54 protein-coding genes and 3 tRNA genes are annotated in these 56,269 nt (G+C 56.9%); 25 read left to right on the plus strand and 32 right to left on the minus strand.

Annotation, left to right across the window (positions count from 1 at the left end):
• Positions 1–78: 78 nt before the first annotated feature.
• The 9 genes from B3X29_RS12620 to mltB all read right to left on the minus strand — a co-directional run bounded on the left by B3X29_RS12620 (position 79) and on the right by mltB (position 7,386).
• Positions 79–155 (minus strand) — tRNA-Arg (locus B3X29_RS12620).
• Between the two features lie 64 nt (positions 156–219).
• A tRNA-Arg gene (locus B3X29_RS12625) sits at positions 220–296 on the minus strand.
• 4 nt (positions 297–300) lie between these two features.
• A tRNA-Ser gene (locus B3X29_RS12630) sits at positions 301–393 on the minus strand.
• Between the two features lie 342 nt (positions 394–735).
• Positions 736–921 carry a carbon storage regulator CsrA gene (gene csrA / locus B3X29_RS12635; protein ID WP_000906486.1) on the minus strand — a complete coding sequence of 62 codons (186 nt, stop codon included), beginning with the start codon at positions 919–921 and terminating at the stop codon, positions 736–738.
• 241 nt (positions 922–1,162) lie between these two features.
• Complete coding sequence (gene alaS / locus B3X29_RS12640; RefSeq protein ID WP_159339780.1) at positions 1,163–3,790, minus strand: alanine--tRNA ligase; 2,628 nt, start codon at positions 3,788–3,790, stop codon at positions 1,163–1,165.
• Positions 3,791–3,921: 131 nt separating this feature from the next.
• Positions 3,922–4,422, minus strand: coding sequence for a recombination regulator RecX (gene recX, locus B3X29_RS12645; protein WP_103180880.1), 501 nt, complete (start codon positions 4,420–4,422; stop codon positions 3,922–3,924).
• A gap of 67 nt (positions 4,423–4,489) precedes the next feature.
• Positions 4,490–5,548, minus strand: coding sequence for a recombinase RecA (gene recA, locus B3X29_RS12650; protein WP_103180881.1), 1,059 nt, complete (start codon positions 5,546–5,548; stop codon positions 4,490–4,492).
• A gap of 87 nt (positions 5,549–5,635) precedes the next feature.
• Complete coding sequence (gene pncC, locus B3X29_RS12655) at positions 5,636–6,133, minus strand: nicotinamide-nucleotide amidase (RefSeq protein WP_103180882.1); 498 nt, start codon at positions 6,131–6,133, stop codon at positions 5,636–5,638.
• A 161-nt stretch (positions 6,134–6,294) separates the two neighbouring features.
• Positions 6,295–7,386, minus strand: a complete 1,092-nt coding sequence (mltB, locus tag B3X29_RS12660; protein ID WP_156655151.1) for a lytic murein transglycosylase B — start codon at positions 7,384–7,386, stop codon at positions 6,295–6,297.
• A gap of 267 nt (positions 7,387–7,653) precedes the next feature.
• On the opposite strand from mltB, the gene srlA reads away from it, so the two are divergent.
• The 7 genes from srlA to gutQ all read left to right on the plus strand — a co-directional run bounded on the left by srlA (position 7,654) and on the right by gutQ (position 12,595).
• Positions 7,654–8,217: a PTS glucitol/sorbitol transporter subunit IIC gene (gene srlA, locus B3X29_RS12665; RefSeq protein ID WP_159339781.1), complete on the plus strand. Its 564-nt coding sequence runs from the start codon at positions 7,654–7,656 to the stop codon at positions 8,215–8,217.
• Positions 8,214–9,173 (plus strand): PTS glucitol/sorbitol transporter subunit IIB, encoded by a 960-nt coding sequence (gene srlE / locus B3X29_RS12670; RefSeq protein ID WP_103822670.1) that lies wholly within the window; start codon positions 8,214–8,216, stop codon positions 9,171–9,173. The genes srlA and srlE overlap by 4 nt, the downstream gene beginning before the upstream one ends.
• Positions 9,174–9,185: 12 nt before the next feature.
• Positions 9,186–9,548: a PTS glucitol/sorbitol transporter subunit IIA gene (srlB, locus tag B3X29_RS12675; protein WP_159339782.1), complete on the plus strand. Its 363-nt coding sequence runs from the start codon at positions 9,186–9,188 to the stop codon at positions 9,546–9,548.
• Positions 9,549–9,562: 14 nt separating this feature from the next.
• On the plus strand, positions 9,563–10,342 hold the full coding sequence (gene srlD, locus B3X29_RS12680; protein ID WP_103180887.1) for a sorbitol-6-phosphate dehydrogenase: 780 nt from the start codon (positions 9,563–9,565) through the stop codon (positions 10,340–10,342).
• A gap of 98 nt (positions 10,343–10,440) precedes the next feature.
• Positions 10,441–10,800 (plus strand): transcriptional regulator GutM, encoded by a 360-nt coding sequence (gene gutM / locus B3X29_RS12685; protein WP_103180888.1) that lies wholly within the window; start codon positions 10,441–10,443, stop codon positions 10,798–10,800.
• Between the two features lie 63 nt (positions 10,801–10,863).
• Positions 10,864–11,637 carry a glucitol operon DNA-binding transcriptional repressor SrlR gene (gene srlR, locus B3X29_RS12690; RefSeq protein WP_103180889.1) on the plus strand — a complete coding sequence of 258 codons (774 nt, stop codon included), beginning with the start codon at positions 10,864–10,866 and terminating at the stop codon, positions 11,635–11,637.
• Complete coding sequence (gene gutQ, locus B3X29_RS12695) at positions 11,630–12,595, plus strand: arabinose-5-phosphate isomerase GutQ (RefSeq protein ID WP_159339783.1); 966 nt, start codon at positions 11,630–11,632, stop codon at positions 12,593–12,595. The genes srlR and gutQ overlap by 8 nt, the downstream gene beginning before the upstream one ends.
• On the opposite strand, the gene norR is transcribed toward gutQ, so the two are convergent.
• A complete protein-coding gene (gene norR / locus B3X29_RS12700; protein WP_103180891.1) occupies positions 12,592–14,106 on the minus strand; it encodes a nitric oxide reductase transcriptional regulator NorR in 1,515 nt (504 codons plus the stop codon). The two genes, gutQ and norR, sit on opposite strands and share 4 nt — an antisense overlap.
• Positions 14,107–14,295: 189 nt before the next feature.
• Here norR and norV point away from each other — a divergent pair, with 189 nt between their 5' ends.
• Together norV and norW are read left to right on the plus strand one after the other, a co-directional pair.
• Positions 14,296–15,744, plus strand: coding sequence for an anaerobic nitric oxide reductase flavorubredoxin (gene norV / locus B3X29_RS12705; RefSeq protein WP_159339784.1), 1,449 nt, complete (start codon positions 14,296–14,298; stop codon positions 15,742–15,744).
• Entirely contained in the window at positions 15,741–16,874 is a 1,134-nt protein-coding gene (gene norW / locus B3X29_RS12710) for an NADH:flavorubredoxin reductase NorW (protein WP_159339785.1), read from the plus strand. The genes norV and norW overlap by 4 nt, the downstream gene beginning before the upstream one ends.
• 351 nt (positions 16,875–17,225) lie before the next feature.
• On the opposite strand, the gene B3X29_RS12715 is transcribed toward norW, so the two are convergent.
• A complete protein-coding gene (locus B3X29_RS12715) occupies positions 17,226–18,239 on the minus strand; it encodes a LacI family DNA-binding transcriptional regulator (protein WP_103180895.1) in 1,014 nt (337 codons plus the stop codon).
• Between the two features lie 244 nt (positions 18,240–18,483).
• Here B3X29_RS12715 and ascF point away from each other — a divergent pair, with 244 nt between their 5' ends.
• From ascF to B3X29_RS12755, 8 genes are all read left to right on the plus strand, one after another.
• Positions 18,484–19,935 (plus strand): PTS cellobiose/arbutin/salicin transporter subunit IIBC, encoded by a 1,452-nt coding sequence (gene ascF / locus B3X29_RS12720; RefSeq protein WP_290554552.1) that lies wholly within the window; start codon positions 18,484–18,486, stop codon positions 19,933–19,935.
• Positions 19,936–19,953: 18 nt separating this feature from the next.
• Positions 19,954–21,378, plus strand: a complete 1,425-nt coding sequence (locus tag B3X29_RS12725) for a 6-phospho-beta-glucosidase (protein ID WP_103180897.1) — start codon at positions 19,954–19,956, stop codon at positions 21,376–21,378.
• Between the two features lie 193 nt (positions 21,379–21,571).
• On the plus strand, positions 21,572–22,570 hold the full coding sequence (locus B3X29_RS12730) for an ABC transporter substrate-binding protein (RefSeq protein WP_103180898.1): 999 nt from the start codon (positions 21,572–21,574) through the stop codon (positions 22,568–22,570).
• Positions 22,570–23,607 carry a FecCD family ABC transporter permease gene (locus tag B3X29_RS12735; RefSeq protein WP_156655155.1) on the plus strand — a complete coding sequence of 346 codons (1,038 nt, stop codon included), beginning with the start codon at positions 22,570–22,572 and terminating at the stop codon, positions 23,605–23,607. Before B3X29_RS12730 ends, B3X29_RS12735 begins: the two co-directional genes overlap by 1 nt.
• Complete coding sequence (locus B3X29_RS12740; protein WP_103180900.1) at positions 23,607–24,368, plus strand: ABC transporter ATP-binding protein; 762 nt, start codon at positions 23,607–23,609, stop codon at positions 24,366–24,368. Before B3X29_RS12735 ends, B3X29_RS12740 begins: the two co-directional genes overlap by 1 nt.
• Before the next feature lie 13 nt (positions 24,369–24,381).
• Positions 24,382–25,614, plus strand: a complete 1,233-nt coding sequence (locus B3X29_RS12745; protein ID WP_159339787.1) for an MDR family MFS transporter — start codon at positions 24,382–24,384, stop codon at positions 25,612–25,614.
• A gap of 451 nt (positions 25,615–26,065) precedes the next feature.
• Positions 26,066–27,124, plus strand: a complete 1,059-nt coding sequence (locus B3X29_RS12750) for a bifunctional transcriptional activator/DNA repair enzyme AdaA (RefSeq protein WP_236560466.1) — start codon at positions 26,066–26,068, stop codon at positions 27,122–27,124.
• Between the two features lie 8 nt (positions 27,125–27,132).
• Positions 27,133–27,891 (plus strand): isocitrate lyase/PEP mutase family protein, encoded by a 759-nt coding sequence (locus B3X29_RS12755; RefSeq protein WP_159339788.1) that lies wholly within the window; start codon positions 27,133–27,135, stop codon positions 27,889–27,891.
• A 217-nt stretch (positions 27,892–28,108) separates the two neighbouring features.
• On the opposite strand, the gene B3X29_RS12760 is transcribed toward B3X29_RS12755, so the two are convergent.
• Positions 28,109–28,453 carry a nitrous oxide-stimulated promoter family protein gene (locus tag B3X29_RS12760; protein ID WP_103822686.1) on the minus strand — a complete coding sequence of 115 codons (345 nt, stop codon included), beginning with the start codon at positions 28,451–28,453 and terminating at the stop codon, positions 28,109–28,111.
• Positions 28,454–28,642: 189 nt separating this feature from the next.
• On the opposite strand from B3X29_RS12760, the gene B3X29_RS12765 reads away from it, so the two are divergent.
• Both B3X29_RS12765 and mutS read left to right on the plus strand, forming a co-directional pair.
• A complete protein-coding gene (locus tag B3X29_RS12765; protein ID WP_159339789.1) occupies positions 28,643–28,873 on the plus strand; it encodes a SymE family type I addiction module toxin in 231 nt (76 codons plus the stop codon).
• Between the two features lie 113 nt (positions 28,874–28,986).
• Positions 28,987–31,548, plus strand: coding sequence for a DNA mismatch repair protein MutS (gene mutS / locus B3X29_RS12770; RefSeq protein WP_159339790.1), 2,562 nt, complete (start codon positions 28,987–28,989; stop codon positions 31,546–31,548).
• A gap of 153 nt (positions 31,549–31,701) precedes the next feature.
• Here the strand turns inward: mutS and B3X29_RS12775 are convergent, their stop codons facing one another.
• From B3X29_RS12775 to B3X29_RS12785, 3 genes are read right to left on the minus strand one after another with little or no spacing between them, the layout of a single operon-like run.
• Positions 31,702–31,941 (minus strand): non-oxidative hydroxyarylic acid decarboxylases subunit D, encoded by a 240-nt coding sequence (locus B3X29_RS12775; RefSeq protein WP_114316919.1) that lies wholly within the window; start codon positions 31,939–31,941, stop codon positions 31,702–31,704.
• 10 nt (positions 31,942–31,951) lie between these two features.
• The gene (locus tag B3X29_RS12780; RefSeq protein ID WP_236560471.1) at positions 31,952–33,352 is read right to left on the minus strand and encodes a non-oxidative hydroxyarylic acid decarboxylases subunit C; all 1,401 of its coding nucleotides are present in this window, start codon (positions 33,350–33,352) and stop codon (positions 31,952–31,954) included.
• Between the two features lie 16 nt (positions 33,353–33,368).
• A complete protein-coding gene (locus tag B3X29_RS12785) occupies positions 33,369–33,971 on the minus strand; it encodes a non-oxidative hydroxyarylic acid decarboxylases subunit B (protein WP_103180908.1) in 603 nt (200 codons plus the stop codon).
• Positions 33,972–34,143: 172 nt separating this feature from the next.
• Between B3X29_RS12785 and B3X29_RS12790 the strand changes: the two genes are divergently transcribed.
• Positions 34,144–34,560, plus strand: a complete 417-nt coding sequence (locus tag B3X29_RS12790; protein ID WP_159339791.1) for a MarR family winged helix-turn-helix transcriptional regulator — start codon at positions 34,144–34,146, stop codon at positions 34,558–34,560.
• Positions 34,557–34,934, plus strand: coding sequence for a DUF4440 domain-containing protein (locus B3X29_RS12795; RefSeq protein ID WP_103180910.1), 378 nt, complete (start codon positions 34,557–34,559; stop codon positions 34,932–34,934). Before B3X29_RS12790 ends, B3X29_RS12795 begins: the two co-directional genes overlap by 4 nt.
• 51 nt (positions 34,935–34,985) lie before the next feature.
• On the opposite strand, the gene rpoS is transcribed toward B3X29_RS12795, so the two are convergent.
• Positions 34,986–35,978, minus strand: coding sequence for an RNA polymerase sigma factor RpoS (gene rpoS / locus B3X29_RS12800; protein WP_103180911.1), 993 nt, complete (start codon positions 35,976–35,978; stop codon positions 34,986–34,988).
• Positions 35,979–36,038: 60 nt separating this feature from the next.
• Entirely contained in the window at positions 36,039–37,103 is a 1,065-nt protein-coding gene (gene nlpD, locus B3X29_RS12805; RefSeq protein ID WP_231736666.1) for a murein hydrolase activator NlpD, read from the minus strand.
• Here nlpD and B3X29_RS12810 point away from each other — a divergent pair.
• Positions 37,009–37,212 carry a hypothetical protein gene (locus B3X29_RS12810; RefSeq protein ID WP_231736555.1) on the plus strand — a complete coding sequence of 68 codons (204 nt, stop codon included), beginning with the start codon at positions 37,009–37,011 and terminating at the stop codon, positions 37,210–37,212. The genes nlpD and B3X29_RS12810 overlap by 95 nt on opposite strands.
• A 66-nt stretch (positions 37,213–37,278) precedes the next feature.
• Here B3X29_RS12810 and B3X29_RS12815 read toward each other — a convergent pair whose 3' ends face one another.
• The 11 genes from B3X29_RS12815 to cysG all read right to left on the minus strand — a co-directional run bounded on the left by B3X29_RS12815 (position 37,279) and on the right by cysG (position 46,221).
• Positions 37,279–37,905, minus strand: coding sequence for a protein-L-isoaspartate(D-aspartate) O-methyltransferase (locus B3X29_RS12815; RefSeq protein WP_103180913.1), 627 nt, complete (start codon positions 37,903–37,905; stop codon positions 37,279–37,281).
• Positions 37,899–38,660: a 5'/3'-nucleotidase SurE gene (gene surE / locus B3X29_RS12820; RefSeq protein ID WP_290554566.1), complete on the minus strand. Its 762-nt coding sequence runs from the start codon at positions 38,658–38,660 to the stop codon at positions 37,899–37,901. Before surE ends, B3X29_RS12815 begins: the two co-directional genes overlap by 7 nt.
• Positions 38,641–39,690 (minus strand): tRNA pseudouridine(13) synthase TruD, encoded by a 1,050-nt coding sequence (gene truD / locus B3X29_RS12825; protein ID WP_103180915.1) that lies wholly within the window; start codon positions 39,688–39,690, stop codon positions 38,641–38,643. Before truD ends, surE begins: the two co-directional genes overlap by 20 nt.
• Positions 39,687–40,166, minus strand: coding sequence for a 2-C-methyl-D-erythritol 2,4-cyclodiphosphate synthase (gene ispF, locus B3X29_RS12830; RefSeq protein WP_048959481.1), 480 nt, complete (start codon positions 40,164–40,166; stop codon positions 39,687–39,689). Before ispF ends, truD begins: the two co-directional genes overlap by 4 nt.
• Entirely contained in the window at positions 40,166–40,876 is a 711-nt protein-coding gene (gene ispD, locus B3X29_RS12835) for a 2-C-methyl-D-erythritol 4-phosphate cytidylyltransferase (protein ID WP_103180916.1), read from the minus strand. Before ispD ends, ispF begins: the two co-directional genes overlap by 1 nt.
• 19 nt (positions 40,877–40,895) lie before the next feature.
• Positions 40,896–41,207, minus strand: a complete 312-nt coding sequence (gene ftsB, locus B3X29_RS12840) for a cell division protein FtsB (RefSeq protein WP_032613637.1) — start codon at positions 41,205–41,207, stop codon at positions 40,896–40,898.
• A gap of 167 nt (positions 41,208–41,374) precedes the next feature.
• Positions 41,375–41,698: a DUF3561 family protein gene (locus B3X29_RS12845; protein ID WP_103180917.1), complete on the minus strand. Its 324-nt coding sequence runs from the start codon at positions 41,696–41,698 to the stop codon at positions 41,375–41,377.
• A 58-nt stretch (positions 41,699–41,756) separates the two neighbouring features.
• Positions 41,757–42,362 (minus strand): adenylyl-sulfate kinase, encoded by a 606-nt coding sequence (gene cysC / locus B3X29_RS12850; RefSeq protein ID WP_103180918.1) that lies wholly within the window; start codon positions 42,360–42,362, stop codon positions 41,757–41,759.
• Positions 42,362–43,789 (minus strand): sulfate adenylyltransferase subunit CysN, encoded by a 1,428-nt coding sequence (gene cysN, locus B3X29_RS12855; RefSeq protein WP_214422346.1) that lies wholly within the window; start codon positions 43,787–43,789, stop codon positions 42,362–42,364. The genes cysC and cysN overlap by 1 nt, the downstream gene beginning before the upstream one ends.
• Positions 43,790–43,798: 9 nt before the next feature.
• Complete coding sequence (gene cysD / locus B3X29_RS12860; RefSeq protein ID WP_159339793.1) at positions 43,799–44,707, minus strand: sulfate adenylyltransferase subunit CysD; 909 nt, start codon at positions 44,705–44,707, stop codon at positions 43,799–43,801.
• A gap of 155 nt (positions 44,708–44,862) precedes the next feature.
• Complete coding sequence (cysG, locus tag B3X29_RS12865) at positions 44,863–46,221, minus strand: siroheme synthase CysG (RefSeq protein ID WP_159339794.1); 1,359 nt, start codon at positions 46,219–46,221, stop codon at positions 44,863–44,865.
• A 240-nt stretch (positions 46,222–46,461) separates the two neighbouring features.
• Between cysG and B3X29_RS12870 the strand changes: the two genes are divergently transcribed.
• Positions 46,462–47,505 (plus strand): aminopeptidase, encoded by a 1,044-nt coding sequence (locus tag B3X29_RS12870; RefSeq protein WP_159339795.1) that lies wholly within the window; start codon positions 46,462–46,464, stop codon positions 47,503–47,505.
• 73 nt (positions 47,506–47,578) lie between these two features.
• Here B3X29_RS12870 and cysH read toward each other — a convergent pair whose 3' ends face one another.
• From cysH to cysJ, 3 genes are all read right to left on the minus strand, one after another.
• Complete coding sequence (gene cysH / locus B3X29_RS12875; RefSeq protein WP_103822701.1) at positions 47,579–48,313, minus strand: phosphoadenosine phosphosulfate reductase; 735 nt, start codon at positions 48,311–48,313, stop codon at positions 47,579–47,581.
• A gap of 99 nt (positions 48,314–48,412) precedes the next feature.
• Positions 48,413–50,125, minus strand: a complete 1,713-nt coding sequence (gene cysI, locus B3X29_RS12880; protein WP_103180923.1) for an assimilatory sulfite reductase (NADPH) hemoprotein subunit — start codon at positions 50,123–50,125, stop codon at positions 48,413–48,415.
• Complete coding sequence (gene cysJ / locus B3X29_RS12885; protein WP_159339796.1) at positions 50,125–51,930, minus strand: NADPH-dependent assimilatory sulfite reductase flavoprotein subunit; 1,806 nt, start codon at positions 51,928–51,930, stop codon at positions 50,125–50,127. Before cysJ ends, cysI begins: the two co-directional genes overlap by 1 nt.
• 307 nt (positions 51,931–52,237) lie before the next feature.
• Between cysJ and queD the strand changes: the two genes are divergently transcribed.
• Positions 52,238–52,600, plus strand: coding sequence for a 6-carboxytetrahydropterin synthase QueD (gene queD, locus B3X29_RS12890; protein WP_103822703.1), 363 nt, complete (start codon positions 52,238–52,240; stop codon positions 52,598–52,600).
• On the opposite strand, the gene B3X29_RS12895 is transcribed toward queD, so the two are convergent.
• Positions 52,601–54,925: a helix-turn-helix domain-containing protein gene (locus B3X29_RS12895; protein WP_159339797.1), complete on the minus strand. Its 2,325-nt coding sequence runs from the start codon at positions 54,923–54,925 to the stop codon at positions 52,601–52,603. It abuts the gene before it with no gap.
• A 171-nt stretch (positions 54,926–55,096) separates the two neighbouring features.
• Between B3X29_RS12895 and B3X29_RS12900 the strand changes: the two genes are divergently transcribed.
• The gene (locus B3X29_RS12900) at positions 55,097–56,266 is read left to right on the plus strand and encodes a M20 aminoacylase family protein (protein WP_103180927.1); all 1,170 of its coding nucleotides are present in this window, start codon (positions 55,097–55,099) and stop codon (positions 56,264–56,266) included.
• The last annotated feature ends 3 nt before the right edge of the window (positions 56,267–56,269 follow it).

A 56,269-nucleotide genomic window follows, 5' to 3' on the forward strand; every position in this document is an offset into this window, starting at 1 on the left:
AGCAACGTTATCCTCCCTGGTGCTGGCGATTAACTCGCAGACCTTGAAACAACAGCTTCGCTGTTATCTCGGAGAATATGGTGCATCCGGGAGGATTCGAACCTCCGACCGCTCGGTTCGTAGCCGAGTACTCTATCCAGCTGAGCTACGGATGCATCGGGATTTACTACTGTACTGCTCGATATTCATATCACTTCTAAAGCAATATGAAGTAATAGATGGTGCATCCGGGAGGATTCGAACCTCCGACCGCTCGGTTCGTAGCCGAGTACTCTATCCAGCTGAGCTACGGATGCAAAATGGCGGTGAGGCGGGGATTCGAACCCCGGATGCAGCTTTTGACCGCATACTCCCTTAGCAGGGGAGCGCCTTCAGCCTCTCGGCCACCTCACCACACAACGCCTCTTTCGAGTGCTCCGAGTAACTCGCTAAGAGCTTCTCGTCGCTGCGTGGCGCATATATTACTTTCTGGGACTTATAAGTCAAACAATTTTCCACAAGCTTTTATCGTTTGCACAATTCACAGGCAATTCGGACGTAAAACCTGCAAAGAGAGTGTTTTATAAACGTATTTTGCCCCTCTTTCTACACTCTTCTGCATGGAGAACGGTAGATTTTGGCGAAGTAAAAGAGATGAGAGTGGTCAAAAACAGAGCGAACGAAACAGAACGGTAACTTTAAGGAAGGAGAATGTCAGGAGGGGTGCGTCTCGCCAGAGAGCGAGACGCGATAATATCAGTAACTTGACTGCTGGGATTTTTCAGCCTGGATACGCTGGTAGATCTCTTCACGATGAACAGAGACTTCTTTAGGGGCGTTCACACCAATACGTACCTGGTTACCCTTTACCCCTAAAACTGTCACGGTGACCTCATCCCCAATCATGAGGGTCTCACCAACTCGACGAGTCAGAATCAGCATTCTTTGCTCCTTGAAAGATTAAAAGAGTCGGGTCTCTTGTATCCCGGCATTATCCATCATATAACGCCAAAAAGTAAGCGATGACAAACACGTAATGTGTAGGTAGTCACGGCATCACAATCTGTTAAACGTAAGTTTAGCCGATATACACAAACTCAACCTGACTTTATCATTATGGATAGCGTAGAGCGCAGTACGCCATAACGGTGTCGTTATGGCGTCTGATTACGCTTTGTAATTATTACAGTTTCGAATTTACCCAGCTTTCTACACTGGCCAGTGCTGCCGGGAGGGCCGCAGCGTCCGTACCACCGGCTTGCGCCATGTCAGGACGACCACCGCCTTTACCGCCCACTTGCTGAGCGACCATACCAATCAGCTCCCCTGCTTTCACACGGTCGATCACGTCCTTAGATACGCCCGCAATCAGAGAAACCTTACCTTCCGCTACCGTTGCCAGAACGATAACCGTTGAACCGAGCTGGTTCTTGAGATCGTCGACCATGGTACGAAGCATTTTCGGCTCAACGCCCGTCAGCTCGCTGACCAGCAGTTTAACGCCTTTAATTTCAACCGCTTTGCTGGAGAGGTTTGCGCTCTCCGCAACCGCAGCCTGCTCTTTCAGCTGCTGGAGTTCTTTTTCCAGTTGGCGGGTACGTTCCATCACGCTGCGCACTTTCTCGCCCAGGTTCTGGCTGTCGCCCTTCAGCAGCTGCGCGATGTCGTGCAGCTGATCGCTCTCAGCATGCAGGCTGGCAATCGCGCCTTCACCGGTGACCGCTTCGATACGACGAACGCCTGCCGCGGTACCGGATTCGGACACGATGCGGAACAGACCGATGTCGCCCGTACGGCTGGCGTGCGTACCACCACACAGCTCGGTGGAGAAGTCACCCATGCTCAGCACACGTACACGGTCGTCATACTTCTCGCCGAACAGGGCCATTGCGCCTTTGTTCTTCGCCGCCTCGAGGTCCATGATGTTGGTTTCGATCGGCAGGTTACGACGGATCTGAGCGTTAACCAGATCTTCCACCGCGCGGATTTCTGCCGGTTTCATCGCTTCAAAATGGGAGAAGTCGAAACGCAGCACTTTGTCATTTACCAGGGAGCCTTTCTGGGCAACGTGCGTACCCAGAACCTGGCGCAGCGCGGCGTGCATCAGGTGCGTCGCGGAGTGGTTCAGACGAATACGTGCGCGGCGCGCTTCGTCAACGATAGCCTGAACGCCCTCGCCCACTTTCAGTTCGCCGGATGCCAGCGTCCCCTGGTGGCCGATTGCCTGACCATATTTCTGCGTGTCGCTGACGGCAAAGCTGAAACCATTGCCTTTCAGTTCGCCTTTATCACCCACCTGGCCGCCTGATTCCGCGTAGAACGGCGTCTTGTCCAGAACCACAACGGCAGTCTGGCCCGCGCTGATGCTCTCCACGGCTTTGCCGTCAACAAACAGGGCTGTTACTGTGCCGTTGGTTTCCAGATGCTCGTAACCTTCAAATTCGCTGCTGCCATCAACGCGGATCATGGCGTTGTAATCGGCGCCGAACCCGCTGGATTCACGCGCACGACGGCGCTGCTCTTCCATTGCCGCTTCGAAGCCCGCTTCGTCAACTTTAATGTTGCGCTCGCGGCAAACATCAGCCGTCAGGTCAACCGGGAAACCATAGGTGTCGTACAGACGGAAGGCGGTTTCACCATCCAGAGTGTCGCCTTTCAGCTTCGACAGCTCGTCGTCCAGCAGGGTCAGGCCACGTTCCAGCGTACGGGCAAACTGCTCTTCTTCGGTTTTCAGAACCTGCTCAACCTGCGCCTGCTGACGTTTCAGCTCTTCGCCCGCTGCGCCCATAACGCCAATCAGCGGCCCCACCAGCTTATAGAAGAAGGTATCTTTCGCGCCCAGCATGTTGCCGTGGCGGATCGCGCGGCGAATGATACGGCGCAGCACGTAGCCGCGGTTTTCATTCGATGGGATCACGCCGTCAGCAATCAGGAATGCACAGGAGCGGATGTGGTCGGCAATCACGCGCAGGGATTTGTTGCTCAGGTCGGTCGCGCCAGTCACGTCGGCAACGGACTTAATCAGAGTGCTGAACAGATCGATGTCGTAGTTGGAGTTAACGTGCTGCAGTACTGCGGCAATACGCTCCAGACCCATACCGGTATCTACGGATGGCTTCGGCAGTGGCTCCATGGTGCCGTCGATCTGACGGTTGAACTGCATGAAGACGATGTTCCAGATCTCGATGTAACGGTCGCCATCTTCTTCTGGGCTACCCGGAGGGCCGCCCCAGATGTGGTCGCCGTGATCGTAGAAGATTTCGGTGCAAGGACCGCACGGACCGGTATCGCCCATCTGCCAGAAGTTGTCAGACGCGTACGGGGCGCCTTTGTTATCGCCGATGCGAATAATACGTTCGCGCGGGATACCCACCTCTTTTTCCCAGATTTCATAGGCTTCATCGTCGGTTTCGTAGACGGTAACCCACAGGCGCTCTTTCGGCAGGTTGAACCAGTTTTCACCGGTCAGCAGTTCCCATGCGTACTGGATAGCGTCATGTTTGAAATAGTCGCCGAAGCTGAAGTTACCCAGCATCTCGAAGAAGGTGTGGTGACGTGCGGTATAACCGACGTTTTCCAGATCGTTATGTTTACCACCCGCACGTACACAACGCTGTGAGGTGGTCGCGCGGGAATAATTACGCTTGTCGAGACCAAGGAAGACATCCTTGAACTGGTTCATCCCGGCGTTGGTAAAGAGTAAAGTTGGATCGTTGTTCGGTACCAGGGAGCTGCTGGCAACAACCTGATGTCCCTTACTATGGAAAAAATCGAGAAACGCCTGTCGGATCTCAGCGGTGCTCTTGCTCATAATTATCCTGAAATCAAGCTAACGAAATGTCACAGCGGGTCACTACGCAACCGTTGTTGGACGGACCAGCTACTGTAAAAAGTGGGAATAAGATAAGTTTTCTTTGGAGGGAAGTAAAATCCCGCATGCGTTCAATCGGTAAAATTACGCCAGATATCCTGTATATCCTCCATCAGGAAACCGCGGTAGAGCAAAAAGCGCTGGATTTTGACTTTTTCTGAAAATTCACGCGGCAGCGGTTCGCCGTATTTTCGCACCGCCTGTTCCCGCGCCAGTTCGCACCAGTCAATCTCGCATTCACGCATCGCGCGTTCTGTGATTTCCCGTGGGATACCTTTCTGATTAAGCTCCTGGCGGATACGCGCCGGGCCATAACCTTTACGGCTGCGGCTGGCGATAAAGCGAGAGACGAAGCGGCTATCGTCCAGATAGTTATGCTCGTAACACCAGGCAATAACGCGGTCATAATCTTCCGCGGTCGCGTCGATTTGTTCCGGGCCGTTTTTGCTCATGACCGGCGCCATGAGTTTGCGGCGCAGCTCCTGTTCGCTATGGTCGCGCACGCTCAGTATGCGTACCGCGCGATCAAGCAGACGGTTCCAGGCGGGGCGTCGGGGGGATGATTCACTCATAAAGCACCTGCTGAAAAACAAATGCAAAAAAGGGCCGCAATCGCAGCCCTTTTATTACATCAAGTGATTAGAAATCTTCGTTGGTTTCTTCTACGTCTGCGTCATCCGCAGTGAAGTCTGGCTTAGCATCCTGATTGTTGAGAAGCAGATCGCGCACCTTCTTCTCAATCTCTTTCGCTGCTGCCGGGTTCTCTTTCAGCCAGGAGATAGCATTCGCTTTACCCTGACCAATCTTGTCGCCGTTGTAGCTGTACCAGGCGCCCGCTTTCTCAATCAGCTTCTCTTTCACGCCGAGGTCAACCAGTTCGCCGTAGAAGTTGATGCCTTCGCCGTAGAGGATCTGGAATTCAGCCTGTTTGAACGGTGCAGCGATTTTGTTCTTAACCACTTTCACACGCGTTTCGCTACCCACCACGTTCTCACCGTCTTTAACGGCACCGATACGGCGGATATCCAGACGCACGGAGGCGTAGAATTTCAGCGCGTTACCACCGGTGGTGGTTTCCGGGTTACCGAACATCACACCGATCTTCATACGGATCTGATTGATGAAGATCAGCAGCGTGTTGGACTGCTTCAGGTTACCGGCCAGCTTACGCATCGCCTGGCTCATCATACGTGCCGCGAGGCCCATGTGAGAGTCACCGATTTCGCCTTCGATTTCTGCTTTTGGCGTCAGCGCCGCTACGGAGTCGACGATGATTACGTCAACTGCGCCAGAGCGCGCCAGTGCGTCACAGATTTCCAGTGCCTGCTCACCGGTATCCGGCTGCGAGCAGAGCAGGTTGTCGATATCAACACCCAGTTTACGTGCGTAAACCGGATCCAGCGCGTGCTCAGCATCGATAAAGGCACAGGTTTTGCCCTCGCGCTGTGCAGCAGCCACAACCTGTAAGGTCAGGGTGGTTTTACCGGAGGATTCTGGCCCGTAGATCTCTACGATACGACCCATAGGCAGGCCGCCAGCACCCAGTGCAATATCCAGAGAAAGCGAACCGGTGGAGATAGTTTCTACATCCATGGAACGATCTTCACCCAGGCGCATGATGGAACCTTTACCGAATTGCTTTTCGATCTGGCCCAGTGCTGCCGCCAACGCTTTCTGTTTGTTTTCGTCGATAGCCATTTTTTCCTCTCATGCCGGGTGAAACAACTGCGCTTCACCTTGGATTTCTGTTCTGTTGCAGCAATTATACTGTATGCTCATACAGTATCAAGTGTTTTGTAGAAAATGTTGCCAGAGCGTTTTTAACGCATAAACGGTGGCCTGACGACGCACGCTTTCACGGTCGCCGCTAAAGCATTCCCGGCGGGTAATCCCCTCCCCTTGGGCCGTCGCAAAGCCAAACCACACTGTTCCAACAGGCTTTTCCTCGCTGCCACCGTCCGGCCCGGCGATGCCGCTAATAGAGATAGCATAGTCCGCCCGGGCAGCACGCAGGGCGCCAATCGCCATTTCAATGACCACCGGTTCACTCACCGCGCCGTGCTCGATGAGCGTGGGCTCACGAACCCCAATCATCTGCGCTTTCGCTTCATTACTGTAGGTGACAAAACCGCGTTCAAACCAGGCGGAACTGCCCGCGATATCGGTGATAGCTTTCGCCACCCAGCCACCGGTACAGGACTCAGCCGTGGTGACCGTGGCACCGCGCTGTTTCAGCGCCTGCCCTACCCTCTCACTGAGCTGCATTAATTCATGGTCACTCATCTCGTTTTGTCTCCATAAAAACGTGCAGCACAAGATAGCACTTTAGTCGGTAGATATGAGGATGAGGTGGCGCTTTTACGAGGGGGATTCAGAAAAAATAAACGTAGCCATCCGGCCAGGAGTGAAACGTGAGTGGCGTAAGCCACCCACGTTTTCAGGCGTTAACTGAACGGCGAGGCCGCCCTCGCCTGGGCCACCGCCAGCCCCAGCTGCCAGACCGCCATCGCATAGTGCGTACTGTGGTTGTAGCGGGTGATGGTGTAGAAGTTCGGCAGGCCGTACCAGTACTGATAACCGGTGCCAATATCCAGACGTAGCAGGCTCACCTGCTGATTGCCGTTCAGCGGCTGCTGCGGCGTGAGGCCGGCAGAGGTCAGCTGTGCCGCGCTGTAGCGGGTTTTAAAGCCGTTCTCCAGCCCCGGTGCCTGGCCGTTAGCCATAACCGCGACCGGCTGGCCTGGCGTCCAGCCATGCTCTTTAAAGTAGTTGGCAACGCTGCCAATGGCATCTTCAGGATCCCACAGGTTGATGTGCCCGTCCCCATTGAAATCGACCGCATACTGCTTATAGGAGGAGGGCATAAACTGGCCGTAGCCCATCGCCCCGGCAAAGGAGCCTTTCAGATCCAGCGGGTCATCCTGCTCGTCACGGGCCATCAGCAGGAAGGTTTCCAGCTCAGAGGAGAAGTATTCCGCCCGGCGCGGGTAGTTAAAGGAGAGGGTCGCCAGCGCATCAAGAATGCGGGTTTTTCCCATCACCCGGCCCCAGCGGGTCTCCACGCCGATAATCCCGACGATGATCTCCGGCGGCACGCCGTAAACCTGCTGGGCACGGGTCAGTGCATCCTGATACTGATTCCAGAACGCCACACCATTCTGCACGTTATCCGGGGTAATAAACTGCTTGCGATATCGCAGCCATGCGCCGTTCGGTCCGGCCGGAGGCTGGGTGGTCGGCGCCTGACGATCCATCAGTCGCAATACATAATCCAGACGTTTCGCCTGGGAGAGGATCTCCTGTAGCTGGGCTTTGTTAAAGCCGTGCTTGCTCACCATTTTGTCGATGAACTGTTCCGCCGCAGGGTTATTGGCAAAGTCGCCCCCCATCTGCATCACATTATGCTGAGGCTCCAGCAGGAAGCCGCCGGAAGGGGCGCCTGCCGTTTGCTGGACCTCTTCGGTCTTCGGTTTACTACTGCATGCGGAGAGCAGAATAAGCGCAGGGAGTAGCGCTGCGTAACGACGCTTGAACATGACACATCCATTCACGAATTCGATAAGTGGCAAGTATGGTAAAGCATCCGGGACACCTCAAGGAAGGGGCGCACACGCACCCGGCAAAATCTTTACGCTGCCTAAAGGTAAATTCAGTCTCTTCTTCACCACGCCGCCGTCACCTTTCCTATTGTCTTTCAAAATAATCACTTTTTCTTTCATTGTGAGATCTGTTTAACACTTTAAAACCTTTCAAAGTGATTATTATTACTCCGCCAGAGCGAACATACCCTACAGGAGAAAACAATGATAGAAACCATCACCCACGGCGCCGAGTGGTTTATCGGGCTGTTTCAGAAAGGTGGCGAAGTCTTTACCAGCATGGTCACCGGCATTCTGCCGCTGCTGATCAGCCTGCTGGTGATCATGAATGCGCTGATCAACTTTATCGGCCAGCAGCGGATTGAAAAGCTGGCCCAGCGCTGCGCGGGTAACCCCGTCTCCCGCTATCTGCTGCTGCCCTGCATTGGCACCTTTGTGTTTTGTAACCCCATGACCCTGAGCCTCGGGCGCTTTATGCCCGAACGCTACAAGCCGAGCTACTACGCGGCAGCATCCTACAGCTGCCACTCCATGAACGGCCTGTTCCCGCATATCAACCCGGGCGAGCTGTTTGTCTATCTGGGGATCGCCAGCGGCCTGACCACCCTCGGCCTGCCGCTCGGCCCGCTGGCGGTGAGCTACCTGCTGGTCGGCCTGGTGACTAACTTCTTCCGCGGCTGGGTGACCGATCTCACTACCGCCATTTTCGAAAAGAAGATGGGCATTCAGCTTGAACAGAACGTCCAGCTTAAGGGAGCCACAGCATGAGCCGGATCCGCATTGAAAAAGGCACGGGTGGCTGGGGCGGCCCGCTGGAGTTCGACGCCACCGAAGGCAAAAAAATCGTCTATATCACCGCGGGCACCCGCCCGGCTATCGTCGACAAGCTGCGCGAACTCACCGGCTGGGAAGCGGTGGACGGCTTTAAAGAGGGCGAGCCGCCGGAAGCGGAGATCGGCGTGGCGGTGATCGACTGCGGCGGCACCCTGCGCTGCGGCATCTACCCGAAACGGCGCATTCCTACCGTGAATATTCATTCGACGGGAAAATCCGGCCCGCTGGCGCAGCATATCGTGGAGGACATTTATGTCTCAGGCGTAAAAGAAGAGAACATCACGCTGGTAGACGGGGCTGCGCCGGTGAAAAAGCACGCGCCGCGGGAGTACGACACCAGCAAGAAGATCACCGAGCAGAGCGACGGTCTGCTGGCAAAAGTCGGGATGGGAATGGGCTCTGCGGTTGCGGTCCTGTTCCAGTCCGGGCGCGACACCATCGATACGGTGCTGAAAACCATCCTGCCGTTCATGGCCTTCGTCTCGGCGCTGATCGGCATCATTATGGCCTCCGGGCTGGGGGACTGGATCGCCCACGGACTGGCTCCGCTGGCCAGCCATCCGCTCGGGCTGGTGACCCTGGCGCTGATCTGCTCCTTCCCGCTGCTGTCGCCGTTCCTCGGCCCCGGCGCGGTCATCGCCCAGGTTATTGGCGTGTTGATTGGCGTGCAGATTGGGCTGGGCAATATTCCCCCGCACCTCGCCCTGCCCGCGCTTTTCGCCATTAATGCCCAGGCCGCCTGTGACTTTATCCCGGTGGGGCTGTCGCTGGCTGAAGCGCGCCAGGAGACCGTGCGCGTCGGCGTCCCTTCGGTGCTGGTAAGCCGCTTCCTGACTGGTGCGCCAACGGTGCTGATCGCCTGGTTCGTCTCCGGCTTTATTTATCAATAAGAGGAATTCCTGATGACCGTGATTTACCAGACCACCATTACCCGCATCGGCCAGAGCGCCCCGGATGCGCTGAGCGACCAGATGCTGATCACCTTTCGTGAAGGGGCCCCGGCGGATATTGAGGAGTTCTGTTTTATCCACTGCCACGGGGAGCTCAATGGCGAACTGAAGGCCGGAAGCGAGCTGGAGCTGGGCGAAACGCGCTATGCCGTCACCGCCGTGGGCGACGTGGCCGAACAAAACCTGCGCGAGCTGGGCCACATCACCCTGCGTTTCGATGGTCGGCTCCAGGCGGAATACCCCGGCACGGTTCACGTGGCGGGCCCGGTTCCACAGGCTGTTACCCCAGGCTGCACATTAAAATTTGTTGCGTAATTAAGGAGAGAAATATGAGTCAGGTTGCCGTTGTCATTGGTGGAGGACAAACCTTAGGGGAGTTCCTCTGCCGTGGGCTTGCCGCAGAGGGTTACCGCGTGGCGGTAGTCGATATCCAGAGTGAAAAGGCCGCCCGCGTGGCGGACGCCATCAACACCGAATTCGGTAACGGGATGGCCTGGGGATTTGGCGCCGACGCCACCAGCGAACAGAGCGTGCTGGCTCTCGCCCGCGGCGTGGACGAGATTTTTGGCCGCACCGATCTGCTGGTTTATAGCGCCGGGATCGCCAAAGCGGCATTTATCAGTGATGTGGAGCTGGGGGATTTCGACCGTTCATTGCAGGTGAACCTGGTGGGTTATTTCCTCTGTGCCCGGGAGTTCTCGCGCCTGATGATCCGCGACGGCATTGCCGGGCGCATCATTCAGATCAACTCCAAATCGGGCAAGGTGGGCAGCAAGCACAACTCCGGCTACAGCGCGGCCAAGTTCGGCGGCGTGGGGCTGACGCAGTCCCTGGCGCTGGATCTGGCGGAATATGGCATTACCGTGCATTCGCTGATGCTCGGCAACCTGCTGAAATCGCCGATGTTCCAGTCCCTGCTGCCGCAGTACGCCACCAAACTTGGCATTAATGAGGATCAGGTGGAGCAATACTACATCGATAAAGTGCCGCTGAAGCGCGGCTGCGACTACCAGGATGTACTGAATATGCTGCTGTTTTATGCCAGCCCGAAAGCCTCTTACTGCACCGGGCAGTCGATCAATGTCACCGGTGGGCAGGTGATGTTCTGAGTTCATTCCCCGGGGGCGCTGCGCTTACCGGGGCTACAAACCCCGAACCCCAGGCCGGGCAAGCGTATCGCCGCCCGGCCATAGCACAGGAGCTAAACATGGTCACCACCCTGATCACCGTCGCCGTTATCGCCTGGCTGTGCCAGCTGGCACTCGGCGGCTGGCAAATCCATCGTTTTAACCGCGCCTTTGACGCCCTTTGCCAGAAAGGGCGCGTGGGCGTGGGCCGCTCCGGCGGTCGCTTTAAGCCGCGGGTGATTGTCGCCATTGCGCTGGATGATAACCACCGGGTCTGTGACTCCTTGATGATGCGTGGGCTGACGGTCTTTGCCCGACCGGTGAAAATTGCAGCGATTAACGGCACCGCGTTGCAGGAATTAGAGCCCGATGTGATCTTTCCCAATGATTCGCTCTGTCAGGATGCACTATCATTAGCGCTTAAATTGAAACATGGATAATTTCGTTGTGAACGTTATAAGCTTGCGAAATTATCATTTCGCAACCTAAGGAACTCAACGCCTATGAAACCCCGCCAGCGGCAGGCGGCCATACTCGACCATTTGCAAAAACAAGGAAAATGTTCGGTTGAGGATCTGGCCCACTACTTTGATACCACCGGCACCACAATCCGCAAGGATCTGGTGATCCTGGAAAACGCCGGGGCGGTGATCCGCACCTATGGCGGCGTGGTGCTGAATAAAGACGAGGCCGACCCGCCTATCGATCACAAGACGCTCATCAACACCCATCAGAAGGCGTTAATCGCTGACGCCGCAGTAAAATTTATCCATGACGGCGACTCCATTATCCTCGATGCGGGCAGCACGGTTCTGCAGATGGTGCCGATGCTGAGCCGCTTCAATAACATCACGGTGATGACCAACAGCCTGCATATCGTCAACGCCCTGTCCGAATTCGACAATGAACAAACCATCCTGATGCCCGGCGGCACCTTCCGCAAAAAGTCGGCCTCGTTTCACGGCCAGCTTGCGGAGAACGCCTTCGACCATTTCAGCTTCGACCGCCTGTTTATGGGCACCGACGGCATCGACCTCAACGCGGGCGTCACCACCTTCAATGAAGTGTTCAGCGTCAGTAAAGCGATGTGCAATGCCGCCAGGGAAGTGATCCTGATGGCGGACTCGTCAAAGTTTGGCCGTAAAAGCCCGAATATTGTCTGTAGCCTGGAGAGCGTCGATAAGCTGATTACCGACGCGGGCATCGATCCGGCGTTTAAGAAAGCGCTGGAAGAGAAAGGAATCGACGTGATTGTAACCGGAGAGCGTGATGAGTGATTTTCTGTTAAACGCGGGTCGCCAGACCCTGATACTGGAACTGCAGGAGGCCAGCCGCCTGCCGGACCGTCTGGGGGAAGATTTTGTTCGCGCAGCCAATACCATTATTCACTGCGACGGGAAGGTGATCGTCTCGGGCATCGGCAAATCCGGGCATATTGGCAAGAAGATTGCCGCGACCCTTGCCAGCACCGGCACCCCCGCCTTTTTTGTCCACCCTGCTGAAGCCCTGCACGGCGATCTGGGGATGATTGAGAGCCGCGACGTGCTGCTCTTTATCTCCTACTCCGGCTCGGCAAAAGAGCTGGATTTGATTCTCCCGCGTTTGCAGGAAAAATCGGTGGCGCTGCTGGCGATGACCGGCAAGTCCCGCTCGCCGCTGGCGCTGGCCGCCAACGCTACGCTGGATATTTCGGTGGAGCGCGAAGCCTGTCCGATGCACCTTGCGCCGACCTCCAGCACCGTCAACACGCTGATGATGGGCGATGCGCTGGCGATGGCGGTGATGCAGGCCCGCGGGTTTAATGAAGAGGATTTTGCCCGCTCGCACCCGGCAGGCGCCCTGGGAGCACGCCTGCTGAATAAAGTGCACCACCTGATGCGCACCGACGAGGCTATCCCGCAGGTGAAACTGAATACCAGCGTGATGGACGCGATGCTGGAGCTGAGCCGTACCGGACTGGGGCTGGTGGCGGTCTGTGATGATGACCAGCAGGTCAAAGGGGTCTTCACCGACGGCGACCTGCGCCGCTGGCTGGTGAGCGGCGGCAAACTGGAGATTGCCGTCAGCAACGCCATGACCGCCGGTGGCCTGACGCTGAATGCCGACAGCCGCGCCATTGAAGCCAAAGAGCTCTTGATGAAGCGCAAAATCACCGCCGCGCCGGTGGTGGATAGCCATGGCCGCCTGTGCGGTGCCATCAACCTGCAGGATTTCTACCAGGCAGGCATTCTCTAACCCTTAAGACCCAGACGTTTCGCCAGCCGGTGCAGGTTGGCGACGTCCGTCTCCAGCGCCCTCGCGCTCGCCGCCCAGTTGCGGCTGTTCTGCTCCAGCGCCCGGACAATCATCTGGCGCTGAAACGCCTCCGTCGCCTCACGCAGGTTCTGATTCTCAACGCGCGGCGTCTCCGGCGTCACCACGGGTGTGCTCTCATCATGCAGGGCAAAGTGCTGCGCGTGGATCACCACTTCATCCCCTGCCCGCGCCGCCCGGGCCAGTACTACCGCCCGGTGAATGGCATGTTCCAGCTCGCGCACGTTGCCCGGCCAGGCGTAGCTCAGCAGATGCGCCCGGGCGCCGGGGCTTAGCACCACCCGGGATAACCCCATCCGCAACCGGCACTGTTCACAGAAATAGCCTGCCAGCAGTACCACATCTTCGCCACGCTCGCGCAGCGGCGGCACCGAAAGCGGAAACACACTCAGGCGGTGGTACAGATCGGCGCGAAAATTCCCGGCTAACACCTCTTCGCGCAGATCGCGGTTGGTGGCGGCCAGCACCCGCACGTCGACCCGCAGGCTGCGGTCATCACCCACGCGCTGGATATCGCCATACTGCAACACGCGCAGCAGCTTGGCCTGCAATGCCAGCGACAGTTCCCCAATCTCATCCAGGAACAGCGTGCCGTTATCGGCCATCTCAAACTTGCCGCTGCGGTTGCTGATGGCCCCGGTAAACGCCCCTTTGACGTGACCAAAGAGCTCGCTCTCCGCCACGCTTTCCGGCAGCGCGGCGCAGTTGAGATAGACCAGCGGATTCACCGCCCGGGGAGAAGCCTGATGAATGGCTTTGGCCACCAGCTCTTTACCGGTGCCGGTCTCCCCTTCGATCAGCACGTTCAGGTCGGAGGCGGCGACAATCTCAATCTCTTTTTTCAGGCTCATCATGCCCGGCGAGAGGCCAATCATCTCGGTGCTTTTTACCTGCTCAAACCCCGTCGGGCGGGTGGAGAGGGTGTTCTGGCTCTCGAGCTGCTCAATCAGCAGGGCATTATTCAGCGCCCCGGCGGCCAGGGCGGCAATCAGCCTCAACTCTTCGTCGCTGAAGGTGTCGAACTGGTCCGGCGACATGCCATCGAGGGTCAGCGCGCCAATCAGGTTCTGCCCGGCAAACAGCGGCAGGCCGATACAGGCGTGCACCTTCAGACTCTCCTGACCGGGGATCAACCCGTCGTAGGGATCGGGCAGGTCGCTGTCGGCCGGGAAGCGCACCACATCCCCGGCGCGGGCGATGGTCTCCAGCCGCGGATGGCCTTCAAGGGTGAAGCGCCGCCCCAGCACATCCTGCGCCAGCCCGTCGATCGCCAGCGGGATAAACTGACGCCCTTCGTAGCGCAGCAGCGCCGAGGCATCGCACTCCAGCACGTGGCGCAGAGTGGAGATCAGCCGCTGAAAGCGATCCTGATGGCCGATGCCGCTCTGCAATTCAATGGCGATTTTCGCCAGCACCTCTACAGAAAAACTCATTCTCGCCTCATTGTCATTTTGACAATACACAGTGTCATATTGACTATAACAAACACAGTCAAATTGACTACCATAAGAGTGCAGTTATTTTTAAAACCATTAAAAATTAATAACTTAAAAAGTTGGCACGCACCCTGCAATAGGCATGACATCTTTCATTTAATTGCGCTGTATTAAGTTGAGGTTGCTATGTCTATTCTGGTTAAAAACAATATTCATTGGGTTGGTCAACGTGACTGGGAAGTACGTGATTTTCACGGAACGGAGTACAAAACGCTGCGCGGCAGCAGCTATAACAGCTATCTCATCCGGGAAGAGAAAAACGTCCTGATCGATACCGTCGATCATAAATTCAGCCGCGAGTTCGTGCAGAACCTGCGCAGTGAAATCGACCTGGCCGATATCGACTACATCATCATTAACCATGCGGAAGAGGACCATGCCGGGGCGCTGACCGAGCTGATGTCCTGCATCCCGGACACCCCGATCTACTGCACCGCCAACGCCATCGACTCCATCACCGGCCATCACCACCATCCGGAGTGGAACTTCAACGTGGTGAAAACCGGCGACTCTCTGGATATCGGCAACGGCAAACAGCTGATCTTCGTGGAAACCCCGATGCTGCACTGGCCGGACAGCATGATGACCTACATGACCGGCGACGCGGTGCTCTTCAGTAACGACGCCTTCGGCCAGCACTACTGCGACGAACGTCTGTTCAATGACGAAGTGGATCAGGCCGAACTCTTTGAGCAGTGCCAGCGCTACTACGCCAACATCCTCACCCCGTTCAGCCGTCTGGTGACGCCAAAAATCACCGAGATCCTCGGCTTTAACCTGCCGGTGGATATGATTGCCACCTCTCACGGTGTGGTATGGCGTGATAACCCTACGCAGATCGTCGAGCTGTACCTGAAATGGGCGGCGGATTATCAGGAAGACCGCATCACCATTTTCTACGACACCATGTCCAACAATACCCGCATGATGGCCGACGCCATCGCCCAGGGCATTAATGAAGTTGACCCGAACGTGGCGGTGAAAATCTTTAACGTCGCCCGCAGCGATAAAAACGACATTCTCACGAACGTCTTCCGCTCAAAAGGCGTGCTGGTGGGTACCTCCACCATGAACAACGTGATGATGCCGAAAATTGCCGGCCTGGTGGAAGAGATGACCGGCCTGCGCTTCCGTAACAAACGTGCCAGCGCCTTCGGCTCTCACGGCTGGAGTGGCGGCGCGGTAGACCGTCTCTCCACCCGTTTGCAGGACGCAGGCTTTGAAATGTCGATGAGCCTGAAGGCGAAATGGCGCCCGGATCTCGATGCGCTGGAAGTCTGCCGTCAGCATGGTCGCGATATTGCCCGTCAGTGGGCGCTCGCTCCGCTGCCTGAAGCCAGCGTGAAACCTGCCGCTCAGGCGGAAGAAAGCGCCAGCGTCGAAGAGACCACCGCCGACCTCGGCCCCTGCATGCAGTGCAGCGTCTGCCAGTGGATCTACGATCCGACCCTCGGCGAGCCGCTGCAGGACGTCGCGCCAGGTACCCCGTGGAGCGACGTGCCGGACAATTTCCTCTGCCCGGAATGTTCCCTTGGTAAAGATGTATTTGAAGAACTGGCATCGGAGGCAAAATGAGCCACGGTATCGTCATCATCGGCTCGGGCTTCGCCGCCCGCCAGCTGGTGAAAAACATCCGTAAACAGGATGCGAACGTCCCGCTGACGCTTATTGCAGCGGACAGCATGGATGAGTACAACAAGCCAGACTTAAGCCACGTTATCAGTCACCGCCAGCAGGCCGACGACCTCACCCGCCAGACGGCGGGAGAGTTTGCCGAACAGTTTAACCTGCGCCTGTTTCCCTACACCTGGGTCACCGACATCGACGCCGCCGCCCACGTGGTCAAAGGGAAAGACAAGCAGTGGTCCTATGACAAACTGGTGCTGGCAACCGGAGCCTCGGCCTTTGTGCCGCCGGTTGCAGGCCGCGAGCTGATGCTGACCCTGAACAGCCAGACGGAGTACCGGGCCTGCGAAAGCACGTTGCGTGACGCCCGACGGGTGATGATTGTTGGCGCAGGTCTTATCGGCAGCGAACTGGCGATGGATTTTTGCCGGGCCGGGAAAGAGGTCACCCTGGTTGACCATTCCGCCAGCATTCTCTCCGCGCTGATGCCCGCCGAAGTGAGCAGTCGCTTACAACACCGGCTGACCGATATGGGGGTGCATCTGCTGCTGAAATCCCAGCTGCAAAGCCTGACCCAAACCGATACCGGGATCTGCGCCCTGCTGGATCGGGATCGCTGCCTTGAAGTCGATGTGGTGATTGCCGCCACCGGCCTGCGCCCGGAAATCGGGCTGGCGCAGCGGGCCGGTGCAGAAACAGATCGCGGGGTAAAGGTCGACAGCTATCTGCAAACCACCCGGCCCGATATTTATGCTCTGGGCGACTGCGCCGAAATTAACGGTCAGGTACTGCCGTTCCTGCAGCCGATCCAGTTAAGCGCCATGTATCTGGCGAAGAATCTGCTCGGGGCCAGTACGCCACTGAAACTGCCTGCGATGCTGGTGAAGGTCAAAACGCCGGAACTGCCGCTGCACCTGGCAGGCGAAACCCAGCGCCAGGATTTGAACTGGCAGATCGCCATCGAAGCCCAGGGGATGGTGGCGAAAGGGGCCGACAACGAGGGCAATCTGCGCGCCTTTGTGGTCAGCGAAGATCGTATGAAGGAGGCCTTCGCCCTGCTGAAAGCCTTACCCGTTTAACCCTCAAACTCTTGTTCTACTCGTTGTATGCTTGTCACTCTTTGCCTTTCGCAGCCCCGGTGCCCCGGGGCTTTTTTAATGCGGAACAGCGATGAAACCGCGTCAGGTTTTAAGCCTGTTTTCCGGCCTACACTGTTGCGCTACTCCTTCACAGGAGACGACACATGGCAAACTTCACCCAGGAAATAACCTGGCTTGCCGCCTGGTTCAGACAGGTCAGGAAGCATGAACCTCTTTTTTCGCTGGCGCTGTCTCAGCCCATCACCGCTCAACGCCCTGGAAAACGTGCAGGATATGGCGCTGACCGCGGGCGGCCGACTCGGCTTTACTTGTGCCTGGCTGCCCTATAAATCAGTGGTGCGGGCCGGGGATGACGGAATCACGCAGCATCAACTCTCCGGCGAAGGTCTGCCGGAAGGTGAAGTCCCCACCATCGAGCATAAAGATCAGACGGCTGATGGTCTCTTTCACCATCTCTGTCACCGGTACGCGCACGCTGGAGAGGGAGGGTACCACGTAGGGCGCCATCGCAATGTCATCGAAACCCACTACCGACACCGCCTCCGGCACGGCGACCCCGCTGTCGTGAAGCTGCTTGATGGCACCGATCGCCATATCGTCGTTACTCGCCACCAGCGCGGTAAAATGCTCGCCGCGCGCCAGCAGCGTCGCCACCCCTGCCGCGCCGCTGGCCGGGTGCCATTTACCCTCGACAATCAGCGACTCACGCAGCGGAATGCGGTGCGCAGCAAGGGCCTCTTTGTAGCCGGAAAGGCGTTCGATCCCGGTGGGGGAATCGAGCGATCCGGTGATAAACGCGATATCGCGGTGGCCCTGCTCGATAAGGGTCGATACCGCCGCCTGGCTGGAGGCTTTATGATCTGACCAGACGCAGTGGCTGCTGTTTTTACGCAGGCGGCGGTTAAGCACGATCACCGGCTGGGCGTGTTTCTGGATGATCTCGTCCATCTCATCAACGCTGAGAAAACGCGGGTAGATGATGATCGCATCGCAGCGCATATCCAGCAGGTACTGAATCGCCTCGCGCTCCTCATCGGCGCTGTGCTTACCGTCGGCGAGGATCAGCTGACGTCCCTTCTCTTCGGTCATTCTGGCGGCATGGAACAGCAGCTCGCTGAAATAGACCCCGTGGTAGAGGGTGTTGGTCACCACCAGCCCAAGGGTTTGCGTGCTTTTGGTCGCCAGGTTACGCGCCAGTAAATTAGGCCGATACCCGCTCTCTTCAATCGCCTGAAAAACCTTGTCTTTTGTCTCCTGGCTCACGTAGCCATTGCCCGAAAGCACCCGGGAAACCGTCGCTTTCGAGACCCCTGCCCGCTTCGCCACTTCCAGCATCGTGGTCATGCATCTGTTCCGTCTTAATCCCGTGAGCGGCAGTGTACTGCACCGCGTGAAAATTGTCGCAGCGTCTGTCACACGCTTTTTAACACGCCAGGTGATCGCCATCACGAATTTAAAAAATGGCTAAAACGTGATCTTGTTAGATTCCAGGAAACTCTTCATGATTTTGTGGAACCGGTTTCCTATATAAGTTTCATCGCTCACCCCGATGAAGACGTACCTTACTGATAAAACAGGATACAACCCGATGGCCAAAAATTATGCTGCGCTGGCGAATGCCGTTGTCAGCGCGCTCGGCGGCAAAGAGAATATCGTCGCGGTCACCCATTGCATGACCCGTCTGCGCTTCGTGGCAAAAGACGAAAGCCTGATCGACAGCGCGACGCTGAAAAGCATCAGCGGCGTGCTGGGCGTCGTGCGCAACGACAACCAGTGCCAGGTGATCATCGGCAATACCGTTTCCCAGGCGTACCGCGAGGTGGTCAACCTGCTGCCCGCCAACATGCAGCCTGCCGCGCCCCAGGGGCCGCAAAAGCTGACCCTGAAACGCATTGGCGCGGGCATTCTTGATGCCCTGATCGGCACCATGTCACCGCTGATCCCGGCGATCATCGGCGGGTCGATGGTCAAGCTGCTGGCGATGATCCTTGAGATGAGCGGCGTGCTGACCAAAGGCGATCCGACGCTGACGATCCTGACCGTCATCGGCGACGGCGCGTTCTTCTTCCTGCCGCTGATGGTGGCCGCCTCTGCGGCGGTGAAATTCAAAACCAACATGTCGCTGGCGATCGCCATTGCGGGCGTGCTGGTCCACCCGAGCTTTATTGAGCTGATGGCGAAAGCGGCGCAGGGCGAGCACGTTGAGTTCGCGTTTGTGCCGGTGACGGCGGTGAAATATACCTATACGGTGATCCCGGCGCTGGTGATGACCTGGTGCCTGTCCTATATCGAACGCTGGGTGGACAAAATCACCCCGGCGGTGACGAAAAACTTCCTCAAGCCAATGCTGATCGTGCTGATTGCCGCCCCGCTCGCCATCGTCCTGATTGGGCCGCTGGGGATCTGGATCGGTAGCGGCATCTCCGCGCTGGTTTACACCATTCACGGCTATCTGGGCTTGCTCTCCGTCGCCATCATGGGCGCGCTGTGGCCGCTGCTGGTGATGACCGGGATGCACCGCGTCTTTACGCCTACCATCATTCAGACCATTGCCGAAACGGGCAAAGAGGGGATGGTGATGCCGTCAGAAATCGGCGCCAACCTCTCCCTCGGCGGTTCGTCGCTGGCGGTCGCCTGGAAAACCAAAAACCCGGAACTGCGCCAGACGGCGCTGGCCGCGGCCGCTTCCGCCATCATGGCCGGGATCTCTGAACCGGCGCTGTATGGCGTGGCGGTTCGTCTGAAACGTCCTTTAATTGCGAGCCTGATCAGCGGCTTTATCTGCGGCGCCGTGGCCGGGATCGCCGGGCTGGCCAGCCACTCGATGGCGGCGCCGGGCCTGTTTACCAGCGTCCAGTTCTTCGACCCGGCCAACCCGATGTCCATCGTCTGGGTATTCGGAGTCATGGCCCTGGCCGTGGTGCTCTCTTTCGTGCTGACCCTGATTCTGGGCTTTGAAGATATCCCGGTAGAAGACGAAGCAGAAAAAGCACGCGCGCTGCAATCCGCACCGGTTCAGGCCAAAGCAGCACAAGCATAAATTTATAGCGAGGTAAGAATGTCAGTTTTTCCACAAGGATTTTTATGGGGCGGCGCACTGGCCGCTAACCAGAGCGAAGGCGCATACCGCGAGGGCGGCAAGGGCCTGACCACCGTCGATATGATCCCCCACGGCGCAAACCGCCTGGCGGTGAAGGTCGGCAAGGAAAAACGCTTTTCGCTGCGTGACGACGAGTTCTATCCCAGCCACGACGCGATCGATTTTTACCATCGCTATAAAGAAGATATCGCCTTAATGGCCGAGATGGGCTTCACGGTATTCCGTACCTCCATTGCCTGGAGCCGCCTCTATCCGAACGGCGACGAACCGCTGCCTAATAAAGAAGGGATTGCCTTTTACCGGGCCGTGTTCGAGGAGTGTAAAAAGTACAATATCGAACCGCTGGTAACCCTCTGCCACTTTGACGTGCCGATGCATCTGGTGACCGAGTATGGCTCCTGGCGCAACCGCAAGATGGTCGATTTTTTCGCCCGCTACGCCCGCACCTGCTTCGAAGAATTTAACGGGCTGGTGAAATACTGGCTCACCTTCAACGAGATCAACATCATGCTGCACAGCCCCTTCTCCGGTGCCGGGCTGGTGTTTGAGGAAGGTGAAAATGAGGATCAGGTGAAGTATCAGGCCGCCCACCATGAACTGGTTGCCAGCGCGCTGGCAACCAAAATTGCCCACGAGGTGAACCCACAAAACCAGGTGGGCTGCATGCTGGCGGGCGGTAACTTCTACCCCTACTCCTGCAAACCGGAAGATGTGTGGACGGCATTAGAAAAAGATCGTGAGAACCTGTTCTTTATCGACGTCCAGGCCCGTGGCCGCTACCCGGCCTACTCTGCTCGCGTGTTCCGCGAAAAGGGGGTGGTGATTGTCAAAGATCCGGGTGATGACGCACTGCTGACAAACACCGTCGATTTTGTCTCATTCAGCTATTACGCCTCGCGCTGCGCCTCGGCGGATATGAATGCCAACAACACCAGCGCGGCCAATATCGTGAAATCCCTGCGTAACCCGCATATTGACGTCAGCGAGTGGGGCTGGGGCATCGACCCGCTGGGCTTGCGCATTACCATGAACATGATGTACGACCGCTACCAGAAGCCCCTGTTCCTGGTGGAGAACGGCTTAGGCGCGAAGGATGAGATGGACGCCAACGGTGAGATTAACGACGACTACCGCATCAGCTACCTGCGGGAGCATATCCGCGCGATGGGCGACGCCATTGAAGATGGCATTCCGCTGATGGGCTACACCAGCTGGGGCTGCATCGATCTGGTTGCCGCCTCCACCGGCGAGATGAGCAAGCGCTACGGCTTTATCTATGTCGATCGCGATGATGCCGGCAACGGCACCCTCGAACGCAAACGCAAAAAATCGTTCTGGTGGTACAAGAAAGTGATTGCCAGCAACGGTGCAGATTTAGATTAAACCCCCTTCGCCGGGCGGCGCTACGCTTGCCCGGCCTACAAATCCCCTATGAAATCCAATAATTTCATGACGTTATTATCGTTCATTGACACCGTGAATATATCATTGTATAAAACCCCGCCATAATAAATGATATTCATTCTCAGCCATGCTCCCGGGCTGTCATCAATAAATTAATGAAGGATAGCGTTTCATGAAAAAGATCATCAGTGCATTAGGCTTGCTGATCGCGACAGCCGGTTCTGCTTTTGCAACCACCTACCCTCTGACGATCGAGAACTGCGGCTATAAAGAGACCTTCACCAAAGCGCCAGAGCGCGTGGTGGCACTGGGCCAGAACACCGTAGAAATTCTCTTACTGCTGGGCCTGCAGGATAAGGTTGCCGCCAGCGCCTTCTGGCCGACCAAAGTGCTGCCTGAACTCGCTGAAAAGAATGAAAAAGTTAAATTGCTGACCGTTGAGATCCCGACGCTGGAGTCTATCCTTGCGCAAAACCCGGACTTCGTTCCGGCCCAGCTGCCGCTGCTACTGGGGCCAGAGAGTAAAGTCGCCAAACGCGAAGATCTGGCCACCGTCGGCGTCAACAGCTACATGTCGCCGGGCATGTGCGCCACCAAAAAAGATATCGGCGATATGTACGGCAGCCGCCAGAAGCTCTGGGATATGACCTTCCTGTATAAAGAGATTGAAGATTTCGCCAAAATCTTTAACGTCGAAGATCGCGGCCAGGCGTTGATTGCCGATTTCAAAAAGCGTGAAGCCGACCTGCGGGCTGAGTTCAGCAAAAACAAGAAAGACCTCTCATTTGTCTTCTGGTTCTCCAGCTCCTCCCCCTCTTCTGACGCCTACGTCGGCGGTAAAAACAGCGCCTCCGGCTTTATTGCTAACGTGCTGGGTGGCCACAACGCCATCACCTCTGAAACGGAATGGCCGACCGTCGGCTGGGAAAGCATTATCGCGGCCAACCCGGACGTGATCGTGGTCTCCAGCCTCGACCGCAACCGCTGGGCGCTGGATAACGCCGAGGAAAAAATCAAATTCCTGAAAAGCGATCCCGCCGTCAGCCAGCTCGACGCGGTGAAAAAAGGCCACATCGTGGTGATGGACGGCCAGGCGATGAACCCGACCATCCGCACCCTTTACGGCGCGGAGCAGATTGGTGAACAGCTCAGAAAAATGGAACTGAATTAATGACCGCGGTAGTACAACAGACCCGCCTGAGCTGGCTGTTGCCAGCTTCGGGTTTCCTGGCGGTGGTCGCGCTGCTGCTGGTTATCGCTTTTGGCGTCAGCGTGGGGGAGTTGTCGATCCCCCTGCAGAGCGTGTTCTACGCCATTACCAATAAAATGGGCTTAACCGAGGTGCCGCTCAATCGCATCTATGAGAGCGTGATCTGGGACTTTCGCCTGAGCCGGGCGCTGGTGGCGGCCTGCTGCGGTGCGGGTCTGGCTATCTGCGGCGCGGTGCTGCAAAGCCTGCTGAAAAACGCCCTCGCCGAACCCTACGTCCTGGGGGTCTCCGCAGGGGCGTCAACCGGGGCGGTCTCCGTGGTCGTGCTGGGCATTGGCAGCGGTACCGTGACGCTTTCCGCCGGGGCCTTCGCCGGCGCGTTTACCGCCTTCGCGTTTGTGGCCCTGCTGACGAACGGTGCCCGCGGCGGCAGTGAACGCACCATCCTTGCCGGGGTTGCCGCCTCGCAACTGTTTAACGCCATCACCGCCTGGACCGTCAGCACCTCGGCCAGCGCCCAGCAGGCGCGCGACGTGATGTTCTGGCTGCTGGGCAGCTTTAGCGGCGTGAGATGGCCCGAGTTCCAGATGGTGCTGGTCGCGGTGCTGGTCGGTCTGGCTGTCTGCCTCTGGTACGCCCGGGCGCTCGACGCCTTCACCTTTGGCGATGATGCCGCCGCCTCGCTGGGGATCGCCGTCCCTTGGGTGCGGCTGATCCTGTTCATCGTTACCGCACTGATGACCGCCACCATCGTCAGCATGGCGGGTTCCATCGGCTTTGTCGGCCTGGTGGTGCCACACATGATGCGCTTCTTCTTTGGTCCGCTGCACCGCACGCTGCTTATCGCCAGCGCGCTGGCGGGTGCCATCCTGATGGTGCTGGCGGATATCGCCTCACGCCTGCTGATCGCTCCGCAAAGCCTGCCGGTGGGCGTCGTTACCGCGCTGGTGGGCGTCCCGTTCTTTGCTGTGATTATCTACCGTTCAAGGAATAAGTGATGAGCATCACTGCTGAAAATATCACCTGGAAGGTGGGTAAAAAGGTCATCGTCGACAATGTCTCGCTGGCAGTATCCCAGGGGCAGACCGTCGGCCTGCTGGGGCCAAACGGCTCCGGCAAATCCTCGCTGCTGCGGATCCTGGCCGGGTTACGTCGCCCCCATAGCGGCACCGTCGCGCTGGATGGCAAAAGCATCAGTGGCATCCCGAAAAAGCAGCTCGCCCGGCGGGTAGCCTTTGTGGAACAGCATGGCATGACCGACGCCAACATGCGCGTGCGGGATGTGGTGAAGCTGGGGCGTATTCCGCACCACTCCCCTTTCTCCGGCTGGACGGCGCAGGATGACGAAACGGTAAACCAGGCGCTGAAGACGGTGGATATGCTGCATCATAGCGAGCAGGGCTGGCTGAGCCTCTCCGGCGGCGAGCGCCAGCGGGTGCACATCGCCCGGGCGCTGGCGCAAATGCCAACCGAGATCCTGCTGGATGAACCCACTAACCACCTGGATATTCACCATCAGATGCAATTGATGCAGTTGATTAGCCAGCTGCCGGTCACCAGCATCGTCGCCATTCACGATCTTAACCACGCCTCTATGTTCTGTGATGCGCTGATCGTGATGCAAAAAGGGCGAGTTGTCGCCAGCGGTACGCCGCAGGCGATCCTGACCGAAGAGCTGCTGTGGGAGATATTCCGGGTGAAAACCCGCATTGAGCTCTCCCCCGATCATGGCAAAAAACATATTCACTTCCTCGTCTGAGGCAAAATAACAGGTGCTATCCATTCGCCCCGCGACGCAACTCTGGCCGCCCGTCTTACTGGGCAGCCAGTTTGTTTTCAATATTGGTTTTTATGCCGTCGTCCCCTTCCTGGCGATTTTTTTACGCGACGATATGCTGCTCTCCGGCGGCGTTATCGGGCTGGTGCTCGGGCTGCGGACCTTCTCCCAGCAGGGGATGTTTATCGTTGGCGGCGCTCTCTCCGACCGCTACGGCGCGCGCATCATTATTCTTTGCGGCTGCGTTGTACGGGTGGTGGGCTATCTGCTGCTGGCCTTTGGTTACAGCCTGCCGGTCATTATTGCCGGGGCGTGCCTCACCGGGATCGGGGGCGCGCTCTTCTCCCCCTCCATCGAAGCCTTACTGGCTAAAGCCGGAACCCGCAGCGAGGCGCAGGGAAAACGCAGCCGCGCCGAGTGGTTCGCCCTCTTTGCGGTATGTGGCGAGTTGGGGGCCGTCCTGGGCCCGGTCGCGGGTGCCCTGCTCACCGGCCTGGGTTTTCGTCAGGTGGCGCTGGCCGGGGCCGCGGTCTTCGTGGTGGCGCTGATAGTGCTGTTCTTCTGTTTACCTTCAGGCTCAGCAAAAAACCAGCCGCTGCATATCACCCCCTGGTGGATCACCTTTCGCCAGCCGCGGTTCGTGGCGTTTATCATCGCCTGGAGCAGCTGGCTGTTGAGCTATAACCAGCTCTATCTGGCGCTTCCGGTGGAGATCCAGCGTGCTGGCGGCAGCGAGAAAGATCTTGGCCCGCTGTTTATGCTGGCCTCGGGGCTGGTGATCCTCTTTCAGCTTCCGCTGGCGCGTTTTGCCCGTCGGGTGGGCGCGGTGCGGGTCCTGCCGGTGGGTTTTCTGCTTATCGCCGCCGCGTTTCTGAGCGTCGCGCTGTTTGCCTCTTCGCCGCCGGGCACGGGGTTACTGCGGCTGCTGCCTGCGGCCTGTTTTGTCACCCTGCTGACCACCGGGCAGATGCTGCTGGTACCGGCAGGAAAAGATGTGGTGCCATGGTTTGCCAGCGAATCGACCCTGGGTGCGCACTATGGCGCACTGGCTACCGCTGGGGGCTGTGCAGTGCTGGCGGGAAATTTACTGCTCGGCGATCTGCTCGATCGGGCGCTGACGCCATCCACCGGGGCGATCGTTCCGTGGCTGGTGTTGGCGGTATTCCCGCTGTGCAGTGCAATTGCTATGGTGGCAATCTGTCGCCCGATGCGCAGGCCGCGAGGCTAATCGGCTGACGCCACAGCATGCGCGGCCCTGCCCGGCGCATCATCTGCTCATCTTCTACATAAGACACCCATTCGCCAGATGCCCGAATAAATCGAAGGACAACATTGAATGCTACTCGGTTTAATGAAAACCAGATTCTTGATGCAGTCTCGATTGTATTCACACTATGATTACAACAAAACACAATCCAAAAAAACATTGCAATTCAATAAGATAAAAATATATCTGGTGATTATCATCACAGAATTGCATGCTTATAAAAAAATCAAATACGATTTTTTTGGTATTTATATCCGTTTAAAATTTAAATTTTATGTGAATAAACTATCCAAAAACTCATATTTAAACAAAAACTCTGTTTTACTCTTTGAACAAATAGATGCCCGTTTTTAGTCGCTCCCCTCCCCAGCATTCCATTAACATTATTGGAACACCACCCAAACGAGGCATCATGATGCTATTCGATATTCCTTCAGATGACGTTCTTTATAAGGCATTGATTGAACGGGATCCTTCCTATGAAGGCTTTGCATATGTGGGGGTCAAAAGCACAGGTATCTTCTGCAAGCTGACCTGTCCTGCCAGAAAACCCAAAAAAGAAAATTCAACCTTTTATTCATCTATAGGTTCAGCGCTGGAAGCCGGGTTCAGACCTTGCAAACGCTGTAGGCCGATGGCTATCGGACTAACTCGTGAGCCTATGATCGACAAGCTACTGGATGAGCTGGAAAGTAACACTGATAAAAAGTGGTCCGAAGGTGCCATTGCAGAAATGGGATTCGATCCGTCGACAGTCAGGCGGGCATTCAGACGTCAGTTTGGCATTACTTTTTTAGAAATTGCCCGGCAGAGAAGGATTGGGAAAAGTGTGGAGTCTCTGACTGACGGATCAAAAGTAATCGATGCACAATTAACAGCCAATTATGATTCAGGAAGCGGATTTCGTAATGCAATATCGCGGCATATCGGTGTTTCTCCCAAAAATGCTCATAATAGATTTTACCTTAAAGCAGACTGGATAGAGACCCCTATCGGAACAATGATCGCCATTGCGGATAAATACTCTCTTTATTTACTGGAATTTCTCGACAGAAATGCGCTGCCAGGCGAAATGGAAAAACTTAAAAAAATCACCAACGCCGAAATTGTTATGGGCCGCGAAGCCCCCATCGATCTCGTTGAGAAAGAGCTTAACTTATACTTCGAGGGTAGAATTTTCCATTTTAATACACCCTTAGCAGAATTTGGCACAAGATTTACAAGAGGAGTCTGGGATGCGCTGAGAAAAATTCCTATGGGCGAATTAAGAAGTTATTCAGATATTGCTAAAGAGATAGGCAATACCACGGCTTGTCGGGCAGTTGCCCGAGCTAATGGAGCAAATCAAATCTCCATTTTAATCCCATGCCATAGAGTAATTGGCGCAGACGGAACATTAACAGGATATGGTGGTGGGCTGTGGCGTAAGAAATGGTTAATCGAACATGAACGCAGAATATCCAATAACTGAGAGGCACTATGAATAAGCACATCGAATCATTTCATCTATTGCACAAAAAGGATCGCCCTCTTTTTCTCTACAATATCTGGGACGCCGGTACGGCCAAAATTCTTGCCACTAATGGCGCAGAGGCGATTGCGACCAGCAGCTGGTCCGTTGCGGAGGCGCAGGGATACCCTGACGGGCAATCCATACCTTTTGATGAGTTACTTGTAATTGTAAAAAATATTGTTAAAGCGGTAAACCTTCCAGTCACTGTCGACTTCGAAAGCGGATACGCTAAGGAATTAAAAGAGGTTTGTGAAAACTTCTCTGCGTTGATTGATGTCGGAGTCGCAGGCGTTAACTTTGAGGACCAAAATATCGCTCAGGGTGGTATATTCGGGATAGACGAACAATCTGAAAGAATAACAGCCCTGAGAAAAACAGCAGATAAAATGGGGGTTAATGTTTTCATTAATGCCAGAACAGATATTTTCTTGCAAGAAGGTGACCAGAACAAACATACCAATTTACTAGAAGCCGTCATCCACAGAGGACGTGCATATCGTGAGGCTGGTGCAAATGGATTCTTTATTCCTGGCACCACAGACCATTATTTAATAAAACAAGTTTGTTCGGCAGTCGATTTACCAGTAAACATAATGGATTTAAGTAGTATACCGGACCTTCAGGCTTACAGTAAATCTGGTGTTAAACGTGTAAGTATCGGTCCAAAGTCCTGGATTGAATGTAGTGCAGAACTAAAAGATAAAGCGATAAAAATTTATCGCTAGATTTACCTAAACCTCTTCATTCAGGAATTATTAATTTCAGTTTTCAGAATTGTATTGCCGGGGAAAGGCCAGTGATGGATATTAACTCTTTCCAGACCTGATATATCAGCAAGAAAAATGCATTCAGTCGATTTAATGATGGTCGATTGTGGACCATCTTATCTCGCCGTTAATGTGGCAATCTGTCGCCCGATGCGCAGGCCGCGCACCTGAATGGTTACTTTTTCGGGCGGTACTTTTCCGGCAGCTCGGGCACCGGGCGGCGATCGTCAATCAGATGGCGAATCGTCAGAATCGGGTGACGCCAGAGCATGCGCGGCCCCGCCCAACGCATGACCTGCTTCATCTCTTCACGCTTAGCGGGCTGGTAGCAATGGACCGGGCACTGCTTGCAGGCCGGTTTCTCTTCACCAAACACGCATTTATCCAGGCGCTTGTCGGCATACGCATTCAGCGCTGCGTAGTGTCCCGCCTCTTTAGATGCCTGCGGGCACTGCTTTTCATAGAGCGCGATCATCTTGCGGATGGTCTCTTTTTCGCGCGCGATCCGTTTTCCTGCCATAGTCTAATACCTAATAATAAGTTGTATTTATAATACCCTTTTCAGGCTGGATATTAAGCCCGATTTCATATTTTACATTTCGTTTTCTGAAGACGCTTCGCAGTTCTGCGTTTGTCTCAGGTTCATTTTACTGGCATTTTATACAGGTGTTTTTATCACCTGATCCTTGCCTGAGAAAAAGGAGTTTCTATGTCAGATATCAGCATTTCCAGACCCAGCCGCCAGCTCACCGTGGGGTATTTCAGAAAGCGCCATGAGGATCGCAAGACCAAGATCCCAACACGCTACAGCGTACACGCCGCGCTGAGTTTAAAAGGCGACTGGCTGGAAGAGGCTGGTTTTAAAACCCATTCCCGGGTGCGGGTGCTGGTGGAACAGGGAAAACTGGTGATTGAACTGGTCAATGAAGAGACGAGTTAAGGTAGTGACATTTTGCTGCGCCGGGCCATTTTTTCATGCGACAATAGCGGCAATACACGACCCTAACGTCGCCTGAACAGCACTGTTTTCAAAGAAATGGACATCATCACTCCATGACCACTACTGACAATTTCGACGCCCACACCCCCATGATGCAGCAGTACCTCAAGCTGAAAGCTCAGCATCCCGAGATCCTGCTCTTTTACCGGATGGGCGACTTTTACGAGCTGTTTTATGACGATGCGAAACGCGCCTCGCAGCTGCTCGACATCTCCCTGACCAAACGTGGCGCCTCGGCAGGTGAACCCATCCCGATGGCCGGTATTCCACATCATGCGGTAGAGAACTACCTGGCGAAGCTGGTTAACCAGGGTGAATCGGTCGCCATCTGCGAACAGATTGGCGATCCGGCCACCTCGAAAGGCCCGGTTGAGCGCAAAGTAGTGCGTATCGTCACTCCGGGCACCATCAGCGATGAAGCGCTGTTACAGGAGCGCCAGGATAACCTCCTTGCCGCCATCTGGCAGGATAGCAAAGGTTTCGGTTACGCCACGCTGGATATCAGCTCCGGGCGTTTTCGCCTGAGCGAACCGGCCGACCGCGAAACCATGGCGGCCGAACTGCAACGCACCAATCCTGCGGAGCTGCTCTATGCCGAAGATCTCGCCGAGATGGGGCTGCTTGAGGGGCGTCGCGGCCTGCGTCGCCGTCCGCTGTGGGAGTTTGAAATCGACACCGCGCGTCAACAGCTCAATCTGCAATTTGGCACTCGCGATCTGACCGGCTTTGGCGTAGAAAACGCGCCGCGCGGCCTGTGCGCCGCGGGCTGTCTGCTGCAGTACGTAAAAGATACCCAGCGCACCGCCCTGCCGCATATCCGCTCCATTACGATTGAACGCCAGCAGGACAGCATCATTATGGATGCCGCCACCCGCCGCAATCTGGAGATCACCCAGAATTTAGCCGGTGGTGTGGAGAACACCCTCGCCTCGGTGCTCGACAGCACCGTCACCCCGATGGGCAGCCGTATGCTGAAACGCTGGCTGCATATGCCGGTCCGCGATATTGCCACGCTCACCGCGCGCCAGCAGACCATTGGCGCCCTGCAGGATCGGTATAGCGACCTTCAGCCGGTATTGCGTCAGGTGGGCGATCTGGAACGTATTCTGGCACGACTGGCGCTGCGCACCGCACGCCCGCGCGATTTAGCCCGCATGCGCCATGCCTTCCAGCAACTGCCTGAACTGCGCATCCAGTTGGCGGAGATCGACAGCGCCCCGGTGCAAAAGCTGCGCGAGGCGATGGGCGAATTTAGCGAACTGCGTGAACTGCTGGAAAAGGCCATTATCGATGCCCCGCCGGTTCTGGTGCGTGACGGCGGCGTGATTGCCCCGGGGTACAACGAAGAGCTGGACGAGTGGCGCTCGCTGGCCGATGGTGCGACGGACTATCTGGATAAGCTGGAGATCCGCGAGCGTGAGCGCCTTGGGCTGGACACCCTGAAAGTGGGTTACAACGCAGTGCACGGCTACTTTATTCAGATCAGCCGTGGACAGAGCCACCTGGCTCCTATTCACTACGTGCGCCGCCAGACGCTGAAAAACGCCGAGCGCTACATTATTCCGGAGCTGAAAGAGTACGAAGACAAAGTGCTTACCTCAAAAGGCAAAGCGCTGGCGCTGGAAAAACAGCTCTATGACGCCCTGTTCGACATCCTGATGCCGCACCTTGCGGATTTGCAGCAGAGCGCCACGGCGCTGGCCGAGCTGGATGTACTGGTCAACCTGGCGGAACGTGCCGAGACGCTGAACTACTGCTGCCCAACCTTCACCGATAAGCCAGGCGTGCGCATTACCGAAGGGCGCCACCCGGTGGTGGAACAGGTACTGAACGAACCGTTTATCGCCAACCCGCTGAACCTGTCGCCGCAGCGCCGGATGCTGATTATTACCGGGCCAAACATGGGCGGTAAAAGTACCTATATGCGCCAGACGGCACTGATTGCGCTGCTGGCCTACATCGGCAGCTACGTTCCGGCGCAAAAGGTGGAGATTGGCCCTATCGACCGTATCTTTACCCGCGTGGGCGCGGCGGACGATCTGGCGAGCGGTCGCTCCACCTTTATGGTCGAGATGACCGAAACGGCAAATATCCTGCACAACGCCACGGAGTACAGCCTGGTGCTGATGGATGAGATTGGTCGCGGCACCTCCACCTACGACGGGCTCTCGCTGGCGTGGGCCTGTGCCGAAAGCCTGGCCAATAAGATCAAAGCCCTGACCCTGTTTGCCACCCACTACTTCGAGCTGACGCAACTGCCGGAGAAGATGGAGGGCGTGGCGAACGTGCATCTGGATGCGCTGGAGCACGGGGATACTATCGCCTTTATGCACAGCGTACAGGATGGCGCGGCGAGCAAAAGCTACGGTCTGGCCGTGGCGGCGCTGGCGGGCGTGCCGAAAGAGGTGATCAAGCGGGCCCGTCAGAAGCTGCGCGAACTGGAAAGCCTGGCGCCAAACGCGGCGGCTACCCAGGTAGATGGCACCCAGATGTCTCTGCTGGTCCCTGCCGAAGAGACCTCCCCGGCGCTGGAAGCACTGGAGAACCTCGACCCGGATTCTCTGACACCACGTCAGGCGCTGGAGTGGATTTATCGGTTGAAAAATCTGGTGTAAAGCTCTGCGGTCTGTATCGCCCGGTGGCGCTATCGCTTACCGGGCCTACGGAGATTTCATGCGGTTTTTACGCCCGGTGGCGTTATCGCTTACCGGGCCTACAAAAGACGCTGGATAGTAGGCCGGGTAAGGCGTAGCCGCCACCCGGCTTTTTTATCCGCGCTTATCTTCCGCCAGCAACGGAGGAATGGTCGGCACCTGCGGGGCATCGTCGATATCTTTCTGCGTCATGCGAAACGCTTCGGGATAGTGCTCGCGGCTGGTGCGGCGCAGCGGCTCGGTATCGCGCCAGGTATACAGACAGTGCTGGCACTGATACACCGTCCAGACATCTTTAACCGGCGACGTCGCCATCACCTCAATATGTTCATCGGCACAACGTGGACAAATCATTTTCCCCTCCTTATTTACGTGCGGCCAGCATCGCGGTCAGTTTTTCAGCCCAGGCTTTGGTTTCAGGCAGATCCTGTACCGGCTGGCTGTAGTGTCCACGCATATCGGGTGCAACCGGTGTGGTGGCGTCGATAATCAGTTTGTCGGTGATCCCCGCCGGACTTGAACCCGGATCCAGCTCCAGCACCGACATGTTCGGCAGCTGCACCAGATCCCCCGCGGCGTTCACCTTCGACGACAGGGCCCACATCACCTGCGGCAGGTTGAATGGATCGACATCCTCGTCCACCATGATCACCATCTTCACGTAGCCCAGGCCATGCGGCGTGGTCATCGCCCGCAGCCCCACGGCGCGGGCAAAACCGCCGTAACGTTTTTTAGTGGAGATAATTGCCAGCAGGCCGTGGGTGTACATCGCGTTCACCGCCTGCACTTCCGGGAATTCAGCTTTCAGCTGCTGGTAGAGCGGCACGCAGGTTGCCGGGCCCATCAGGTAGTCGATTTCGGTCCACGGCATCCCGAGATAGAGCGACTCAAAAATCGGTTTTGTGCGGTAAGAGACTTTATCGATGCGTACCACGGTCATGTTACGGCCACCGGAGTAGTGCCCGGTGAACTCCCCGAACGGCCCTTCGATTTCGCGTTTGCGGCCTTCAATCACCCCTTCGAGGATCACTTCCGAACCCCAGGGCACGTCAAAACCGGTCAGCGGCGCGGTGGCGATCGGATAGGGACTTTCGCGCAACGCACCCGCCATCTCATATTCTGATTGATCGTACTTGAGCGGCGTCGCCCCCATCAGGGTGATGATCGGGTCATTGCCCAGGGTGATCGCAATCGGCAGATCCTGCCCGCGCTCTTCCGCTTTATGCAGGTGCAGGGCGATGTCATGCATCGGCACCGGCTGCAGACCCAGCTTGCGTTTGCCCTTCACCTCCATGCGGTAGATGCCGACGTTCTGCTTGCCGAAGTGATCCGGGTCGAGCGGATCGCGGGAGACCACACAGGCTTTATCCAGGTAGAAACCACCGTCACCGTCGTTCAGGCGGAACAGCGGCAGAATATCGAACAGATTGATCGCGTCGCCATCCACCGTGTTCTCTGCCCAGGCCGGGTTGGCGCGACGCTCCGGCGCAACCGGGAAGTTATCCCAGCGGCGAATAAACTCGTCGATCTGCTTTTTCACTGGCGTATTCGGCGGCAGCCCCAGCGAGATGGCGTGGTTTTGCCAGGATCCGATAGTGTTCATCGTCACGCGGGCGTCGGTAAAGCCGCGGATGTTGTCAAACCAGAGCGCAGGTGCGCCATCGCCAATGCGCCCGGTGGCGTTGGCTGCCGCGGCCAGATCCGGCTCCGCATCAACCTGTTCCGTGATTTTTAGCAGTTGCCCTTGCTCATCGAGCGCCTGCAGGAAGCTTCACAAATCATCAAATGCCATGTTTATTCTCCTGGGAAAAATCTCTGGCCGCCTGTAACCCCTCCCAGCGACGGGCTTTGTTATGCGCCAGACCAAACTGATCGAGCACCCGGGTCACAATGTGTTGAGTAATGTCATCGGCGGTTTGCGGATGGTTGTAATAAGCGGGCATCGGCGGCACCATTGCCACGCCCATGCGGGAAAGCGCCAGCATATTTTCAAGATGGATAGTGCTGAGCGGCATTTCCCGCGGGACCAGCACCAGCTTGCGTCGCTCTTTTAACACCACGTCAGCGGCACGCCCCACCAGCCCTTCGGCGTAGCCTGCGCGGATGCCCGCCAGCGTTTTCATGCTGCAGGGAATGACGATCATGCCATCGGTGCGAAAGGAGCCGGATGAGATGGTTGCCCCCTGATCCGCCGGGCTGTGAACCACATCCGCCAGCCCGGCAACGTCCTGAGCGGTATACGGCGTTTCCAGTTCAATCGTTGTTTTCGCCCATTTCGACATCACCAGATGGGATTCAACTTCCGGCATGTCGCGAAGCGCCTGCAGCAGCGCCACGCCGAGCGGCGCACCGGTTGCCCCTGTCATCCCAACAATCAATCTCATGCAAAACCTCATTTAATTTGTTCGTATACGAACTTGTTGCTTACCGTACGCCCGGATCTGAACGCTGACAAGATCGTTCGCATGCGATCACACGAAATGGTAAAACGGGCTGCGTTAAATTCGCCGCTGATCGGGGCTATCATAAAGAGATCATTTTTATGCTGGAGAGTTCATGGAACTAAAACAAGAAGCGTTCCACCTGTTACGTCAGCTTTTTCAGCAACATACTGCGCGCTGGCAGCAGGCCTTACCCGAGCTGACTAAGCCGCAATACGCGGTGCTGCGTTCTATCGCGGAACATCCCGGCATTGAGCAGGTGGCGCTCACCGAAGCGGCGGTAAGCACCAAAGCTACCCTCGCGGAGATGCTGAGCCGTATGGAATTACGTGGGCTGGTGAAGCGCGAAGCCGATGCTGCAGATAAGCGCCGCCGGTTTGTATTCTTAACGCCGGAAGGCGAAGCGTTGCTCGGCAACTGTAAACCGGCAGGGAATCATGTCGATGAGGCTTTTCTGGGGCGTTTAACGGCTGAGGAGCGTCGCCAGTTTACGGAGTTGGTTCGCAAAATGATGGTAAAGGAGAGAGAATGACCCGCTATGAAACAGAAATTATTGATGCTCACATCGCATTAGAAAAGTGGTTAGGCCAGGGTGAAGGCGATTTTGCCCCCCTGCTCGCCCGTTTTCATCAGGACTTTTTGATGATTGCCCCAACCGGCGCACACCTGGATCACCCCGCGCTCGCACGTTTCCTCGAGGCGCAGCGCGGCAGCCGCCCTGGACTGAAGATCGTGATTGATGAATTAACGACGTTGCAGACCTGGGATAACGGCGCAGTGCTTCACTACCGTGAAACACAAACCCGCCCGGATCAGCCGGTGAACGTGCGCTGGTCCAGCGCCATCCTGAACCAGGAGGGAGACAACCTCACCTGGCGTCTGCTACATGAAACCGCAGCGCCTTAAGCAAAAGAAAAAGGCCAGTCGAAAGACTGGCCTTTTTTGACGAAAAGGTGCTTACTCGCGGAACAGCGCTTCGATATTCAGCCCTTGCCCCTGCAGGATTTCACGCAGGCGACGCAGACCTTCTACCTGAATCTGACGAACACGTTCACGGGTCAGGCCGATTTCACGACCGACATCTTCCAGTGTCGCAGCTTCATACCCCAGCAGACCGAAACGACGTGCCAGCACTTCACGCTGTTTGGCGTTCAGTTCGAACAACCATTTGACGATGCTCTGTTTCATATCATCGTCCTGCGTGGTGTCCTCCGGGCCGTTGTCTTTTTCATCGGCCAGGATGTCCAGCAGCGCTTTCTCGGAATCGCCACCCAGCGGGGTGTCGACAGAGGTAATACGCTCGTTGAGACGCAGCATACGGCTAACATCATCAACAGGTTTATCAAGCTGTTCGGCAATCTCTTCCGCGCTTGGCTCGTGGTCCAGCTTATGGGACAACTCGCGCGCGGTACGCAGATAAACGTTCAACTCTTTCACAATGTGAATAGGCAGTCGAATCGTACGGGTCTGGTTCATGATTGCCCGTTCGATGGTCTGTCGGATCCACCATGTCGCATAGGTTGAGAAACGGAACCCACGTTCAGGGTCAAATTTCTCTACTGCGCGGATCAGGCCCAGGTTGCCCTCTTCAATCAGATCCAGCAGAGCCAGACCACGATTGCTGTAACGACGGGCAATCTTAACCACCAGACGCAGGTTACTTTCAATCATGCGACGACGTGAAGCCACATCACCACGTAATGCCCGGCGCGCGAAGTAAACTTCTTCTTCTGCTGTTAACAGTGGGGAGTAACCAATCTCCCCAAGGTAAAGCTGAGTCGCATCCAGCACACGTTGTGTGGCACCCTGCGATAACAGCTCTTCTTCAGCTAAATCGTTATCACTGGGTTCCTCTTCTACTAAGGCTTTTTCGTCAAAAGCCTCTACTCCGTTCTCATCAAATTCCGCGTCTTCATTTAAATCATGAACTTTCAGCGTATTCTGACTCATAAAGGTGGCTCCTACCCGTGATCCCTGGGCGCAACATACCAAAAGATATGTCCCGCCAATTTATCGCTGCGGTAAATACTGCAGCGGGTTTACGGATTTCCCCTTGTAACGAATTTCAAAATGCAAGCGTGTAGAACTGGTTCCGGTGCTACCCATAGTAGCTATTTTTTGCCCCGCCTTAACTTCTTGTTGTTCCCGGACCAGCATCGTATCGTTATGGGCGTAGGCACTCAGGTAATCATCGTTGTGTTTGATGATAATAAGATTACCGTAACCGCGCAGAGCGTTACCGGCGTATACCACGCGTCCATCAGCGGTCGCGATAATAGCCTGTCCCTTACTCCCTGCGATATCGACCCCTTTATTTCCCCCCTCGGAGGAAGAAAAGTTCTCGATAACCTTGCCTTCAGTCGGCCAGCGCCAGGAAGAGATTGGCGAGCTGGACGTCTGACTACTGGCAACGGGTGCGGTAGAGCTAACCACAGGAGCCGTAACGGGTGCTGTAACTACAGTCGCAGTCCCCTTATTGTTCGGCAACATCTTGTTAGCACTCTGTTCACCTGAATCTTCAGAATACGTAATTGTCGGTTGCGACGCAACCACTGTGCTTGATTTTTGCGCAGGCGTCACACTGTTATTTTGCGCTGTGACGTCAGCCGCAGAAACAGTATTGCCTGGCGTTAACGGTGCGCCGGTCGCATTGCCCACCTGTAGCGTCTGGCCGACATTCAGGCCATACGGGGCCGGAACGTTGTTTCGCTCTGCCAGATCGCGGAAATCGTTCCCGGTGATCCAGGCAATATAGAAGAGGGTATCACCGCGTTTCACGGTGTAGGTGCTGCCGCCAGTATAGCTGCCTTTCGGAATGTTCCCATACTTGCGGTTATACACAATGCGGCCATTTTCCGTCTGGACAGGTTGTTCCACTGGCTGAATCTGTACTGGCTGGGTAACCGGACGCTGAACAGGCTGGATTTGCGGAGTTTGTTGCGCCGTTGAGGTGCCCATTTTGGGCGGAGGGGTGATCAGCATGCCACCGGATGAATTACCAGAGCCGCTATTACCGCCGACCGAACTGACAGGCGCAGGGGCATTATTCGATGTTGAACAACCTGCCAGCCAGATTGAAACCAGTGACAATGCCGCAACTCGGCTGATGGTGAATTTTGGGCTTCCCGCGCTCATTTATCCCCCAGGATTATTTTTAATTACCAGTGACTTAAAATTACCGTAATGTCACGACGTTTTGCGCCACACCATACGCTGAATTTGCCTGAATAACCCTGGAAAAATCCGAGTCTCAGGCCAGCTCTCCTTTTACCAGAGGCACGAAACGTACGGCTTCTACGGTATCGATAATAAACTCGTTGCCCCGTCGACGAACACGCTTCAACAGTTGGTGTTCATCGCCCACCGGTAAAACGAGGATCCCGCCGTCGTCCAGTTGCGCCATCAGCGCAGCCGGGATCTCAGGCGGTGCAGCCGTCACGATAATGGCATCAAACGGGCCGCGTGCCTTCCAGCCCTGCCAGCCATCCCCGTGACGGGTAGAAACATTATGTAAATCGAGCTGCTTCAGGCGGCGGCGCGCCTGCCACTGCAACCCTTTAATGCGCTCAACCGAGCAGACATGATGCACCAGGTGCGCCAGAATGGCGGTCTGGTATCCAGAACCGGTGCCAATCTCCAGCACCCGCAAGTCCGGGGTCAGCTCCAGCAGCTCGGTCATGCGCGCCACCATATAGGGCTGGGAGATGGTTTGCCCCTGCCCTATCGGCAACGCGACGTTGTCCCACGCTTTGTGCTCAAACGCCTCATCCACGAATTTTTCCCGCGGTACCCGCGAGATGGCGTCCAGCACCCGCTCGTCAGCAATGCCCTGACTGCGTAATTGATTCAGAAGAGTTTGTACACGATTGCTTACCATTGCGAGCTCACCCCGGCGCGATCCAGCCAGCCTGAAACCACATCCTGCGCGTTATGCGCGGTCAAATCGACGTGCAGCGGGGTGACGGAGACGTAGCCTTCATCTACGGCGGCAAAATCGGTATCCGGCCCGGCATCATGTTTTTCGCCCGGCGGACCAATCCAGTACAGCGTGTTGCCGCGCGGATCTTCCTGCGGGATCACTTTATCCGCCGGGTGGCGGCTGCCGCAGCGCGTCACGCGGATACCTTTGATTTGATCCAGCGGCAGATCCGGCACGTTGATATTAAGGATGCGACCGGTGCGCAGCGGTTCACGGCTCAGCGCGCGCAGAATGGCGCAGGTGACCGCGGCGGCGGTGTCATAATGCTGATGGCCGTTAAGCGAGACCGCCAGGGCAGGAAAGCCGAGATGGCGCCCTTCCATGGCTGCCGCCACCGTACCGGAGTAGATCACGTCATCGCCCAGGTTGGGTCCGGCATTAATGCCGGAGACCACCACGTCCGGGCGGGGACGCATCAGCGCATTAACCCCCAGAAAGACACAGTCGGTCGGGGTGCCCATCTGCACGGCGATATCACCGTTATCAAAGGTAAAGGTGCGAAGAGACGACTCGAGGGTTAACGAGTTAGAGGCACCGCTGCGGTTACGATCGGGAGCCACCACCTGCACCTCGGCGAACTCACGTATCGCTTTCGCCAGCGTCTGAATGCCTGGCGCATGGATCCCGTCATCGTTACTCAGCAATATTCGCATAGTCACCCGAAGTGTTGATAAGTTCCCTGACAACACTGGTGGCAAAGCTGCCTGCCGGCAGCCAGAAACGTAGCTCGACGGTTACGTCATCCCACCAGTTCCAGCTCAACTGTTGCGGATAGAGCAGCATCGCCCGGCGTGCCGCTTCGACTTTTTCCCGCCCCAGCAGTGAGCATAACTCTGTTTCATCGGCGATGGCAGACTGTTCAAAGCGCAGCGCATCACCCTGCGGACCCCAGTCGCCGGTACCCGGCAGGGCCGCAGTGATCATCAGCGTTTTTGCCTCGACGCGCGCCTGCACATCGCGCAGCTCTTCGTCAGTGGCGACAAACCAGCTGCCGCGTCCCGCTAATTGTAGCGCATCGCCGACAACAACTTGATTCGCGTCTGTTTTTTTCAGTCGCTCGCTGACGATTTGATTAAACAACGCGCTGCGGGCTGCCGACAACCAAAAACTGCGTTTATTGCGATCGCGCACCGGGGCATTGCTCTGCGCCCAGCGTAGCGCCCCCTGCAGGTTACTGCCGCCGATGCCAAAACGCTGCGCGCCAAAGTAGTTCGGCACACCCTGCGCCTGGATGGCGTTAAGACGCTGTTCTACCTCGTCGCGGTTGCTTACCTCGCGCAGCACCAGGGTAAAGGCGTTGCCCTTTAACGCGCCGAGGCGCAACTTGCGCTTATGGCGGGCATATTCCAGCACCTGGCAGCCTTCGAGCTGGAACTGGCTTAAATCGGGCATCCCGTTACCCGGCACCCGCGCGCAGAGCCACTGTTCCGTCACGGCGTGTTTGTCTTTCTGCCCGGCGAAGCTTACTTCACGAGCGTGAATTTTCAGGAACTTTGCCAGCGCATCGGCCACAAAACGGGTGTTACAGCCATTCTTCAGGATCCGCACCAGAATGTGCTCGCCCTCGCCATCCGGCTCGAACCCCAAATCCTCGACGACCACAAAATCTTCCGGGTTGGCTTTCAGCAGCCCCGTACCCTGCGGTTTACCGTGCAGGTAGGTCAGGTTGTCGAAGTCCGTCATTTCACCGCCTTCACCAGCAGCGCCACGGCTTCGCAGGCAATGCCTTCACCACGGCCGGTAAAGCCGAGTTTCTCGGTGGTGGTCGCTTTGACGTTGACGTCGTCCATATGGCAGCCAAGATCCTCGGCAATAAAGACGCGCATCTGAGGAATATGCGGCAGCATTTTCGGCGCCTGGGCAATAATGGTCACATCCACGTTGCCAAGGGTATAGCCTTTGGCCTGAATACGGCGCCAGGCTTCGCGCAGCAGCTCGCGGCTGTCGGCCCCTTTGAAGGCCGGATCGGTATCCGGGAACAGCTTGCCGATATCGCCAAGCGCCGCCGCACCAAGTAGCGCATCGGTTAACGCGTGCAGTGCAACATCGCCATCAGAATGCGCGAGCAGTCCTTTTTCATAAGGGATGCGTACGCCGCCAATGATAATTGGGCCCTCGCCGCCAAAGGCGTGTACGTCAAAACCATGTCCAATTCGCATTATGCCTTCTCCTGATGGGTCGAACGGGTAAGATAAAATTCTGCCAGCTGTAAATCTTCGGGGCGCGTCACCTTTATATTATCTGCGCGCCCTTCAATCAGTTCCGGGTGAAAACCGCAGTACTCCAGCGCCGAGGCTTCGTCGGTGATGGTTGCGCCTTCGTTCAGCGCACGGGTTAAGCAGTGGTGCAACAGCTCGCGAGGGAAAAATTGCGGCGTGAGTGCATGCCAGAGGTCAACGCGCTCCACCGTATGGGCGATGGCCGGCAGGCCGGGCTCGCCGCGTTTCATGGTATCGCGGACCGGCGTGGCCAGAATGCCACCAACGCGGCTGGTTTCGCTGATGGCCAGCAGCCGCGCCAGGTCATCCTGATGCAAACAGGGCCGCGCCGCATCGTGCACCAGTACCCACTGTGCGTCACCGGCGGCTTTCAGTCCCGCCAGCACCGAATCGGCACGCTCTGCGCCACCGTCCACCACGGTCACCTGCGGGTGGCGGGCAAGCGGCAGCGCGGCGAAGCGGACGTCGCCCGGGCTGATAGCGATAACGACCCGCGTCACACGTGGGTTCGCCAGCAGCGCCGCCACGGTGTGCTCAAGGATCGTTTTATCACCAATTGAAAGGTACTGCTTAGGACATTCAGTCTGCATGCGCCGGCCAAACCCGGCGGCTGGCACAACGGCGCATACGTTGGAAAATGTTACTGCCATGGCGTAATCCTGGGCCTGATTATCGAGTGTTTTGTACTGAGCCCTGGTTGCGTTTAGACGCATCCGGCACCAGACGATAGAAGGTTTCGCCCGGCTTAGTCATGCTGAGTTCGTTGCGCGCACGCTCTTCAATGGCTTCCTGCCCGCCATTGAGATCGTCAATTTCCGCAAACAGCTGATCGTTTCGCGCTTTTAATTTGCTGTTTGTTGCCTGCTGCGCCGTCACGTCATCGCTGACGCGACTGTAATCGTGAAGGCCGTTCTTACCGAACCACAGCGAATACTGAAGCCAGACCAGCAGAGCCAGCAACAGCAGCGTAAGTTTACCCATCCTGCCCCCTGAAAAACGGCATCATCATCCCATAACTTTCCCCATGACTCTACATCGGGGCTACAGAGATGCCGCAACATTGCGGGCAAATGTACCACATTTTTTTTGCAGATTCGCGCAAGCCAACAATGTCACATAGTTGGTTACGTTTTGAATTATGGATGAACTTATCCCATGAGCCACAAAAATAACAGTCCCACCATAGCGACCACCGTTAAGACGGTGATAAACGAACTGTAGAGCAGCTTGCCGTGAAGCAGAGAGTGGAGCGCGATCCCTACCACAACGGCAACGGGCATCAGCGCCAGAAAGAAAGGCCAGGTATAAAGGAAGAAAAACAGCGTATTGCTGCCGTAAAACAGGAAAGGGATCCCCAGTGCCATCAGCCATGACGCAAAGCCGACAATCGCCCCAGGAAAAGACCAGGTCGTCTCGTCATGTGCCGATACTGTGTCCGACCCGGTGATGATGTAGTTTTCACTGTTCCGCATAGCTGATCCTGTGACCGTGACATATTGATGGAGATTAAGCATCCCCATCAATACCATCTCAGGATCTGATAATATCGCCCTGCCGGAGCAGGTCTAATAATTGACCCACCAAATTTGTTACCAATTGTTGGCCTTGCAGGTGAATATCGGGGTTTTCCGGCGCTTCGTAAACCGCATCAATGCCGGTGAAGTTCTTCAGCTCGCCAGCGCGGGCCTTTTTGTACAGTCCCTTCGGATCGCGCTGCTCGCATATTTCCAGCGGGGTATCAACAAACACTTCAATGAAGCGGCTGTTCCCCACCCGCTCACGTACCATCTGCCGCTCGGCGCGGTGCGGTGAGATAAAGGCGGTTAACACCACCAGCCCGGCATCGGCCATCAGGCTGGCCACTTCGCCCACCCGACGGATGTTCTCTTTGCGATCCGCATCGCTAAAGCCCAGATCGCTGCACAGCCCGTGGCGCACGTTGTCGCCATCCAGCAGATAGGTGCTGACGCCCGCTTTGTGCAGCGCCTCTTCCAGCGCCCCCGCGACGGTGGACTTACCAGACCCCGAGAGCCCGGTAAACCACAGCACAACCCCACGGTGACCGTGGAGCTGTTCGCGTTCGGCCACCGTGACCGGATGAGGATGCCAGACGACGTTCTCATCATGCTGCGCCATTACTTGCCTCCCAGCAGATCGCGCGCGCCCCAGTGCGGGAAGTGTTTGCGCACCAGCGCGTTGAGCTCCAGTTCAAAGGCGCTGAATTCAGACGGCACCGCCCTCGCCTGCGCTTTAGGTTCGCGCACCATCCCTGCGCCAACGGTGACGTTGGTCAGACGATCGATAATAATCAGCCCGCCGGTCACCGGGTTCTGCTGATATTCGTCCAGCACCAGCGGTTCGTCGAAGGTGAAATCCACCAGACCGATGCCGTTCAGCGGCAGTTCAGTCACGCTGTGCTGCGCCAGATTGTTAATGTCGACCTGATACTGAACGCCGTCGACGCGGGCGCGGGTTTTCTTCCCGGCAATCTTGATGTCGTAGCTCTGGCCCGGGCTCAGCGGCTGCTCGGCCATCCACACCACATCCACCGCGGCGCTCTGTACCGCAGGCAGCGACTCCTGCGCATCCACCAGCAGATCGCCGCGGCTGATATCGATCTCATCTTTCAGCACCAGGGTGACCGCTTCGCCGGCCCCCGCTTCCTGCAGATCGCCATCGAAGGTCACGATACGGGCAATGGCCGATTCCACGCCGGACGGCAGTACCTTCACGCGCTGGTCTACGCGCACGCTGCCGGAGGCAATCGTGCCGGAGAAGCCGCGGAAATCGAGGTTCGGGCGGTTAACGTACTGCACCGGGAAGCGCATCGGCTGCGTATCCACGTCGCGCTGGATCTCAACGGTCTCCAGCACTTCCAGCAGCGTTGGGCCGCTGTACCACGGCATGCTCACGCTCTGGGAAGCGACATTATCCCCTTCCAGCGCCGAGAGCGGCACAAAGCGGATATCGAGATTGCCCGGCAGCTGCTCGGCAAAGGTCAGGTAGCTTTCGCGGATCTCGTTAAACTTCTCTTCGCTGAAGTTCACCAGATCCATCTTGTTAACCGCCACCACCAGGTGCTTGATCCCCAGCAGCGTGGAGATAAAGCTGTGACGACGGGTCTGATCCAGCACCCCTTTACGGGCATCGATCAGCAGGATCGCCAGGTCACAGGTGGAGGCGCCGGTCGCCATATTGCGGGTGTACTGCTCATGCCCCGGGGTATCGGCGATGATAAATTTGCGCTTCTCGGTGGAGAAATAGCGATAGGCCACGTCGATGGTGATGCCCTGCTCGCGCTCCGCCTGCAGGCCATCCACCAGCAGGGCCAGATCGAGTTTTTCGCCCTGGGTACCGTGACGCTTGCTGTCGTTATGCAGGGAGGAGAGCTGATCTTCATAGATCTGACGGGTATCGTGCAGCAGACGGCCAATCAGGGTGCTTTTACCGTCGTCCACGCTGCCGCAGGTCAGAAAACGCAGCAAACTTTTATGCTGCTGGGCGTGCAGGTAGGCTTCGACGCCGCCTTCATTGGCGATCTGTTGAGCAATAGTGGTATTCATGGCGGCTCCTTAGAAATAACCCTGACGTTTCTTCAGCTCCATCGAGCCTGCCTGGTCGCGGTCAATCACGCGCCCCTGTCGCTCGCTGGTGGTGGACACCAGCATCTCTTCGATGATCTCCGGCAGCGTTTGCGCGTCGGATTCCACCGCGCCGGTCAGCGGCCAACAGCCGAGGGTACGGAAGCGTACCATCCGCTTTTTGATCACTTCGCCAGGCTGCAGGTCGATGCGATCGTCGTCGATCATCATCAGCATGCCGTCGCGCTCCAGAACCGGGCGTTCAGCCGCCAGGTAAAGCGGAACAATCTCGATATTTTCCAGATAGATGTACTGCCAGATATCCAGCTCGGTCCAGTTGGAGAGCGGGAAGACGCGGATGCTTTCGCCCTTGTTGATCTGGCCGTTGTAGTTGTGCCACAGCTCAGGACGCTGGTTTTTAGGGTCCCAGCGGTGGAAGCGGTCACGGAAGGAGTAGATACGCTCCTTGGCGCGGGATTTCTCTTCATCGCGGCGGGCGCCGCCGAAAGCGGCATCAAAGCCGTATTTGTTCAGCGCCTGCTTCAGCCCTTCGGTCTTCATGATGTCGGTGTGCTTGGCGCTGCCGTGGACAAACGGGTTAATGCCCATCGCCACCCCTTCCGGGTTTTTATGTACCAGCAGTTCGCAGCCGTAGGCTTTGGCGGTACGGTCACGGAACTCATACATTTCGCGGAATTTCCAGCCGGTATCCACGTGCAGCAGCGGGAACGGCAGCGTGCCCGGATAAAACGCTTTACGCGCCAGGTGCAGCATTACGCTGGAGTCTTTGCCGATGGAGTACATCATTACCGGATTTGCAAACTCAGCGGCCACTTCGCGGATAATATGAATACTCTCCGCTTCCAGTTGCTGCAGGTGCGTCAGTCGTTTTTGATCCATAACTGTTCCTTATAAGGCCTGGTGCAACAGGCGTTATTGTTGCAGCCAGTTTTGTCACGGCCTGCGCACAGCAACCGGAGCGTACTCAAGTACGTGAGGATTGCGAGCACAGCCCGGGGCAAAAATGGCAAATAAAATAGCCTGTTGCTCCAGGACTAAGCCAAATTGATAACAGAAGAACTAAAGCCTTCTGTGTCGGTTGTATGTTGGAACCAGGCGAGCGTGCTGTGGAGCTGCACCACCTCTCCCACCACGATCAGGGCGGGCATCGGGGCGTCTTTCGCCAGGGTTGCAAGGTGTTGTAGTGTTCCGATCGACACGTGCTGATCGACGCGCGTGCCGCGGGATATCACCGCGACCGGGGTATTCGCATCGCGCCCGTGTCGAATCAGTTGTTCGCCGATCTCCGCCGCTTTCATGGTGCCCATGTAGATGGCGAGGGTCTGACGGCTCTGCGCCAGATGCGTCCAGTCAAACGGGGTGCTGTCGGCCTTGTAGTGGCCGGTGACAAAAGTAACGCTCTGGGCGTATTCACGGTGCGTCAGGGGAATGCCGGCATAAGCCGTGACCGCCGAGGCCGCGGTGATCCCCGGCACTACCTGGAACGGCACGCCCGCTTCGGCTGCCGCCTGTAACTCTTCGCCACCGCGACCAAAGATGAACGGATCGCCGCCTTTCAGGCGTACCACGGTTTTGCCCGCTTTGGCCGCCGCAATCAGCATCTGGTTGGTATCGTGCTGGGGAACAGCGTGCCCGCCCGCACGTTTGCCCACGCAGATTTGCTCGGCGTCGCGACGAATCAGCTCGCGCACGCCGTCGCTCACCAGGTGGTCATAGAAAACCACATCGGCGTCCTGCAGCACCTGCAACCCCCGCAGGGTCAGCAGGCCAGCATCGCCTGGCCCGGCGCCTACCAGAATGATCTCCCCGCCAGTGCTGCCGGGGTTATCGAGTTCGTCTTCAAGAAGCTGTTGCGCTGCCGTCTCATTACCGGCCTGCATCAGGCTGGCAAAACGGCCACGAAATACGCGCTCCCAGAAGCGACGGCGTTCCGCCACGCTGGTCAGACGGGTTTTCAGATGGTTGCGCCAGTAACTGGCCTTCTCGGCCATGCGGCCCAGGCTTGTCGGCAGCAGCGCTTCGATTTTTTCCCGCAAGACGCGGGCCAGCACCGGGGCAGTCCCGCCAGAAGAGATCGCCACCAGCAGCGGCGAGCGATCGACAATTGACGGAAAGATAAAGGAGCAGAGCGGCTGGTCGTCCACCACGTTCACCAGGCGGTGGCGGGCGTGGGCGGCATCGGAGACGCGCTGGTTGAGCGCCCGGTTTTCGGTGGCGGCAATCACCAGCACCACATTGTCGATTTGCGCTTCAGCAAAGTCCGCTTCGGCAACAACCTGCACGCGAGCGCCTGCCCGATGTAAAAAGGCAATTTTGCGCTCAGCGATTTCGCCGCTGCCGACAACCAGCACCGGGCGGTCTTTTACAGCAGCGAATAAAGGAAGGTAATCCACAATGCTACAACTCGCTAACAACCAGGAATAGGGGGACTATAGGGGGCGGCTACGAGCGAATGAAATTACGAATTGGAATGAGTAGTTACTCAATGGAATAACGCCCTGAAAAAGCTCATATCAAAAAGTGCTTAACGCGCGACATTCCGGGCATTTAAGCGCAAATCAAATTGTGTAAGCGCGGTCACAGTTTCATACTAAGCGCGTTAAAATTTTGCGTTATTTTTTTAAGGACTCACTATGTTTTCCGCAATGCGCCACCGATACGCTGCCCTGGCGCTCGGCGTTTGCTTAATCGGAACGGTTCAGGCTAAGACCTCGCCCCTGGGTGAGATGGCCGCGACGCAGGCACGTCATATTGCCACCTTTTTCCCGGGTCGGATGACCGGTACCCCCGCCGAAATGCTCTCCGCTGACTACGTGCGCCAGCAGTTCGCCGGGATGGGCTACCAGAGCGATATCCGCACATTTCAGAGCCGCTACATCTATACCTCACGCAATCTGAGTAAAAACTGGCACAACGTCACCGGCAGTACCGTGATTGCGGCCCATGAAGGCAAAGCCGCGCAGCAGATTATTATTCTGGCGCACCTGGACACCTATGCTCCGATGAGCGACAGCGATGCCGACAACAATCTTGGCGGCCTCACGTTACAGGGCATTGATGATAATGCCGCTGGGGTCGGCGTGATGCTGGAGCTGGCCGATCAGCTAAAAAATATTCCCACCCAGTACAGCATCCGCTTTATCGCCACCAGCGGCGAGGAAGAGGGACGGCTGGGTGCCGAGAATGTCCTTAAACGCATGAGCGCGGCCGAGAAGAAAAACACCCTGCTGGTGATCAACCTCGATAATTTGATTGTGGGGGATAAGCTCTATTTCAACAGCGGCAAAACCACCCCAGGACCGGTACGCAAGTTAACCCGCGACCGCGCGCTGGCGATTGCCCGCGCCCACGGCATCTATGCTGCCACCAACCCGGGCGGCAACGCCGCGTATCCGAAAGGCACCGGCTGCTGCAATGATGGCGAGGTGTTCGATAAAGCCGGGATCCCGGTGCTCTACGTTGAAGCGACCAACTGGTCCCTGGGCAAAAAGGATGGTTATCAGCAGCAGGCAAAATCAAAAGCGTTTCCAGCGGGAACAAGCTGGCACGACGTCAGGCTGGATAATCTGCAGCACATCGACAAGGCATTGCCGCAGCGGATTGAACACCGCAGCCGGGATGTGGTACGGGTGATGCTGCCGCTGGTGAAAGAGCTGGCGAAAGCGGGGAAAGCCTGAGGCCCTGCGCTTACCGGGCCAACAGGATGCGCATTTGTAGGCCCGGTAAGGGGTAGCCGCCACCGGGCAAACATTACCCTTCGTGCAGCCCGCACTCGCGCTTGAGGCCAAAGAAACGGGTCTCTTCTTCTGCCATACCCGGTTCCCATTTACGGGTAGTGTGGGTATCCCCTACCGACAGATAGCCCTGATCCCACAGCGGGTGATACTTCAGGCCATGCTGTTGCAGGTACTGGTATACGGTCCGGTTGTCCCAGTCGATAATCGGCAGCACCTTGAACACCCCGCGCTGGATCGCCAGAACCGGTAAAGAGGCCCGGCTACCGGACTGATCCCGGCGCAGGCCGGCGAACCAGGTTTTGGCGTTGAGCTCGGACAGCGCCCGGTTCATCGGCTCAACTTTGTTGATGGCATTATATTTCTCAATGCCCTCGACGCCCTGCTCCCACAGCTTGCCGTAGCGAGCTTCCTGCCAGGCCGCGCTCTGCTCTGCGCGATAGACCTTCAGGTTCAGCTTAAGCTTGTCCGTCAGCTCATCGATAAACTGATAGGTTTCCGGGAAGAGGTAGCCGGTATCGGTGAGGATCACCGGGATATCCGGGCGAATTTTATTCACCAGATGCAGGCTGACCGCCGCCTGAATACCGAAGCTCGACGACAGCACATATTCGCCCGGCAGATTTTCCAGCGCCCAGGCGACACGCCCTTCGGCGTCCAGCTTCTCCAGCTGGGCGTTGGTTTCGGCCAGCGCCAGAATGCGTTCGACTTTTGGCAGATCGTTAAGGGCGTTTAGATCGAGTACGGACATAAGAACCTCGTTTGCCTGTTTTGCCGGGCGGCACTGCGTTTGCCCGGCCTACAAAACCCGTAGGCCCGGTAAGCGAAGCGCCACCGGGCAAAGGGTGGGTTACTCCCAGAAATCCCGTGCGGGATCGAGCACCGGGCGAATGATGCCCGCACGCACCGTAAAGTCGCCGAAGCCTTCACCCGCTTCGCGCTCTTTCGCCCAGCGCCCGATAAGCAGGTCGATGGAATCAAGGATTTCCGGCTCGGTGATGTTTTCCCGGAACATGCGCGGAATACGGGTGCCGATACGGTTACCGCCCAGGTGCAGGTTATAGCGCCCTGGCGCTTTGCCCACCAGCCCCAGCTCGGCCAGCATCGCGCGGCCGCAGCCGTTCGGGCAGCCGGTCACGCGCATCACGATATGTTCGTTCGGAATGCCATGTTTCTCCAGAATCGCTTCGACCTTGTCGGTGAACGACGGCAGGAAACGCTCAGCTTCAGCCATCGCCAGCGGACAGGTCGGGAACGAGACGCAGGCCATGGAGTTTTCGCGCTGCGGTTTAACCGCCTCCATCAGGGCATGATCCCGCGCCAGCTTCTCGATCTTCGCCTTCTGGCTTTCCGGCACGCCGGCAATGATCAGGTTCTGGTTGGCGGTGATGCGGAACTCGCCCTGGTGGATCTTCGCGATCTCCAGCAGACCGGTTTTCAGCGGGCGACCCGGATAGTCCAGGATACGGCCATTTTCAATAAACAGCGTCAGGTGCCATTTATCGTCGATACCTTTTACCCAGCCAATACGATCCCCACGCCCGGTGAATTCGTACGGGCGGATCGGCTCAAACTTGATACCCGCACGGCGTTCCACTTCGGCTTTGAACGTCTCAACGCCCACGCGCTCAAGGGTGTATTTGGTCTTGGCGTTTTTACGATCGGTACGGTTACCCCAGTCGCGCTGGGTGGTCACTACCGCTTCCGCCACCGCCAGGGTGTGCTCCAGCGGCAGATAGCCAAACTCGCTCGCGGTACGGGCGTAAGTCTTTTTGTTACCGTGTTCAATAGATAGACCGCCGCCCACCAGCAGGTTAAAGCCCACCAGCTTGCCGTTCTCGGCAATGGCCACGAAGTTCATGTCGTTGGCGTGCAGATCGATATCGTTCTGCGGCGGGATCACCACCGTGGTTTTGAACTTACGCGGCAGGTAGGTCTGGCCCAGAATTGGCTCTTCGTCGGTGGTCGCCACTTTCTCCTGATCGAGCCAGATCTCGGCATAAGCGCGGGTACGCGGCAGCAGATGCTCGGAGATCTTCTTCGCCCACTCATACGCTTCGGCATGCAGCTCGGACTCGTACGGGTTGGATGTGCAGAGCACGTTACGGTTCATGTCGTTGGCGGTCGCCAGCGCATCCAGCCCGACGGAGTGCAGCATCTGGTGTACCGGCTTCACGTTCTTCTTCAGAATGCCGTGGAACTGGAAGGTCTGACGGTTGGTCAGACGGATGCTGCCGTAAATTGTATTTTCACCGGCAAACTTGTCGATCGCCTGCCACTGTTTGGTGGTGATGATGCCACCCGGCAGGCGGCAGCGCAGCAGCATCGCATGACGCGGCTCCAGCTTCTGTTCAGCACGCTCGGCGCGGATATCGCGGTCGTCCTGCTGGTACATGCCGTGGAAACGGATCAGCAGGAAGTTGTCGCCTTTGAAACCGCCGGTCAGACCGTCATTTAAATCTTCGGCAATGGTGCCGCGCAGGTAGTTACTCTCAACCTTCATGCGCTCGGCATCAGACAGTTTGCCTTCGACCACCAGTGGGCCAGGATGTTTTTCGCTCATTAGTAGACATCTCGCTGATAACGGCGCTCGACGCGCAGCTCACTTAAATATTCATCCGCCGCTTCGGCATCCATACCGCCGAATTGGGCAATCACTTCCAGTAAAGCCTGCTCAACGTCTTTCGCCATGCGATTGGCGTCGCCGCAGACATAAATGTGGGCACCGTCATTGATCCAGCGCCACAGCTCTGCGCCCTGTTCGCGCAGTTTGTCTTGTACGTAGATTTTTTCTTTCTGATCGCGGGACCAGGCCAGATCGATGCGGCTCAGTACGCCCTCTTTAACGTAGCGCTGCCACTCCACCTGATAGAGGAAATCTTCGGTGAAGTGCGGGTTGCCGAAGAACAACCAGTTTTTACCCGGCGCTTCGTCAGCGGCGCGCTGCTGCATAAAGGCGCGGAACGGCGCAATACCGGTGCCCGGACCAATCATGATCACCGGGGTTTCCGGGTTGGCGGGCAGGCGGAAGTTGTCGTTGTGCTCGATAAAGACCCGCACCTCGCCCTCTTCTTCCACGCGATCCGCAAGGAAGCTCGACGCGCCGCCGGCGCGGGCGCGCCCTTCGATGTCGTAACGCACGACGCCCACGGTGACGTGGACTTCGTTCTCCACCTCGGCCTGCGCAGAGGCGATAGAGTAGAGGCGCGGCGTCAGCGGACGCAGCAGGTCGATTAACGCCTGGGCATCCAGCTGGGCTGGCGCGAAACGCACCATATCCACGATGGGCGTGGCGGCGGCGTAGTGTTGCAGCCTGGCTTTATCGCCCACCAGCGGCAGCAAGGATTCGCTGCGGGTCAGCGTGGCGTAGTTCTCCACGATGTTCGCGGTATTAACGGTCAGCTCGAAATGCCACTGCAGCGCTTCAGAGAGCGGCAGCGTTTTGCCTTCCACGCTGACCGGCTCGTCACCCTTCAGCCACAGCAGCTCAACCAGCTCTTTCACCAGCGCCGGATCGTTCTGGTACCAGACGCCAAGGGCATCACCCGGCTGGTAGCGCAGACCCGAGTCGCCGAGATCGATTTCGATATGGCGCACATCTTTCTCTGAATCGCGACCGGTGATTTTCTGGTTCACCGAGAGGCTCGCCGTCAGCGGGGCCTCTTTGGTGTAGGGGCTGGTGTGAATGTCGTTGACTGCGCCAGCGGCGGTGGCTGCCGCCTGGGCTGGCGTCCCGGTCGGTACGCGGGCTTTCAGCACCTCGACAATGCGCGCGCGCCATTCGGCCGCCGCAGACTGGTATTCAACGTCGGTATCGACGCGGTCCAGCAGGCGTTCTGCCCCCAACTCGGCCAGTTTGCTGTCGAAATCTTTGCCCGACTGGCAGAAGAATTCATAGGAAGAGTCGCCAAGGCCGAAGACCGCAAAGGCGGTGCCCGCCAGTTTTGGCGCTTTTTTCGAGAACAGGAACTTATGCAGCGCAACCGCTTCTTCAGGCGGCTCACCTTCGCCCTGGGTTGAGGTCACAACGATAACCAGCTTCTCTGACGCGATTTGCTTAAATTTATAGTCCCCGGCGTTCACCAGGTTCACGTTCAGTTTGGCTGCGAGCAGATCGTCGCGCAGGGCTTCCGCCACGCGACGGGCGTTGCCGGTTTGCGAGGCGGAGATAAGCGTGATTGCCGGGATCTCTAAAGCCGTAGCCGGCGCACTCGCCACAGCACCCGGCTGTTGATTGAGCATTCCCCAGAAATAACCGGATACCCAGGCCAGCTGGGTGGGTGAAAAGTCAGTGGTGGCCGCCTGCAGGCGTGCCAGTTGCTCCGGGTTCAGGGGAAGCAAATTTGAAGGTGGGGCCTGTGTTGTCATGCGTCGTTATGTTCCAGTAGCAAAGCTGAATTTTTATCTGAAAGACAGAACAGAGTGTAAGGTTAACGGCGCGGATCATAACAATTAAAGACAGGATGGAAATAATAAATAACCAAATGGACTAACCTCTTTTAGCTATTGTTCTTAACAATAAAAGTGATTAACCATCCCCTTGAAAAATAAAATAAAAAACAGCCCTTATTACGCTGTCAGGTGCCCCTGACCATAATGCCCGTTTTAGTTAATGATAAAAAATGTACTTTCCGGTACTCTACGGCGGTTTTTTCCGCATTTTTGAGAGTCCACGATGTCCACCACACTGTTTAAAGATTTCATCTTCGAAGCCGCCCACCATCTGCCTCACGTCCCGGAAGGGCATAAATGTGGTCGTCTGCACGGACACTCCTTTATGGTGCGTCTGGAGATCACGGGTGAAGTCGATCCGCATACCGGTTGGATCATGGATTTTGCCGAGCTGAAGGCCGCCTTCAAGCCGACCTACGATCGCCTCGATCATTACTATCTGAACGATATTCCGGGTCTTGAAAATCCGACCAGCGAAGTGCTGGCAAAATGGATCTGGAATGAGATCAAACCGCTGGTGCCGCTGCTGAGTGCGGTAATGATCAAAGAGACCTGCACCGCGGGCTGCGTCTACCGCGGCGAATAATTACGTCTCATGAGAGAGCAACGGCGCGAGCTCAAAGAGCATCAGCGCGTTGCTTTCCAGCGACGCCGTAATCTGCCAGCCATCATGAAGCCGTTCATCACGCATTGACAACGTTGGACGCGCTTTATGCTCCATCCAGCGCCACATCTCTTCGTCAGGTCCCCTTTCACTGCGCACGCCTTCAATCAAGGGGTACAGCGCGCCGTTGTGCTGATCAAACAGATGACACTTAATCCGCCACCTGCCGCTTAGCCCCTTCAGCTGAACGTGGTACTGCTGGCGAAAACGCTGAATGAAAGCCTCTTCGCTGGAGAGTAACGGGTTAAACACCACCGTATTGCGCAGCAGCAGTTGGTATCCGTTGTGGTGGCGCAATAGCAGAAGATTCTTTTCGTTGACTAACACCTCACCGCGCAGGCGTCGCCACAGCCAGACTACCCAATAGATCGGGCGCGGCAGGCCGTGGTTATACTGCAGCGCCAGGCTCGAGGTATCGATGGTATTGTTGGCCCGCGCTTCCCCCTGTAAGCCCGAGTTGAGCCAGAACCCGGCCAGCCACACCTGTTCCGACAGTCCGAGCAGGTTTTGCATCAGCAGTGCCCCACGAAAAAACCAGCCGTTGGTGGCGCGCGTGTTGCCGGTGAGGGTATTCCACGACAGCAGCCATACCGGAAGCGAGAGCTTTCGCTGACGAAGCGAGGTCAGGATCTGCCGGACCTTCTGCACCGGATAGTTTTCAGAGGAAGAGAGATGAGCCGGATCCAGCTGCGCCAGATCGAGAAGCTCATTGCCATCGGCCGGACAGGCCAAAAAATCGGCCTGGGTGAGGAGAGTCGAGTCCAGCAGAGCCTCATCGTTATGCCCCGTGTGCCCGGGCGCAAAACGGTGCCACACGCCGAACGTCGCCTGCGGCAGATATTCCCGCAGCGTCGCCCGCTGAGCCTGCCAGACCTGCGCTCTTGTCTCCTCGCTCGCCTGCGTTGACCAGTGCATCACAAATTGCCAGCGATCGGTAATCTCAGGCGAAAAGTGATTGACCGACTGCTGTAAGAAACGCGCCAGCAGGTCGGTGCGGGTTGTCAGGCCGGTATGCAGCAGCACCGTCCACTGTTTTTGAGCAAGCCAGCTGAAGACCTGATGAAGGTTGTACCAGCAGGCATAACCTGCCATCAGCGGATCGTCCCAGCCGCTGGCAAACAGGCGGCTACTGAGAAATGGCTCAGCGATATCAATCCCGAAAAGAGGCATCGCCTCCCCCAGCTTTTCCAGCTCCCGGCGCACATCCTCCCGCAGCAGATCGTCCAGCTCACGCACCGTCACTACCATTCGGGTATGACGCAGCGGCGCGGCGGGCTTGAGAAGATGCAGATCGAGCACCCTCTCCTGCACCGGATGCGGGGTTAATGGCAACGGCTCCCGACCGCGCGTTTCGGCTTCATTTAGCAGGCTGAAGAGCTTGTCCACTGCCACCGGATAACGCTGCTCCCCATTGCCTGGACGTAGACGGGGCATCCCGGCGTGATGACGACGTTGTTTGCGATACGCTCCCGGGGCCATCTGGTGATGACGCCGGAACAGATCGCTCATCATCCGCGTACTGGCGAACCCCTGCTCCAGCGCAATCTGATGCAGCGGACGGTTGGTCAGGCGAAGCGCGTCGGCCGCCTTCTCAAGGCGCAGGGTGGTAATGTACTGCATAAAACTGACGCCCATCTCTTTGCGAAAAAGACGGGAGAGCCAGGCTTCTGAAACAAATTCGCTTCCGGCGATTTCAGCAAGCGTAATGCGTCGGGTGTAGCTGGCGTTGATGCGTTCCACCACTCGGGCGATGCGTTTGCTTACGCCCGGATGATGTTCCCGCAGAAGCAGGCGGGCGGGTTGCTGAAACCGGCTGGTCAGCAGGAGCAGGATCTCGCTCAGCCAGCGGGTCGCCTCCAGCCGGTAGCGATGCTGATCGTTGATCAGGGTGCAGACCAGCAGTTGGCGCAGAAGATGGCGTAGCTCATCACCAGGAGGCCAGCCGCTCCCGGCTTCGGGTGGGATGGCGTAATCATGGGTAAAAAAGTCGCTACAGAGCTGCTGGATCCAGCGCCCGGAAAGCATGACACACATCGTCGTATTGCCGCTCTCGCTGGTGAGCTGCCAGCGTTGATTGCGATTAACGATCGTCAGGCTATCCGCTGTCAGGGTCATCTGCCGCTGGTCGGTGTGCAGGTCGGCGCTCCCTTCCAGCAGCCACAGCAGCGTCAGCGCGTCGTCCTCCTCCTGATGAAACTGACGAATATCCTGCACCTTCACCCAAAACTCGCTACCCCGTTGCTCCATGTGTTCCTCCAGGGAAGACAAATTATGACGCGCTGTTTTTTGTCATAACGGAATTGTATGAAAAACAATCAGAAATAATGCGTCGCTTCACAACAAAAAAGTGCATTTTCCGTCGCTGCGATCGGCATAAACTCGAAATTAGCATTGTTTGATAAAAAAAGGATAACAAAAATGACACATCCGATTGTTGAAGCACTGCAGGGCAACGAAGCGCAGTTTATTGAGCTGCGGCGACATTTTCATCAGCATCCTGAGATCGGTTTTGAGGAGCAGCAAACCAGCCAGCGCGTTGCGGAACTGCTTCAGCAATGGGGATATGAGGTACATCACGGGATGGCAAAAACCGGGGTGGTCGGCACCCTGAAAGTGGGCAACGGCAGCAAACGTCTTGGTCTTCGCGCCGATATGGATGCGTTGCCGATGCAGGAGGAGAGCGGCAAAGCGTGGAGCAGCACCGTTGAAGGCAAATTCCACGGCTGCGGTCACGACGGCCACACCACCACCCTGCTCTATGCCGCCGAGTACCTGGCGCGCACCCGCAACTTTAACGGCACGCTGCACCTGATTTTCCAGCCAGCGGAAGAGCTCCTGTATGGCGGACGGGTGATGGTCGAAGATGGCCTGTTTGAGACCTTCCCCTGCGACCATATTTTTGGCCTGCATAATATGCCGGGGCAGAAACTGGGCAAAATTGGCCTGCGCGATGGCGCCATGATGGCCTCCTCGGACACTATACACATTGAAGTTAATGGTGTGGGTGGGCACGGTGCCCTGCCGGAACATACCGTCGATGCGACGCTGGTGGCCTGCCATATTACCCTCGCCCTGCAGTCGATTGTGTCGCGCAATATCACTCCATTTGAACCCGCCGTGGTGACGGTCGGCAGTATTCAGGCCGGTCATGCGCCCAACATCATCAACGACAAAGTTCTGATGAAACTGACCGTGCGCACCCTGAACGAAAAGGTGCGTCAAACCGTTCTGCAGCGCATCCACGATATCGCCGTTGCGCAGGCAGAGAGCTTCAACGCCACGGCCACCATCCGTCATATCAACGGCAGCCCGGTGCTCATCAATAATCCTGCGGCCAACGAGATGGTGCGTACCGTCGCCCAGGATCTGTTCGGACAGGATGCTGTGGCCGCTATCGGTTCATTCATGGGCAGTGAAGACTTCGCCTTTATGCTTGAAAAGAACCCTGACGGCTGTTACTTCACCATCGGCGCTGGCGATGAAGCGGATCGCTGCATGGTGCATAACCCGGGCTATGACTTTAACGACAAGATCCTGATCACCGGCGCCGCACTCTGGAGCGCCCTGACCGAACACTATCTGCGTTGATCC

Origin of the sequence: Leclercia sp. UBA5076 (assembly GCF_002416465.1) — a bacterium.
In the GTDB taxonomy this organism is placed as follows: Bacteria; Pseudomonadota; Gammaproteobacteria; order Enterobacterales; family Enterobacteriaceae; genus Enterobacter.

What these genes read in the sequence shown, in the direction of transcription:
- csrA (WP_000906486.1), bottom strand. Translation starts at nt 921, where the DNA reads ATGCTGATTCTGACTCGTCGAGTTGGTGAGACCCTCATGATTGGGGAT.
- alaS (WP_159339780.1), bottom strand. Translation starts at nt 3,790, where the DNA reads ATGAGCAAGAGCACCGCTGAGATCCGACAGGCGTTTCTCGATTTTTTC.
- recX (WP_103180880.1), bottom strand. Translation starts at nt 4,422, where the DNA reads ATGAGTGAATCATCCCCCCGACGCCCCGCCTGGAACCGTCTGCTTGAT.
- recA (WP_103180881.1), bottom strand. Translation starts at nt 5,548, where the DNA reads ATGGCTATCGACGAAAACAAACAGAAAGCGTTGGCGGCAGCACTGGGC.
- pncC (WP_103180882.1), bottom strand. Translation starts at nt 6,133, where the DNA reads ATGAGTGACCATGAATTAATGCAGCTCAGTGAGAGGGTAGGGCAGGCG.
- mltB (WP_156655151.1), bottom strand. Translation starts at nt 7,386, where the DNA reads ATGTTCAAGCGTCGTTACGCAGCGCTACTCCCTGCGCTTATTCTGCTC.
- srlA (WP_159339781.1), top strand. Translation starts at nt 7,654, where the DNA reads ATGATAGAAACCATCACCCACGGCGCCGAGTGGTTTATCGGGCTGTTT.
- srlE (WP_103822670.1), top strand. Translation starts at nt 8,214, where the DNA reads ATGAGCCGGATCCGCATTGAAAAAGGCACGGGTGGCTGGGGCGGCCCG.
- srlB (WP_159339782.1), top strand. Translation starts at nt 9,186, where the DNA reads ATGACCGTGATTTACCAGACCACCATTACCCGCATCGGCCAGAGCGCC.
- srlD (WP_103180887.1), top strand. Translation starts at nt 9,563, where the DNA reads ATGAGTCAGGTTGCCGTTGTCATTGGTGGAGGACAAACCTTAGGGGAG.
- gutM (WP_103180888.1), top strand. Translation starts at nt 10,441, where the DNA reads ATGGTCACCACCCTGATCACCGTCGCCGTTATCGCCTGGCTGTGCCAG.
- srlR (WP_103180889.1), top strand. Translation starts at nt 10,864, where the DNA reads ATGAAACCCCGCCAGCGGCAGGCGGCCATACTCGACCATTTGCAAAAA.
- gutQ (WP_159339783.1), top strand. Translation starts at nt 11,630, where the DNA reads ATGAGTGATTTTCTGTTAAACGCGGGTCGCCAGACCCTGATACTGGAA.
- norR (WP_103180891.1), bottom strand. Translation starts at nt 14,106, where the DNA reads ATGAGTTTTTCTGTAGAGGTGCTGGCGAAAATCGCCATTGAATTGCAG.
- norV (WP_159339784.1), top strand. Translation starts at nt 14,296, where the DNA reads ATGTCTATTCTGGTTAAAAACAATATTCATTGGGTTGGTCAACGTGAC.
- norW (WP_159339785.1), top strand. Translation starts at nt 15,741, where the DNA reads ATGAGCCACGGTATCGTCATCATCGGCTCGGGCTTCGCCGCCCGCCAG.
- B3X29_RS12715 (WP_103180895.1), bottom strand. Translation starts at nt 18,239, where the DNA reads ATGACCACGATGCTGGAAGTGGCGAAGCGGGCAGGGGTCTCGAAAGCG.
- ascF (WP_290554552.1), top strand. Translation starts at nt 18,484, where the DNA reads ATGGCCAAAAATTATGCTGCGCTGGCGAATGCCGTTGTCAGCGCGCTC.
- B3X29_RS12725 (WP_103180897.1), top strand. Translation starts at nt 19,954, where the DNA reads ATGTCAGTTTTTCCACAAGGATTTTTATGGGGCGGCGCACTGGCCGCT.
- B3X29_RS12730 (WP_103180898.1), top strand. Translation starts at nt 21,572, where the DNA reads ATGAAAAAGATCATCAGTGCATTAGGCTTGCTGATCGCGACAGCCGGT.
- B3X29_RS12735 (WP_156655155.1), top strand. Translation starts at nt 22,570, where the DNA reads ATGACCGCGGTAGTACAACAGACCCGCCTGAGCTGGCTGTTGCCAGCT.
- B3X29_RS12740 (WP_103180900.1), top strand. Translation starts at nt 23,607, where the DNA reads ATGAGCATCACTGCTGAAAATATCACCTGGAAGGTGGGTAAAAAGGTC.
- B3X29_RS12750 (WP_236560466.1), top strand. Translation starts at nt 26,066, where the DNA reads ATGATGCTATTCGATATTCCTTCAGATGACGTTCTTTATAAGGCATTG.
- B3X29_RS12755 (WP_159339788.1), top strand. Translation starts at nt 27,133, where the DNA reads ATGAATAAGCACATCGAATCATTTCATCTATTGCACAAAAAGGATCGC.
- B3X29_RS12760 (WP_103822686.1), bottom strand. Translation starts at nt 28,453, where the DNA reads ATGGCAGGAAAACGGATCGCGCGCGAAAAAGAGACCATCCGCAAGATG.
- B3X29_RS12765 (WP_159339789.1), top strand. Translation starts at nt 28,643, where the DNA reads ATGTCAGATATCAGCATTTCCAGACCCAGCCGCCAGCTCACCGTGGGG.
- mutS (WP_159339790.1), top strand. Translation starts at nt 28,987, where the DNA reads ATGACCACTACTGACAATTTCGACGCCCACACCCCCATGATGCAGCAG.
- B3X29_RS12775 (WP_114316919.1), bottom strand. Translation starts at nt 31,941, where the DNA reads ATGATTTGTCCACGTTGTGCCGATGAACATATTGAGGTGATGGCGACG.
- B3X29_RS12785 (WP_103180908.1), bottom strand. Translation starts at nt 33,971, where the DNA reads ATGAGATTGATTGTTGGGATGACAGGGGCAACCGGTGCGCCGCTCGGC.
- B3X29_RS12790 (WP_159339791.1), top strand. Translation starts at nt 34,144, where the DNA reads ATGGAACTAAAACAAGAAGCGTTCCACCTGTTACGTCAGCTTTTTCAG.
- B3X29_RS12795 (WP_103180910.1), top strand. Translation starts at nt 34,557, where the DNA reads ATGACCCGCTATGAAACAGAAATTATTGATGCTCACATCGCATTAGAA.
- rpoS (WP_103180911.1), bottom strand. Translation starts at nt 35,978, where the DNA reads ATGAGTCAGAATACGCTGAAAGTTCATGATTTAAATGAAGACGCGGAA.
- B3X29_RS12810 (WP_231736555.1), top strand. Translation starts at nt 37,009, where the DNA reads ATGCCACCGGATGAATTACCAGAGCCGCTATTACCGCCGACCGAACTG.
- B3X29_RS12815 (WP_103180913.1), bottom strand. Translation starts at nt 37,905, where the DNA reads ATGGTAAGCAATCGTGTACAAACTCTTCTGAATCAATTACGCAGTCAG.
- surE (WP_290554566.1), bottom strand. Translation starts at nt 38,660, where the DNA reads ATGCGAATATTGCTGAGTAACGATGACGGGATCCATGCGCCAGGCATT.
- truD (WP_103180915.1), bottom strand. Translation starts at nt 39,690, where the DNA reads ATGACGGACTTCGACAACCTGACCTACCTGCACGGTAAACCGCAGGGT.
- ispF (WP_048959481.1), bottom strand. Translation starts at nt 40,166, where the DNA reads ATGCGAATTGGACATGGTTTTGACGTACACGCCTTTGGCGGCGAGGGC.
- ispD (WP_103180916.1), bottom strand. Translation starts at nt 40,876, where the DNA reads ATGGCAGTAACATTTTCCAACGTATGCGCCGTTGTGCCAGCCGCCGGG.
- ftsB (WP_032613637.1), bottom strand. Translation starts at nt 41,207, where the DNA reads ATGGGTAAACTTACGCTGCTGTTGCTGGCTCTGCTGGTCTGGCTTCAG.
- B3X29_RS12845 (WP_103180917.1), bottom strand. Translation starts at nt 41,698, where the DNA reads ATGCGGAACAGTGAAAACTACATCATCACCGGGTCGGACACAGTATCG.
- cysC (WP_103180918.1), bottom strand. Translation starts at nt 42,362, where the DNA reads ATGGCGCAGCATGATGAGAACGTCGTCTGGCATCCTCATCCGGTCACG.
- cysN (WP_214422346.1), bottom strand. Translation starts at nt 43,789, where the DNA reads ATGAATACCACTATTGCTCAACAGATCGCCAATGAAGGCGGCGTCGAA.
- cysD (WP_159339793.1), bottom strand. Translation starts at nt 44,707, where the DNA reads ATGGATCAAAAACGACTGACGCACCTGCAGCAACTGGAAGCGGAGAGT.
- B3X29_RS12870 (WP_159339795.1), top strand. Translation starts at nt 46,462, where the DNA reads ATGTTTTCCGCAATGCGCCACCGATACGCTGCCCTGGCGCTCGGCGTT.
- cysH (WP_103822701.1), bottom strand. Translation starts at nt 48,313, where the DNA reads ATGTCCGTACTCGATCTAAACGCCCTTAACGATCTGCCAAAAGTCGAA.
- cysI (WP_103180923.1), bottom strand. Translation starts at nt 50,125, where the DNA reads ATGAGCGAAAAACATCCTGGCCCACTGGTGGTCGAAGGCAAACTGTCT.
- cysJ (WP_159339796.1), bottom strand. Translation starts at nt 51,930, where the DNA reads ATGACAACACAGGCCCCACCTTCAAATTTGCTTCCCCTGAACCCGGAG.
- queD (WP_103822703.1), top strand. Translation starts at nt 52,238, where the DNA reads ATGTCCACCACACTGTTTAAAGATTTCATCTTCGAAGCCGCCCACCAT.
- B3X29_RS12895 (WP_159339797.1), bottom strand. Translation starts at nt 54,925, where the DNA reads ATGGAGCAACGGGGTAGCGAGTTTTGGGTGAAGGTGCAGGATATTCGT.
- B3X29_RS12900 (WP_103180927.1), top strand. Translation starts at nt 55,097, where the DNA reads ATGACACATCCGATTGTTGAAGCACTGCAGGGCAACGAAGCGCAGTTT.